Origin of the sequence: Frigidibacter sp., assembly GCF_030695035.1 — a bacterium.
Taxonomy (GTDB): Bacteria; Pseudomonadota; Alphaproteobacteria; order Rhodobacterales; family Rhodobacteraceae; genus Frigidibacter.
Genome location: NZ_JAUYTT010000014.1, coordinates 1 through 56526, shown reverse-complemented (window position 1 = coordinate 56526; position 56526 = coordinate 1). Strand labels below are relative to the sequence as shown.

At 67.3% G+C, this 56526-nt stretch carries 50 protein-coding genes and 1 tRNA gene; 22 read left to right on the top strand and 29 right to left on the bottom strand.

Translation table 11 applies throughout. From position 1 onward, the window contains the following. The first annotated feature begins 5 nt into the window (after positions 1-5). The 5 genes from Q8S30_RS14265 to Q8S30_RS14245 all read left to right on the top strand — a co-directional run bounded on the left by Q8S30_RS14265 (position 6) and on the right by Q8S30_RS14245 (position 4933). Positions 6-1745, top strand: a complete 1740-nt coding sequence (locus Q8S30_RS14265) for a methyl-accepting chemotaxis protein (RefSeq protein ID WP_305666695.1) — start codon at positions 6-8, stop codon at positions 1743-1745. 79 nt (positions 1746-1824) lie between these two features. Continuing rightward, complete coding sequence (locus tag Q8S30_RS14260; protein ID WP_305666694.1) at positions 1825-2340, top strand: chemotaxis protein CheW; 516 nt, start codon at positions 1825-1827, stop codon at positions 2338-2340. After that, a complete protein-coding gene (locus Q8S30_RS14255) occupies positions 2337-3194 on the top strand; it encodes a protein-glutamate O-methyltransferase CheR (protein WP_305666693.1) in 858 nt (285 codons plus the stop codon). The genes Q8S30_RS14260 and Q8S30_RS14255 overlap by 4 nt, the downstream gene beginning before the upstream one ends. A gap of 4 nt (positions 3195-3198) precedes the next feature. Further along, complete coding sequence (locus Q8S30_RS14250) at positions 3199-4290, top strand: chemotaxis response regulator protein-glutamate methylesterase (protein WP_305666692.1); 1092 nt, start codon at positions 3199-3201, stop codon at positions 4288-4290. 454 nt (positions 4291-4744) lie between these two features. After that, the gene (locus Q8S30_RS14245) at positions 4745-4933 is read left to right on the top strand and encodes a hypothetical protein (protein WP_305666691.1); all 189 of its coding nucleotides are present in this window, start codon (positions 4745-4747) and stop codon (positions 4931-4933) included. A gap of 64 nt (positions 4934-4997) precedes the next feature. Here Q8S30_RS14245 and Q8S30_RS14240 read toward each other — a convergent pair. Beyond that, a tRNA-Met gene (locus Q8S30_RS14240) sits at positions 4998-5074 on the bottom strand. A 154-nt stretch (positions 5075-5228) separates the two neighbouring features. Here Q8S30_RS14240 and selD point away from each other — a divergent pair. Beyond that, a complete protein-coding gene (selD, locus tag Q8S30_RS14235) occupies positions 5229-7394 on the top strand; it encodes a selenide, water dikinase SelD (protein ID WP_305666690.1) in 2166 nt (721 codons plus the stop codon). Here selD and mnmH read toward each other — a convergent pair. The 3 genes from mnmH to Q8S30_RS14220 all read right to left on the bottom strand — a co-directional run bounded on the left by mnmH (position 7381) and on the right by Q8S30_RS14220 (position 9333). Then, positions 7381-8442, bottom strand: coding sequence for a tRNA 2-selenouridine(34) synthase MnmH (mnmH, locus tag Q8S30_RS14230; RefSeq protein WP_305666689.1), 1062 nt, complete (start codon positions 8440-8442; stop codon positions 7381-7383). The genes selD and mnmH overlap by 14 nt on opposite strands. A gap of 43 nt (positions 8443-8485) precedes the next feature. After that, entirely contained in the window at positions 8486-9055 is a 570-nt protein-coding gene (locus Q8S30_RS14225; protein WP_305666906.1) for a L,D-transpeptidase, read from the bottom strand. Between the two features lie 74 nt (positions 9056-9129). Beyond that, a complete protein-coding gene (locus tag Q8S30_RS14220; RefSeq protein WP_305666688.1) occupies positions 9130-9333 on the bottom strand; it encodes a DUF2892 domain-containing protein in 204 nt (67 codons plus the stop codon). 441 nt (positions 9334-9774) lie between these two features. On the opposite strand from Q8S30_RS14220, the gene urtA reads away from it, so the two are divergent. The 6 genes from urtA (at position 9775) to Q8S30_RS14190 (ending at position 18293) form a co-directional block, all read left to right on the top strand. Then, a complete protein-coding gene (gene urtA, locus Q8S30_RS14215) occupies positions 9775-11058 on the top strand; it encodes an urea ABC transporter substrate-binding protein (RefSeq protein WP_371135532.1) in 1284 nt (427 codons plus the stop codon). A 134-nt stretch (positions 11059-11192) separates the two neighbouring features. Further along, positions 11193-12788, top strand: a complete 1596-nt coding sequence (gene urtB / locus Q8S30_RS14210; protein ID WP_305666686.1) for an urea ABC transporter permease subunit UrtB — start codon at positions 11193-11195, stop codon at positions 12786-12788. Positions 12789-12903: 115 nt separating this feature from the next. Then, positions 12904-14007 carry an urea ABC transporter permease subunit UrtC gene (gene urtC, locus Q8S30_RS14205; RefSeq protein ID WP_305666685.1) on the top strand — a complete coding sequence of 368 codons (1104 nt, stop codon included), beginning with the start codon at positions 12904-12906 and terminating at the stop codon, positions 14005-14007. Continuing rightward, positions 14004-14741: an urea ABC transporter ATP-binding protein UrtD gene (urtD, locus tag Q8S30_RS14200; RefSeq protein WP_305666684.1), complete on the top strand. Its 738-nt coding sequence runs from the start codon at positions 14004-14006 to the stop codon at positions 14739-14741. Before urtC ends, urtD begins: the two co-directional genes overlap by 4 nt. A 1-nt stretch (position 14742) precedes the next feature. Beyond that, positions 14743-15438: an urea ABC transporter ATP-binding subunit UrtE gene (gene urtE, locus Q8S30_RS14195; protein ID WP_305666683.1), complete on the top strand. Its 696-nt coding sequence runs from the start codon at positions 14743-14745 to the stop codon at positions 15436-15438. Positions 15439-15809: 371 nt separating this feature from the next. Next, a complete protein-coding gene (locus tag Q8S30_RS14190) occupies positions 15810-18293 on the top strand; it encodes a heavy metal translocating P-type ATPase (protein WP_305666682.1) in 2484 nt (827 codons plus the stop codon). Positions 18294-18295: 2 nt separating this feature from the next. On the opposite strand, the gene Q8S30_RS14185 is transcribed toward Q8S30_RS14190, so the two are convergent. After that, positions 18296-20800 carry an ABC transporter permease gene (locus Q8S30_RS14185; protein WP_305666681.1) on the bottom strand — a complete coding sequence of 835 codons (2505 nt, stop codon included), beginning with the start codon at positions 20798-20800 and terminating at the stop codon, positions 18296-18298. Next, positions 20797-21516 (bottom strand): ABC transporter ATP-binding protein, encoded by a 720-nt coding sequence (locus Q8S30_RS14180; RefSeq protein WP_305666680.1) that lies wholly within the window; start codon positions 21514-21516, stop codon positions 20797-20799. The genes Q8S30_RS14185 and Q8S30_RS14180 overlap by 4 nt, the downstream gene beginning before the upstream one ends. Before the next feature lie 85 nt (positions 21517-21601). Here Q8S30_RS14180 and Q8S30_RS14175 point away from each other — a divergent pair, with 85 nt between their 5' ends. Further along, a complete protein-coding gene (locus Q8S30_RS14175) occupies positions 21602-22201 on the top strand; it encodes an arylesterase (protein ID WP_371135525.1) in 600 nt (199 codons plus the stop codon). On the opposite strand, the gene Q8S30_RS14170 is transcribed toward Q8S30_RS14175, so the two are convergent. Further along, on the bottom strand, positions 22198-22902 hold the full coding sequence (locus Q8S30_RS14170; RefSeq protein ID WP_305666678.1) for a YceI family protein: 705 nt from the start codon (positions 22900-22902) through the stop codon (positions 22198-22200). The two genes, Q8S30_RS14175 and Q8S30_RS14170, sit on opposite strands and share 4 nt — an antisense overlap. A gap of 349 nt (positions 22903-23251) precedes the next feature. Continuing rightward, positions 23252-25288, bottom strand: a complete 2037-nt coding sequence (locus Q8S30_RS14165; protein ID WP_305666677.1) for an NADH:flavin oxidoreductase — start codon at positions 25286-25288, stop codon at positions 23252-23254. Between the two features lie 98 nt (positions 25289-25386). On the opposite strand from Q8S30_RS14165, the gene Q8S30_RS14160 reads away from it, so the two are divergent. Further along, positions 25387-26787, top strand: a complete 1401-nt coding sequence (locus tag Q8S30_RS14160; RefSeq protein ID WP_305666676.1) for an FAD-binding oxidoreductase — start codon at positions 25387-25389, stop codon at positions 26785-26787. A 6-nt stretch (positions 26788-26793) separates the two neighbouring features. Here Q8S30_RS14160 and hemC read toward each other — a convergent pair whose 3' ends face one another. Continuing rightward, positions 26794-27732, bottom strand: coding sequence for a hydroxymethylbilane synthase (gene hemC / locus Q8S30_RS14155; RefSeq protein ID WP_305666675.1), 939 nt, complete (start codon positions 27730-27732; stop codon positions 26794-26796). 99 nt (positions 27733-27831) lie between these two features. Here hemC and hemE point away from each other — a divergent pair, with 99 nt between their 5' ends. Next, a complete protein-coding gene (hemE, locus tag Q8S30_RS14150) occupies positions 27832-28875 on the top strand; it encodes a uroporphyrinogen decarboxylase (protein ID WP_305666674.1) in 1044 nt (347 codons plus the stop codon). Here hemE and Q8S30_RS14145 read toward each other — a convergent pair. Both Q8S30_RS14145 and hemF read right to left on the bottom strand, forming a co-directional pair. Next, the gene (locus tag Q8S30_RS14145; protein ID WP_305666673.1) at positions 28872-29222 is read right to left on the bottom strand and encodes a hypothetical protein; all 351 of its coding nucleotides are present in this window, start codon (positions 29220-29222) and stop codon (positions 28872-28874) included. The genes hemE and Q8S30_RS14145 overlap by 4 nt on opposite strands. Continuing rightward, the gene (hemF, locus tag Q8S30_RS14140; protein ID WP_305666672.1) at positions 29219-30118 is read right to left on the bottom strand and encodes an oxygen-dependent coproporphyrinogen oxidase; all 900 of its coding nucleotides are present in this window, start codon (positions 30116-30118) and stop codon (positions 29219-29221) included. The genes Q8S30_RS14145 and hemF overlap by 4 nt, the downstream gene beginning before the upstream one ends. A 168-nt stretch (positions 30119-30286) precedes the next feature. On the opposite strand from hemF, the gene Q8S30_RS14135 reads away from it, so the two are divergent. Continuing rightward, complete coding sequence (locus Q8S30_RS14135; protein ID WP_305666671.1) at positions 30287-30703, top strand: hypothetical protein; 417 nt, start codon at positions 30287-30289, stop codon at positions 30701-30703. A gap of 23 nt (positions 30704-30726) precedes the next feature. Next, complete coding sequence (locus tag Q8S30_RS14130; RefSeq protein ID WP_305666670.1) at positions 30727-31140, top strand: hypothetical protein; 414 nt, start codon at positions 30727-30729, stop codon at positions 31138-31140. A gap of 1 nt (position 31141) precedes the next feature. Here Q8S30_RS14130 and Q8S30_RS14125 read toward each other — a convergent pair whose 3' ends face one another. The 3 genes from Q8S30_RS14125 to clpS form a co-directional block, all read right to left on the bottom strand. Then, positions 31142-31963 (bottom strand): SDR family NAD(P)-dependent oxidoreductase, encoded by an 822-nt coding sequence (locus Q8S30_RS14125; protein ID WP_305666669.1) that lies wholly within the window; start codon positions 31961-31963, stop codon positions 31142-31144. A 52-nt stretch (positions 31964-32015) separates the two neighbouring features. Then, complete coding sequence (locus Q8S30_RS14120) at positions 32016-33065, bottom strand: class I SAM-dependent methyltransferase (RefSeq protein WP_305666668.1); 1050 nt, start codon at positions 33063-33065, stop codon at positions 32016-32018. An 82-nt stretch (positions 33066-33147) separates the two neighbouring features. Next, a complete protein-coding gene (gene clpS / locus Q8S30_RS14115; RefSeq protein WP_305666667.1) occupies positions 33148-33468 on the bottom strand; it encodes an ATP-dependent Clp protease adapter ClpS in 321 nt (106 codons plus the stop codon). Positions 33469-33637: 169 nt separating this feature from the next. On the opposite strand from clpS, the gene Q8S30_RS14110 reads away from it, so the two are divergent. Together Q8S30_RS14110 and Q8S30_RS14105 are read left to right on the top strand one after the other, a co-directional pair. Beyond that, a complete protein-coding gene (locus tag Q8S30_RS14110) occupies positions 33638-34351 on the top strand; it encodes an HAD family hydrolase (protein WP_305666666.1) in 714 nt (237 codons plus the stop codon). 235 nt (positions 34352-34586) lie between these two features. Further along, positions 34587-36284 carry a D-alanyl-D-alanine carboxypeptidase family protein gene (locus Q8S30_RS14105; protein WP_305666665.1) on the top strand — a complete coding sequence of 566 codons (1698 nt, stop codon included), beginning with the start codon at positions 34587-34589 and terminating at the stop codon, positions 36282-36284. Between the two features lie 74 nt (positions 36285-36358). On the opposite strand, the gene ccoS is transcribed toward Q8S30_RS14105, so the two are convergent. The 8 genes from ccoS to ccoN form a co-directional block, all read right to left on the bottom strand. Next, positions 36359-36517, bottom strand: a complete 159-nt coding sequence (gene ccoS, locus Q8S30_RS14100; protein ID WP_305666664.1) for a cbb3-type cytochrome oxidase assembly protein CcoS — start codon at positions 36515-36517, stop codon at positions 36359-36361. A gap of 10 nt (positions 36518-36527) precedes the next feature. Next, positions 36528-38708, bottom strand: coding sequence for a heavy metal translocating P-type ATPase (locus Q8S30_RS14095; protein ID WP_305666663.1), 2181 nt, complete (start codon positions 38706-38708; stop codon positions 36528-36530). 5 nt (positions 38709-38713) lie between these two features. Next, positions 38714-39202, bottom strand: a complete 489-nt coding sequence (locus Q8S30_RS14090) for a FixH family protein (RefSeq protein WP_305666662.1) — start codon at positions 39200-39202, stop codon at positions 38714-38716. A 1-nt stretch (position 39203) separates the two neighbouring features. Then, a complete protein-coding gene (gene ccoG, locus Q8S30_RS14085) occupies positions 39204-40634 on the bottom strand; it encodes a cytochrome c oxidase accessory protein CcoG (protein WP_305666661.1) in 1431 nt (476 codons plus the stop codon). A gap of 388 nt (positions 40635-41022) precedes the next feature. Beyond that, complete coding sequence (gene ccoP / locus Q8S30_RS14080; protein ID WP_305666660.1) at positions 41023-41892, bottom strand: cytochrome-c oxidase, cbb3-type subunit III; 870 nt, start codon at positions 41890-41892, stop codon at positions 41023-41025. After that, positions 41889-42128, bottom strand: coding sequence for a cbb3-type cytochrome c oxidase subunit 3 (locus Q8S30_RS14075; protein ID WP_305666659.1), 240 nt, complete (start codon positions 42126-42128; stop codon positions 41889-41891). The genes ccoP and Q8S30_RS14075 overlap by 4 nt, the downstream gene beginning before the upstream one ends. Before the next feature lie 9 nt (positions 42129-42137). Continuing rightward, complete coding sequence (ccoO, locus tag Q8S30_RS14070) at positions 42138-42863, bottom strand: cytochrome-c oxidase, cbb3-type subunit II (RefSeq protein ID WP_305666658.1); 726 nt, start codon at positions 42861-42863, stop codon at positions 42138-42140. Between the two features lie 15 nt (positions 42864-42878). Then, positions 42879-44480, bottom strand: a complete 1602-nt coding sequence (ccoN, locus tag Q8S30_RS14065) for a cytochrome-c oxidase, cbb3-type subunit I (RefSeq protein ID WP_305666657.1) — start codon at positions 44478-44480, stop codon at positions 42879-42881. A gap of 210 nt (positions 44481-44690) precedes the next feature. Between ccoN and Q8S30_RS14060 the strand changes: the two genes are divergently transcribed. Beyond that, complete coding sequence (locus tag Q8S30_RS14060) at positions 44691-45530, top strand: universal stress protein (RefSeq protein WP_305666656.1); 840 nt, start codon at positions 44691-44693, stop codon at positions 45528-45530. Positions 45531-45583: 53 nt separating this feature from the next. Here Q8S30_RS14060 and fnrL read toward each other — a convergent pair whose 3' ends face one another. Beyond that, positions 45584-46330: a transcriptional regulator FnrL gene (gene fnrL / locus Q8S30_RS14055; protein WP_305666655.1), complete on the bottom strand. Its 747-nt coding sequence runs from the start codon at positions 46328-46330 to the stop codon at positions 45584-45586. Between the two features lie 59 nt (positions 46331-46389). On the opposite strand from fnrL, the gene hemN reads away from it, so the two are divergent. Then, positions 46390-47745, top strand: coding sequence for an oxygen-independent coproporphyrinogen III oxidase (gene hemN / locus Q8S30_RS14050; RefSeq protein WP_305666654.1), 1356 nt, complete (start codon positions 46390-46392; stop codon positions 47743-47745). On the opposite strand, the gene Q8S30_RS14045 is transcribed toward hemN, so the two are convergent. The 6 genes from Q8S30_RS14045 to Q8S30_RS14020 all read right to left on the bottom strand — a co-directional run bounded on the left by Q8S30_RS14045 (position 47746) and on the right by Q8S30_RS14020 (position 55413). Beyond that, complete coding sequence (locus tag Q8S30_RS14045) at positions 47746-48975, bottom strand: glycosyltransferase (RefSeq protein WP_305666653.1); 1230 nt, start codon at positions 48973-48975, stop codon at positions 47746-47748. Next, positions 48975-50588, bottom strand: coding sequence for an ABC transporter ATP-binding protein (locus tag Q8S30_RS14040; RefSeq protein WP_305666652.1), 1614 nt, complete (start codon positions 50586-50588; stop codon positions 48975-48977). Before Q8S30_RS14040 ends, Q8S30_RS14045 begins: the two co-directional genes overlap by 1 nt. Further along, a complete protein-coding gene (locus tag Q8S30_RS14035) occupies positions 50585-51688 on the bottom strand; it encodes an ABC transporter permease (RefSeq protein ID WP_305666651.1) in 1104 nt (367 codons plus the stop codon). Before Q8S30_RS14035 ends, Q8S30_RS14040 begins: the two co-directional genes overlap by 4 nt. Then, entirely contained in the window at positions 51688-52770 is a 1083-nt protein-coding gene (locus tag Q8S30_RS14030) for a microcin C ABC transporter permease YejB (RefSeq protein WP_305666650.1), read from the bottom strand. Before Q8S30_RS14030 ends, Q8S30_RS14035 begins: the two co-directional genes overlap by 1 nt. Positions 52771-52798: 28 nt before the next feature. Next, the gene (locus tag Q8S30_RS14025; protein ID WP_305666649.1) at positions 52799-54706 is read right to left on the bottom strand and encodes an extracellular solute-binding protein; all 1908 of its coding nucleotides are present in this window, start codon (positions 54704-54706) and stop codon (positions 52799-52801) included. 173 nt (positions 54707-54879) lie between these two features. Next, complete coding sequence (locus Q8S30_RS14020; protein WP_305666648.1) at positions 54880-55413, bottom strand: cytochrome c family protein; 534 nt, start codon at positions 55411-55413, stop codon at positions 54880-54882. Positions 55414-55569: 156 nt separating this feature from the next. On the opposite strand from Q8S30_RS14020, the gene Q8S30_RS14015 reads away from it, so the two are divergent. Then, complete coding sequence (locus tag Q8S30_RS14015; protein ID WP_305666905.1) at positions 55570-56403, top strand: prephenate dehydratase; 834 nt, start codon at positions 55570-55572, stop codon at positions 56401-56403. Positions 56404-56526 lie beyond the last annotated feature (123 nt).

Below are 56526 nucleotides of genomic sequence, written 5' to 3'. Positions count from 1 at the left end.
ATACGGTGACCGTCTCCCTGAAGGCGAAATTCGCCGCCGCGTTCGGCGCGCTCCTGCTGCTCATAGCCACTCTCGGCGCCGTGGCGATCACGAAGATGGGCGCCATCGACCATCGCACGACCGAGATCACGACAAACTGGATGCCGAGCATTGATACGGTCCACAAGCTCAATACGGCCACGTCGGATTTCCGTGTGCTGCAGAGCCAGCATGTCATCACCACCGATGTCGCGCAGATGCGCGAGGTCGAGAAACAATTGGACATGGTCGAGGCCACACTTGTCACGTTGCGCGCCGATTACGAGGCGCTGATCTCGTCGGAACAGGAGCGCGCGCTTTACGCCACCTTCGTGCGAAGCTTCGATCTCTACCTCGACGCCGCCAAGCGCACCCTCGACTTCTCGCGCCGGAATGAGAATGAAGCCGCCACGCGCGCCCTGATCGACAGCAAGACGCTCTTTGACGAGTTCTCGGGGCACCTTTCGGAATTGGTGAACCTGAACGTGCAGGGTGGAGAGGCGGCTAGCGAAGAAGCGCATACGACCTACTTTGGCGCGCGGACGCTGGCGCTCGGCGTGATCGCCGCCGCCCTCGTCATCGGCCTTTCGACGGCCGTTTACCTGACCCGCAGCGTCCTGCGCTCGCTCGGCGGCGAGCCGGATTATGCGCAGCGCGTGATCCGCTCCATCGCCGCCGGCGACCTGACCATAGAGGTCAAGGTCCGCGACGGCGACGACGAAAGCCTTCTGGCGGCGGCCCGCGCCATGACCCTGAAGCTGCGCGACGTCATGTCGAATGCCAATGTCAGCGCGAATGGCGTGGCCGAAGGAGCGCAGGCGATGTCGGCGACGGCAGAGCAGCTCAGCGAGGGTTCGACCGAACAGGCGGCTGCGGCAGAGCAGGCCTCTGCCAGCATGGAGGAGATGTCAGCCAATATCCGCCAGTCGGCCGACAATGCCGCGCAGACCGAGAAGATCGCGACCCAGTCGGCGAAAGAGGCCGCCGACAGCGGAAAGGCCGTGGACGAGGCGGTGCGCGCCATGAAGACCATTGCCGAAAAGATCAACATCATCCAGGAAATCGCCCGGCAGACCGACCTTCTGGCGCTCAACGCGGCTGTCGAAGCGGCACGCGCCGGCCAGCACGGCAAGGGCTTCGCCGTGGTCGCCTCGGAAGTGCGCAAGCTGGCCGAGCGCAGCCAGCAGGCGGCCGGCGAAATCAGCGAGCTGTCCGGCAAGACCGTCGAGGTCAGCCAGAAGGCCGGCGAAATGCTGGCGGCGCTGGTGCCCTCGATCCAGCGCACCGCCGATCTTGTGCAAGAGATCAGTGCCGCCACGCGCGAGCAGAATGTCGGCGCAGAGCAGATCAACGAGGCGATCCGCGAGCTTGATACCGTGATCCAGCAGAACGCCTCGGCCTCGACCGAAGCCGCAAGCGTCTCGGAACAGCTGGCCTCGCAATCCGAGCAGCTGCGCGGTGTGATCAGCTTCTTCCGCTTGGGCGATGACGATCATGCCCGCCGCGCGTCGGCGGCGCGGACCCCGGCGAAAAGCACCACCAAGCCGGTTGCCCATATCCGCAGCAAGCGCAGCGCCGGCAAGGCGGCGCCGGCAGCACATGCCCCGGCAGCGGGCAGCATGAATGGCGGCATGAACGGCCACGCCCAAGGCATGAACGGCAAGGCAAACGGCGTGGCGCTGGATCTGGGCGGCGACATGTCCGACACCGACTTCGTCCGCTACTGAGGCTCGCAGCCGGGGCGGCCCGCGCCGCCCCGCTTCCCCGTGCGGCTTTTGCCGCCATTCCCGAACCCAAGAGGGCGCGATGACTGCAACTGCCGCACTGGCCGATCCCTGGTCCCCCGAGGACTCCGAGATCGCTGCCGAACCGCAGACCTACGTCACCTTTGAGCTGTCGGGGCAGGTCTTCGCCGTGGCGGTGGCCCATGTCCGCGAAATCCTGGATCTGCAGCCTATTGCCCGGCTTCCGAATGCGCCATCCGACCTTCTGGGCATGATCGATGTGCGCGGCGAGGGCATTGCCGTGATCGACCTGGCCGCGCGGCTCGGCCTGCGGGGCGGGCTCGAGGTCGAGGAGGGCCGCATCGTGGTGTTCGAGTTCGGCGCGGGCGGCTCCATCGCCGTCGGCGTGATCGCCGACCGTGTGCTGAGCGTGGTCGAGATCCATGACGGCGAGATCGAGACGGCGCCAAGTGCCCTGACCCGCTGGGATGCCTCGGTCCTGCGCGGCGTCTCGCGGGTGGCGGGGCGCCTGACGCTGCTGCTCGCGCTGGACGAGCTGTTCGGCAAGGACGCCCAGGATCCCTTCGATTTCACATGACCCCCACCCTTGCCGAACCGCCCTATCTGTCACCCGATATTGCCGCGGCGCTGGTCGCCATCGCGGTCGAGATCGGCGGAATAGCCGTCGCCCCCAGCAAGCGCGACTTCATCCAGATGCGCGTCAGCCGCCGCCTGCGCGAGATCGGCTGCGGGGATTTCGAGAGCTATCTTGCCAGCCTCAAGGGCCCCGGTGGCGATGAAGAGGCGCGGCGCCTTGTCGAAGCGCTGACCACCCACACCACCAGCTTCTTCCGCGAACGGGTCCATTACGACTGGCTCACCGCCGAGGGCCTGCCCGCACTGGTCGCGCAAGGGGCGGGCCGCGAGCGCCCGCTGACGGTCTGGAGCGCGGCCTGCTCGCTGGGCTCGGAACTGTGGAGCGCGGGCATGACCCTCGACGCGTTCGCGGCCAAGCAGCCCGGCGAATTGCGTTGGGCCCTGGTCGGCACCGACATCTCGCGCAAGATCCTGCGCCGCGCCGCCAATGCCGTGTTCACCGAGGACGAGATCTCGGGCCTGGACGAGCCGATGCGCCGGGCCTGGCTGCTGCGCTCCGCAGCGCCGCAGAAGGGCCGCACCCTCTACCGCATCGCGCCGGAACTGCGCGGCCGCGCGCGGCTGGCCTGGGCAAACCTGGTGGACCTCGACCCGCGGATGTCACTGACGGCGGATGTCGCCTTCCTGCGCAACGTCCTGATCTACTTTCGGCCCGACGATCAGCGCCGCGCCGTGGCCAATGTCCTCGGCCGCCTGCGGACCGGCGGCTATCTGCTGACCGGCCATTCCGAAAGCCTCTCCGAGCCACCTGCAGGCCTACGGCAGGTGCGGACCTCGGTTTATCAAAAGGTGTAACTCCATGTTGGACCCTTCAAAGCCGCGCAAGCTTCGCGTCCTGATCGTCGATGACAGCGCAGTGGTGCGGCAGGCGATGGCCGAGATCATCGCCTCCGACCCCGAGTTGGAGGTGATGGGCACAGCCGGCGATCCCTTCGTCGCCGCCCAGCGCATCCGCGCCGAAAAACCAGACGTGATCACGCTGGACGTGGAAATGCCGCGGATGGACGGCGTCACCTTCCTGCGCAAGCTCATGAGCCAGCATCCGATCCCGGTGGTCATGTGCAGCTCGCTGGTCGGCGACAACACCGAAACGCTGGCGGCGGCGCTGGCCGCCGGCGCGGTGGATGTGATCTGCAAGCCGCAGATGGGCGTGAAGGGCTTCCTCGAAGACAGCCGGATCGAGATCTGCGACGCGGTGAAGGCGGCAGCGCAGGCGCGCCTGTCGGCGATGCGCCCGCGGCTGATCGAGGCGAAGCTGACGGCCGATGCTGTGCTGCCGCCCCCGAATGTCGGCGCGATGATCAAGACCACCGAAATAATCATCGCCGTCGGCGCCTCCACCGGCGGGACCGAGGCGTTGAAGCTGTTCCTGACCCAGATGCCGCTGGACTGCCCGCCCATCGTGATCGTGCAGCACATGCCGGAACTCTTCACCGCCGCCTTCGCCCGCCGGCTGGACGGCGAATGCGGCGTCACCGTCAAGGAAGCGCGCGACGGCGACCGGCTGCTGCGCGGCCATGCCCTGATCGCGCCGGGCGCGAAGCACACCCTGCTCAAACGCAGTGGCGCCTCCTACAGCGTCGAGGTGCGCGATGGCCCGCTGGTCTCGCGCCACCGCCCCTCGGTCGATGTGCTGTTCCGGTCGGTCGCGCGCTATGCGGGGCGGAATGCCATCGGCATCATCATGACGGGCATGGGCGATGACGGCGCAAAGGGCCTGAAGGAAATGCGCGACGCCGGCGCCCGGACGCTGGGCCAGGATCATGACACTTGCGTCGTCTATGGAATGCCGAAGGAGGCGATGCGCATGGGCGCAGTCGAGGATGAGGTGCCGCTGGAACGCCTCGCCCCCGCCGCCCTGCGACTGGCCGGCGCGGCGCGGCCGCACTAGCCTCGGCCGACGACCGGCCCGAGAAAATCTTGCCAAATCCGGGCCGGTCGGCGGGGGCCTGCGCCGGTCTTCCCCCGGCTACGTGGAGCGACCGGAGATCGGGCCACATCGGGCTCTCCGCGCGTCACGGTCTCCGCCCACGGCGTACGCAGTGCCCGAGGCAACCGTTTGCAAGGTGCCGCCCCACCCAATTTAGACGAACCGGATCGCGAACAGCGGACCTCCAGCGCCGGCTCTTCCCGGAAGCGCTTGGCCTGCCATCCCGCCGCCGCCGCTTCCCGAAGCCGCCGTCTCACCCCGCACGGGCTTGACGTCCATGCTTTCTGAAATCTCCCGAATGACCCCAGCAGTCGGGAGAATGCCACTACCGCGCCGCATCGACGGTCGATCAGCCTCAGGAGCGGAACGACCGCGCCCCCACCCGCCCATTCGCGGAACCGCACCACCCACCCAGATGGTCCGTTTCGCCGCCGCGCAGGATCTGAACGGTCAGGCGGAGCTCATCTATGCCCCCGAAGGTTTTCTGGCCGAGCTCCTCTTCCCCTTCCCGCCCACCGCGGGAGTTCCGATGCCCGAAATCCGCCCCCCAACCGCGACCGCCCCGCCGACGGTGATCATCGTCGAGGTACTAGCGGTGAGGTGAGGTAACGGGAGCGGCCTAGGCGTGAGAAGCCACGCCGGCGTTGGTTTCACATGTAAGTTGGAAGTGGTGGCGAGGGGGGGACTCGAACCCCCGACCCCGTGATTATGAGTCACGTGCTCTAACCAGCTGAGCTACCTAGCCAATGGGGCGCTTGCTAGTGAAGCCGCGCTGTGGCGTCAAGGGGAAAACGGCGCGGCCTTGCCGGGGCTGCCACGCCCCCCGTGCCGATTTGCGCTTTGCCCCCCGGCCGCATCGGCGGTATCAGCAAGGGAGCCGTCGCCACCGGGAGCCTTTCATGCAACTGTTGCCCCTGACCCGTGACCTCGTGCTGATCGGCGGCGGCCATGCCCATGCGCTGGTGCTGCGGATGTGGGCGATGGAGCCGCTGCCCGGGGTGCGCGTCACGCTGATCTCGCCGGACCCGAGCGCCGCCTATTCGGGGATGCTGCCCGGCCATATCGCCGGGCACTACTCCCGCGCCGCGCTGCAGATGGATCTGGTGCAACTGGCCCGCCATGCCGGCGCGCGGCTGATTCTTGGCCGGGCCGAGGGGATCGACCGCGCCAAAGGGCATGTGCTTGTGCCCGGCCGTCCCCCGGTCGGCTATGACATCTGCTCCCTCGACATCGGCATCACCTCCGACATGCCATCGCTGCCTGGCTTTGCCGAACATGCCCACCCGGCCAAACCGCTGGATGCCTTCGCCGATGCGTGGGAGGCGTTCGCGGCGCAGAAAGGCCCGCGGCAGGTCGCCGTCATCGGCGCCGGCGTGGCGGGGGTGGAGCTGGCCCTCGCCGCCGCGCACCGCCTTGGCCCGGGGGCCGAGGTCACACTGATCGAGGCCGGCCCGCAGGCCCTGCCCCTGCTGGGGGCCGGGGCCCGCGCCCGGCTGCTGGCGCATCTAAAGCGGCTGGGGGTCACGCTGCTGACCGGCAGCCCCGCCGCCTCGGTCGAACCGGATGCCGTGCTGCTGGCCGATGGCCGCCGCGTCCCGTCTGCCTTCACCCTCGGCGCGGCGGGTACTCAACCGCAAGGCTGGCTCGCCCAGACCGGCCTGCACCTGACCGGCGGCTTCGTCACCGTCGGCCCCACCCTGCAATCCATCACCGACCCCGCGATCTTCGCCGCCGGCGATATCGCCCATCTGTCGCACGCCCCCCGTCCCAAGGCCGGGGTCTTCGCGGTGCGCGAGGCACCGATCCTGCTGCACAACCTGCGCAAGGTGCTGGCCGGCCGCCGCGGGCTGCGCAGCTACCGCCCGCAACGCGATTATCTCAAGCTCATCTCGGCCGGCAGCCGCCATGCGGTGGCGGACAAGTTCGGCCTGCCGTTGAACGGGGCCTGGCTCTGGCACTGGAAAGACCGGATCGACCGGCGCTTCATGGCGATGTTCCACAACCTGCCGCCGATGCCCGCCCCGCCGGTGCCGGCCCGGGTGGCAGCCGGGGTCAGCGACCTGCTGGCTGGCGGCAAGCCGCTCTGCGGCGGGTGCGGGGCCAAGGTCGGGCAGGCCGATCTGCGCGCGGCCCTCGCGGGCCTTCCCGCCCCGCGCCGCGCCGATGTCCTCTCGGGCCCCGGCGATGATGCGGCGGTGCTGGCCCATGGCGCCGCAAGTCAGGTCATCACCACCGACCATCTGCGCGCCTTCACCGAGGATCCGTGGCTGCTGGCACGGATCACCGCCCATCACGCCATGGGCGATATCTGGGCCATGGGCGCGCGCCCGCAAGCCGCACTGGCGCAGGTGATCTTGCCGCGCATGTCGCCCGACCTGCAGGCCCGCACCCTGGCCGAGATCATGGCCGCGGCCTCCGAGGCTTTCGGCGCGGCGGGGGCCGATATCGTCGGCGGCCATACCAGCCTTGGGGCAGAGCTGACCGTGGGCTTCACCGTCACCGGCCTGACGGAGGCGGAGCCCATCGGCCAGTCCGGCGCCCGCCCCGGTGATGCGCTGATCCTGACGCGGCCCATCGGCACCGGTGTGATCCTGGCCGCGGAAATGCAGTGCGCCGCCCCGGGCCCCGTGGTCGCGGGCGCGCTGGCGCAGATGGCCCGCCCGCAAGCCGCGGCGGCGGCGCTGCTGGCCCCCCATGCCCATGCGATGACCGATGTCACCGGCTTCGGCCTGGCCGGGCATCTGGTGGGAATGCTCGAAGCCTCGGATGTCGCCGCCCGGATCAGCTTTGCCGCGGTGCCGGTTCTGCCGGGGGCCGAAGCACTGGCGGCGGCCGGCCACGGCTCCACCCTGCTGCCGATGAACCGGGCGGTGGCCGGGCGCATGGTCTTCCCCAAGGGCTGGCAGGCCGATCTGCTGTTCGATCCGCAGACGGCGGGCGGCCTGCTGGCGGCGGTGCCGGGTGGTCAGGCCGAGGCGCTGCTGGCAGCCTTGCAAGCGGCCGGGGAGCCGGCGGCGATCATCGGCTATATCGAGCCCGGCGTGCCCTGTCTTATCGTGGAATAAGCTCGCTCACCGCCGCCAGTACCGCATCGGTCAGCCGGTCCAGCCCTTCGGAATCCAGCGCCGCGGCCTGCACCACCCGCTCCCGCTCCGGCCCATGCTTGGCGCGGCCCTTGCCATAGCGCGGGTCGTAATGCGCGGCCATCAACTCGCCCGCCAGCGGCGCGAAGGCGCCGGCCCCGGCCATCCCCTGCCAGCGCTCGATCACCTCGCGGGCATGGAAGGGGCGCAGCTTGTCGACCACGGCGGCCAGCGCCGCCGCGTCCGCCGTCAGGTCGGCATAGGCCGCCGCCAGATAGCCCGCCCGCGCCCCCAGCGGAGCCTCAATCGTCACCCGCGGCGCCGCCACCATCGCCAGCCACAGCGACTTGGGCACCGTCACCCGGCCGATGCGATTGGACTCCGCCTCCACCAGCACCGGCCGCGCAGGGTCGATTCCCGCCAGCGCCACCGCCAGCCGCCCCTCGAACGCCTTTTGGGAAGGCTGCCCGCCCGGCATCGCCCCGAACAGCGACCCGCGATGGTTCGCGAGCCCCTCGAGGTCGATCACCTGCGCCCCCCGCGCCGCCGCGCGGGCCAGCACCTCGGTCTTGGCGCTGCCGGTATTGCCGTCCAGCACCACCACCGGCGCGGTGAAGGGCAGATCGTGGGTGATGTCCACCACCAGCCGCCGCCAGGTCTTGTAGCCGCCGACGATTGTGTCGCTGCGCCAGCCCACCTGCGCGAGGATGGTTGAGAACGATCCCGACCGCTGCCCCCCGCGCCAGCAATAGACCAAGGGCCGCCAACCGCCGCCCTTGTCCGCCAGCGCCCCTTCCAGATGCGCGGCGGCATTCCGCGCCACCAGCGCCGCGCCGATCTTGCGCGCCAGAAACGGCGATTGCTGCTTGTAGATGGTGCCGACGCGGGCGCGTTCTTCGTCATCCAGCACCGGCAGGCTGATCGCGCCCGGCACATGATCCTCGGCATATTCGGCCGGGGAGCGGACGTCGATGATCGCATCGACGCCAAGGCGTGCAAGGTCGGGGATAGAGGCAAGGGTTACCGGCATCGCCCAGCCTTAGCGCAGCGCATCCAGCACCGCCAGCGGCGGCTTAATAGACCGCCACCGGCGTTCCCAGCGGCACCCGCTGATACAGGTCGATGACATGCGAGTTGACCATGCGGATGCAGCCGTTCGACACGGCGCTTCCGATGGATTGCGGCTCTGTCGTGCCATGGATGCGGATCGCCGTGTCCTGCCCGTTCTGGTACAGGTACAGCGCCCGCGCGCCCAAGGGGTTGGTCGGCCCGCCCGGCATCCCGTCGGCATATTTGGCGTAATGCCCCGGGCTGCGCTCGATCATCTCGGGCGTCGGGCGCCAGCTCGGCCATTCGACCTTGCGCGCCACCTCGGCCATGCCGCGGAATTTCAGCTCGTCACGCCCCACCGCCACGCCATAGCGGATGGCCACGCCGGGCCGGTCGATGAAATAGAGGTAGAATTGGTCCGACAGGATGGTGATCGATCCCACCGCCATGTCTTTGCGCACCCGCACCTCTTGCGGCATGAATTGCGGCGCGATCACCAGCGGCGCTTCAGTCGCGGCGCGGAGCGGCAGGGCAGCAAGCGCGGCCCCGGCGGCGATACCGCCCAGCAGGGTACGGCGGGCGATGGTAGGCATGGTCATCGGATTATCCCTCTGAGATGGCGAGACTGTAGCAAACGCCCCCCTCATCGCACAAGTTCCGGGAATCCTTACTGGAACGCGCAGCCCGCCTTCACGCCCAGCTTGCGGAACAGGATCGCGGCCGGGCAAAACCCGGTGAAAGCCGATTGCAGCAGATTCAACCCGATGAACACGGTGAACCACATGAACAGCGGCGAGACGAGCGCCGTCAGCAGCACGCTCAGCAGGGTCATCACGCCGGCAAAGGCCAGAACGGCACGGTCGAGGGACATCGGCAAAACTCCATGTCAGGAAAGCAGGCCCTTCGAATACAGGTGCCTCACATCAAATTCAATATATAGAATGTAATGCACTGTTCCACTGCACCCGTCGTGCTTCGACCCGAATCGGTCGCTTTGCGGCATGGCCGAACTGGTTTCCGCACAATTTGACGACAGCTTCGCACAAAAAGTCGGCATTTCCGGGCTCGCGCCACAAATCCGACACAACCCACCCCGGCGCGGCATACGCAGAGTTCACACACCGCGCCGCAGTTGCAAACCTGATCTCCGGGGCCGCCAAGGCGCCCCAACGGGATGCGGTGGGGGGAACGGGGAACCGGCACCACGCAAGATGCAACAACGATTGGCGCGGGGGCGCCCGGACTCATGGGGAGTCCGGCGGCGGGGAAGCCATGTCCTTGCGCACCATTCATAAGAGGGATGAAGACCGTCATGACCTTCAAGGCCAAGACACTTTTCAAGGCGGGCATTGCCTCGCTGCTGCTGTCCACCGCGGCCATCGCGCAGGATGACACCATCAAGGTGGGCGTCCTCCACTCGCTGTCCGGCACGATGGCGATCTCGGAAACCACGCTCAAAGACGTGATGCTGATGCTGATCGACGAGCAGAACAAGAAGGGCGGCATCAACGGCAAGATGCTGGAGGCCGTCGTGGTCGACCCAGCCTCCGACTGGCCGCTCTTTGCCGAAAAGGCGCGCGAGCTGATCGAGGCGAACGGCGTCGATGTGGTTTTCGGCTGCTGGACCTCGGTCTCGCGCAAATCGGTGCTGCCGGTGTTCGAAGAGCTGAACTCGATCCTGTTCTACCCGGTGCAGTATGAAGGCGAGGAAAGCCAGAAGAACGTCTTCTACACCGGCGCCGCCCCGAACCAGCAGGCGATCCCGGCCGTGGATTATCTGATGGCCGAGGAAGGCGTGGAACGCTGGGTGCTGGCCGGCACCGACTATGTCTACCCGCGCACCACCAACAAGATCCTCGAGGCCTACCTGATCGGCAAGGGCGTCGCCCCCGAAGACATCATGATCAACTACACGCCCTTCGGCCATTCCGACTGGCAGACGATCGTGTCCGACATCAAGACCTTCGGCTCCGCCGGCAAGAAGACCGCCGTCGTCTCCACCATCAACGGCGATGCCAACGTGCCGTTCTACAAGGAACTCGGCAACCAGGGCGTCTCGGCTGAAGACATCCCCGTCGTCGCCTTCTCGGTCGGCGAGGAAGAGCTGGCCGGCCTTGATACCACCCCGCTGGTCGGCCACCTCGCCGCCTGGAACTACTTCATGTCGGTCGACACCCCCGAGAATGCCGAGTTCATCGAGAAGTGGCAGACCTTCATCGGCAGCGAAGAGCGCGTGACCAACGACCCGATGGAAGCCCATTACATCGGCTTCAACATGTGGGTGAAGGCGGTCGAGGCGGCCGGCACAACCGACGCCGACGCGGTCATCGACGCGCTGCCCGGCATCGAGGTTCCCAACCTGACCGGCGGCACCTCGATCATGCTGCCGAACCACCACATCACCAAGCCGGTTCTGGTCGGCGAGATCCAGGATGACGGCCAGTTCGACGTGGTCTGGGAAACCGATGGTCTGGTCGAGGGCGATGCCTGGTCGGACTTCCTGCCCGAAAGCGCCGTGCTCACCTCGGACTGGGTCGAGCTGAAATGCGGCAACTACAACACCGAGACAAAGACCTGCGGCGGCGCCTCCAACTGACGCAGGCACCAGGGGCGCGATACCTGCCGGTTGGCGGTTGTCGCGCCCCGACGAATACGCAGTCGCGGGCGGCGCGGTAACGACCCGCCGCCCGTCGCTGCCCCTCCCCTTCCGGCCTCAAGGCGGATTTGCCCATGTTGTTTCTGCGCGCCTGTCTTCTGGCCCTGCTTCTGCCCATGTTTGCCGCCCCCGCCTCGGCGCAAACCCAAGACTTTGACGCTCTCGTCACCAGCCTGCCCGAAGGCAGCTACTCTGCCCGCGGCGCCGTGGTCGGCGCCATCGCCCTTACCGGCGATCCGCGCGCCGAGGCGATCCTGACCGCCCTGCTGGACGGCGCCCTCGGCGTCATCGAAACCACCGGCCAGGTCGTGATCCTCGCCCCCGCCCCCGCCGATGCGCTGGCCGGTACGCCCCTGACAGATGCCGAGGCCACATCCGCCGAGCGCATCCGCGTCAACAACGGGCTCCGCCGCGATATCCGCGCCGCGCTTGGCATCCTCACCCTGTCGGACCCCGACCCCGCCAAGCGCCTTGCCGCTGCCGATGCCGCCTTCCGCGCCCCCGACGCCGCGCAATACGAACTCCTCGACGCCGCCTTCCAGCGCGAGGAAAACCCCGCCGTCAAATCCCGCCTGGCAGAGGCCCGCGCCGTCGCCATCCTCGACGGCGACTTTCCCGATGCCGAAAAGCGCGAGGCCATCGATGTGATCGCCGATCGCGGCGATGCCGATGCCCAGCGCATCCTCACCCCCTTTGCCGCCTCGGAAGATCCCGACATCGCCGAGGCTGCCGCCGCCGCCCTCGCCTCCATCGAGCAATCGCGGATGCTCTGGGGCCAGGCGCAGAACATCTGGTACGGCCTCTCGCTCGGCTCCGTCCTGTTGCTCGCGGCTATCGGCCTCGCCATCACCTTCGGCGTGATGGGCGTCATCAACATGGCGCATGGCGAGCTGGTGATGCTGGGCGCCTACACCACCTATGCCGTGCAGGAAACCATCCGCCAGAACGCGCCGGGCCTGTTCGACTGGTCGCTGCTGATAGCGGCGCCGCTGGCCTTCCTCGTCGCCGGCGCGGTCGGCGTCGCCATCGAGCGCGGCATCGTCCGCCACCTCTATGGCCGCGCGCTGGAAACCCTGCTCGCCACCTGGGGCGTCAGCCTGATCCTGCAGCAATCCGTCCGCTCGATCTTCGGCCCCAACAACCGCGAGGTCGGCAACCCCTCCTGGATGTCGGGCAGCTTCGATGTCGGGCAGATGACCGTCACCTGGAACCGGCTCTGGATCCTCATCTTCGCGCTCGCCGTCTTCGCGGTCCTGCTCTTCGTGATGAAGCGCACCGCCGTCGGCCTGCAGATGCGCGCCGTGACCCAGAACCGCCCGATGGCGGCCAGCATGGGCATCCGCACCAACTGGGTCGATGCGCTGACCTTCGGCCTTGGCGCCGGCATTGCCGGGCTCGCCGGCGTCGCGCTCAGCCAGATCGACAATGTCAGCCCCAACCTCGGCCAAAGCTACATCGTCGACAGTTTCATGGTCGTGGTCTTCGGCGGCGCCGGCAATATCTGGGGCACGCTGGCTGGCGCCTTTAGCCTCGGCATCGTCAACAAGTTCCTGGAACCCTATGCCGGCGCGGTGCTGGCCAAGATCATCGTGCTCGTCGCCATCATCCTCTTCATCCAGAAACGCCCCCGCGGTCTCTTCGCCGTCAAGGGCCGCGCGGTCGAGGGCTGACCCGGATGCCCGCATTTCCCCTCTGCCGTTCGCTGCTGTCGATGCCGCTACCGCCCGGCCTGCTGACGCCGCCGCCTGCACCGCCTGCCGAGCCCGCCCCAAAGGACCCCAGCGCATGACCTCTCTCATCGACCGCCGCATGGGCATCTTCCTGGCCGGCCTCTTCGTGCTGACAGTGGCCGTGCCCATCGGCAACCTCGCCTTCGACGGCAAGGTGGTGCCCAGCTACATCGTCTCGTTGCTCGGCAAATACCTTTGCTACGCGCTGCTGGCGGTGGCGCTGGATATGGTCTGGGGCTTCTGCGGCATCCTCAGCCTCGGTCACGGCGCCTTCTTCGCCCTTGGCGGCTACGCCATGGGAATGCACCTGATGCGCGAGATCGGCGACCGCGGCGTCTATGCCAATCCCGACCTGCCCGATTTCATGGTCTTCCTCAGCTGGGACGAACTCCCGTGGTTCTGGATGGGCTTTGACAATTTCTGGTTCGCCTCGCTGATGGTGATGCTGGTCCCCGGCGCGCTGGCCTTCCTCTTCGGCTGGTTCGCCTTCCGCAGCCGCGTCACCGGCGTCTACCTGTCGATCATCACCCAGGCGATGACCTACGCCCTGCAACTCGCCTTCTTCCGCAACGAGATGGGCTTTGGCGGCAATAACGGCCTGACCGACTTCAAGGATGTGCTTGGCTTCCCGATCCAGTCCGACGCCACCCGCGCCGGGCTGTTCGTCTGCACCGCGATTGCTCTGGCCCTTGGCCTGCTGATCGCCCGCGCCATCACCACATCGAAACTGGGGATGATCCTCGTCTGCATCCGCGATGCCGAAAGCCGCACCCGCTTCATGGGCTATCGGGTCGAAGGCTACAAACTCTTCATCTTCGTCGTCTCCGCCATGATGGCCGGCGTCGCCGGCGCGCTCTACACCCCGCAGGTCGGCATCATCAACCCCGGCGAATTCAGCCCCGCCAACTCCATCGAGATCGTGATCTGGGTCGCCCTCGGCGGCCGCGGCACGCTCGTCGGCGCGGCCCTCGGCGCGATCCTCGTGGCGCTGGCCAAGACCCTCTTCACCGGCTGGTTCCCCGAATTTTGGCTCTTCGCCCTCGGCGGGCTCTTCATCCTCGTCACCCTGTTCCTGCCCAAGGGCGTGCTTGGCCTGATCGAGGAGACCTTCGCCCGCAAGAAGAAGCCCGCCCCCGCATTGCAAGAGGCCAAGGCATGAGCGTCCATTTGCTTCTCGACGGCGTGAACCGCAGCTTCGACGGCTACAAGGCCATCAACGACCTCTCGCTCGCGGTGGACAAGGGCGAGCTGCGCGCCGTCATCGGCCCCAACGGCGCCGGCAAGACCACGATGATGGACATCATCACCGGCAAGACCCGGCCAGACAGCGGCGGCGTCTGGTGGAACCAGACCGTCGATCTGACCAAGATCGACGAGGCCGGTTCCGCCCGCCTCGGCATCGGCCGCAAGTTCCAGAAACCCACCGTGTTCGAAACCCACAGCGTCGAGGAGAACATCGCCCTCTCGCTCAAGGCCGAACGCTCCGTCCTCGCCACCCTCTTCCACCGCCAGACCGAGGCCGAAGCCGCCCGCATCACCGAACTGCTCGAGCTGGTGCGGCTGGAGGGCGACCGCCACCGCCCCGCCGCCGATCTCAGCCACGGGCAAAAGCAATGGCTGGAAATCGGGATGCTCCTCGCGCAAGACCCCGAGCTGCTGCTGGTCGACGAACCCGCCGCCGGCATGACCGATGCCGAAACCATGCGCACCGCCGAGCTCCTGCGCAGCCTCGCCGGCAAGCACACCGTCATCGTGGTCGAGCATGACATGGATTTCGTCCGTGCGCTGGATTGCCGCGTCACGGTCCTGCATCAGGGCCATGTCCTCACCGAAGGCTCGCTGGACCATGTGTCCGCGAATCCCGAGGTCATCGAAGTCTATCTGGGGCGCTGACATGCTGGATATCCGCGAGATCGACGTGTTCTACGGCGCCGCTCAGGCCCTGCGCGGCGTGTCGATGAGTGCCCATCCCGGCCGCGTCACCTCGGTCCTGGGGCGCAACGGCGTCGGCAAGACCACGCTTCTGCGCGCCATCACCGGCCGCCAGCAGATCAAGTCCGGCAAGATGGAGTGGGAAGGCCGCGACCTCTCGCGCCTGCGCCCCGAGGCCCGCGCCCGCGCCGGCATCGCCTTCGTGCCCCAAGGGCGCGAGATCTTCCCGCTGCTGACCGTGCGCGAGAACCTCGAGACCGGCTTCTCCCTCCTGCCCCGGCGCGAGCGCCGCGTGCCCGATGAGGTGTTCGACCTCTTCCCCGTCCTCGCCCAGATGATGAACCGCCGCGGCGGCGACCTCTCCGGCGGCCAGCAGCAGCAGCTTGCCATCGGCCGCGCGATGGTCACCCGCCCCCGGCTGCTAGTGCTGGACGAACCGACCGAGGGCATCCAGCCCTCGATCATCCAGGATATCGGCCGCGCCATCAAATACCTGCGCGGCAAGGGCGACATGGCGATCGTGCTGGTCGAGCAGTATTTCGACTTCGCCCGGGATCTGGCGGATGACTTCATCGTGCTGGAACGCGGCCAGGTCATCCGCGCCGGGGTGCGGGCCGACATGGATGGGGATTCGGTCAGGAACCTGCTGACGGTCTGACCCCGCCCTTCGCCCCCTCGGGCAAACACCGCCCTCCCTTATCCCTCGCAACGGTCGCCTTGCAGAATTTTGGCCGTCGACAAAATTCTGCTGTGCCCGCCCCCCCGTGGCGGGCACAGTCGTGCCCACCGGGGCGGACCCATCAGAATTTGGAACCCTTAGAGCCTATGTCTCCACCCCTTGCCCTCCGGCTCACGCCTCCGGGCAACCGACGCGGTCGGCTTGCCACTGGCAAGCCGCCTGATCGCGCCGGGGTGCCAAGCTGGACATCGCGGCGCATATGGCCCGCGACACCTCGACATTTCAACAACTCTTGAAACATCCCGCCCCCGGGTCTAGGTTCCCATAACCGACCCCCCGGAGCCCAGCCCATGACCCAGACCGCCACCTTCCCCGTCACCGGCATGTCCTGCGCCTCCTGCGCCGGGCGGGCCGAACGCGCGCTGACGGCAGTCCCGGGCGTGACCGAGGCCAGTATCAACCTCGCCGCCAACTCCGCCCGCGTCACCTATCGCGCCCCCGCCAGCCCCGCCACCCTCGCCGCCGCGCTCAAGAAAGCCGGCTACCCGATGGCCGAGGCCGAAGCCCGCCTGACCATCGGCGGCATGACCTGCGCCTCTTGCGTCGGCCGGGTCGAACGCGCCCTGCAGGCCAGCCCCGGCGTGCTGGAAGCCTCCGTCAACCTCGCCACCAACGCAGCGCAGGTCCGCTACACCCCCGGCGCCACCTCCCCCACCGAACTCGCCCAGCGCGTTACCAAGGCCGGCTACCCCGCCCACCCCGCGCAAGACACGCCGGCCCCCGAAAACCGGCAAGCCGACGAAGCCGCGCTGATGAAACGCCGCGCCCTGATCTCCGCCGCCCTCACCCTCCCCGTCGTGATCCTCGCCATGGGCGGCCACATGATCCCAGCCTTCCACCACTGGATCATGGCCACCATCGGGATGCAGACCAGCTGGCTGATCCAGTTCGCCCTCACCGCCGCCGTCCTCGCCGGGCCCGGCCGCATCTTCCTGCGCATCGGCCTGCCCGCCCTCGCCCGCATGGCGCCCGAGATGAACAGCCTCGTCGCCCTCGGCAGCCTCGCCGCCTTCGGCTATTCCACCGTTGCCACCTTCGCCCCCGCGCTCCTCCCCGCCAGCTCCCGCGATGTGTATTTCGAGGCGGCGGCGACCATCGTCACCCTGATCCTCGTCGGCCGCTGGCTCGAAGCGCGCGCCAAGGGTCAGGCCGGCGAGGCGATCCGCCGGCTGGTCGGCCTGCGCCCCGCCACCGCCCGCGTCGATCGCGGCGGCGAGACGGTCGAACTCCCGGTCGAGGAACTCGCCCCCGGCGACATCGTCCTCCTTGCCCCCGGCGAACGGGTGGCGGTGGACGGCTTCCTGACGGACGGCCACGGCTGGATCGACGAATCGATGCTGACCGGCGAGCCCGCCCCGGTCGAGAAAACCCCCGGCGCGACCGTCACCGGCGGCACCGTCAACGGCGCCGCCGCGCTCGCCTTCCGCGTCACCGCCACCGGCGCCGATACTGTGCTCGCGCGCATCATCCGGCTGGTCGAGGATGCGCAGGGCGGCAAGCTGCCGGTGCAGGCGCTGGTCGACAAGATCACCCGCTGGTTCGTCCCCGCCGTGATGGCGCTGGCCGTGCTGACCTTCCTCGTCTGGCTAACCCTCGGCCCCGAGCCGCACCTGACCCACGCCCTCGTCGCCAGCATCTCGGTGCTCATCATCGCCTGCCCCTGCGCGATGGGCCTCGCCACCCCGGTCTCCATCCTCGTCGGCACCGGCCGCGGCGCAGAACTCGGCGTCCTCTTCCGCCGCGGCGACGCGCTGCAACTGCTGGCCGAGGTGCGCTCCGTCGCCTTCGACAAGACCGGCACCCTGACCGAAGGCCACCCGGTCCTGACCGATCTGGAGGTCGCGCCCGGCGTATCCGAGGATGACCTGCTCACCCTCGTCGCGGGCGCCGAGGCCCGCTCCGAGCACCCCCTCGCAAGCGCCATCCTCGCGGCGGCGAAAGAGCGCGGCCTGACCCTCCCCCGCGCCGACACCGCCCGCGCCATCCCCGGCAAGGGGCTGGTCGCCAGCGTCGGCGGCCACGCTTTGCTCATCGGCAATGCGGCACTGTTGGAGGGAGAAGGCGTCGATCTGGCGGCAAAGCCCGACGAAAACGCTATGCATATGACATCCGCATCGGTTCTGCATGGTTTCCACATGCTTGCGGAACGTGCCGAGGCACTGGCCGCCGAGGGCAAGACCCCCGTGCTCATCGCCGTGGACGGCACCCTCTCCGCCGTCCTCGCGGTGTCAGACCCGCTGAAGCCCGGCGCGGGCGCAGCAGTTGCCGCGCTGAAAGCGCTCGGCGTGGAAAGCACAATGATTTCAGGGGATAACCGGCTGACAGCCGAAGCCGTCGCCGCGCGGATCGGCATTTCGAACGTGGTCGCAGGCGTCCTGCCCGAAGGCAAGCTGCAGGCGCTGGCGGCGCTTCCCGCCCCCACCGCCTTCGTCGGCGACGGCATCAACGACGCCCCCGCCCTCGCCGCCGCCGATGTCGGCATCGCCATGGGAACCGGCACCGATGTCGCCATCGAAAGCGCTGATATCGTTGTGATTTCCGGCGACCCGCAAGCCGTCGCCTCGGCCATAAAACTCAGCCGCGCGACCCTGCGCAACATCCGCCAGAACCTGTTCTGGGCCTTCAGCTACAACGTTCTGCTCATCCCCGTCGCCGCCGGAGCCCTCTATCCGCTGAACGGAATGCTGCTCTCCCCCATGCTCGCCGCCGGCGCCATGGCCTTCTCGTCGGTCTTCGTCGTGACCAACGCCCTGAGGCTGAAACGCGCCGGCTGACCTCAGTCCCGCGCCCGCAAAACCTGCGCCGGCCGCGCCGCCAAGGGCCTGAGCGCAAAGAACAATCCGGCCAGCAAGGTCGCCGCCGCGCCACCCGTGACGATGGCGATGGCCGACACCGGCTCGAACCGGAACTCCGCCTCCATGACAAAGGTCATCACCGCCCAGCCCGCCACACCGCCAAACGCAACTGCTACCACCCCCGCCGCAGCGCCCATGATCGCCGACCGCAGCGCGAATGACCCAAGGATCCGTCCCCGGCTCGCCCCCAGCACCTTCAGCAGCGCCGCCTCATAGACCCGCGCCCTTTCGCCCGCCGCCGCCGCCCCGATCAGCACCACGAAGCCGGTGACCAACGTCCCCGCCGCCGCAATCGCCGTCGCCCGCGCAATCGCCGTAAGCGCCTCGGCCACGCGGTCGATGGCATCGCGCACGCGGATTGCGGTGATGTTCGGGTAAGCGGTTGCCAGATCACGCAAAATCGCGGCCTCGGCGGCCTCCTCGGCATAGACCGTGGCGATATGGGTATGCGGCGCACCGGCCAGCGCGCCGGGGTTCAACGCGATCACGAAGCCGATCCCGGCGGTGGAAAAGTCCACCACGCGGAAGCTCGTCACCTCCGCCTCCAGATCCCGGCCAAGGATGTTCACCGTGATCCGGTCGCCCAGCTTCAGCCCGATCTCGGCCGCCTCTTCGGCGGAAAAGCTGGCCTGCGGCGGGCCGTCATAACCCTCGGGCCACCATTCGCCCGCGGTGATCGTGGTGTTCGCCGGCGGCCGGTCCGAGTAGGTTACCCCCCGGTCGCCATTCAGCACCCAATGGCTGCCCGCGACGGTGCGGGCGTCCAACCCGTTGATCTGCGTGATGATCCCCCGCAGCATCGGCGCGCTGTCGACCCGGCTGACCGCCGCGTCAGAGTCCAGCCGTTCGCGGAAACCGTCGATCTGGTCGTTCTGGATGTCGACGAAGAAGTAGCTCGGCGCGACCTCGGGCAGGTCGCGGTCGATGGCGGCGCGCAGGTTGGCGTCGATCTGCCCGACCGCCGCCAGCACCGCCAGCCCCAGCCCCAGCGACAGGATCACCGGTGCCGCCTCGGCCCGCGGCCCGCCGATGGCCGACAGCGCCAGCCGCAGCCCCGGCCGCCCGCGCATCAGCGCCAACCCCGCCAGCCGCCTTGCCAGCCCGCCCAAGGCCCAGGCCGCCAGCGCCAGCACCGCCAGCGCCGCGATCACCCCGCCAAGCGTGCCAAGCGCCAGCTCCGGCACGCCCGAAAATCCCACCGCGGCGCCGACCAGCGCCGCCACCAGCAGCGCCATCGCCGCCGCCATGCCAAGGCCGGGCCAGGCCCGTCGCCCCGGTCCAAGGTCGCGGAACAGCGCCGCCGCCCGCACCTCGCGCAGCCGCGACAGCGGCCAGAGCGTGAAGATCGCCGCCGTCAGCGTGCCATACAGCGCCGCCTCGGCCAGTGCGCCGGGCGCAAACCCCAGCTCCACCGGGATCGGCATCTGCGCGGAAATCAAGGGCGCGGCCAGCACAGGCAGGCTACCGCCAAGCAGCAGGCCAAGCACCACCCCCAGCACGGTCAGCGCGCCGATCTGCAGCATATAGGCGGCAAGGATCGTGCCGCCGGTCGCCCCAAGCGCCTTCAGCACCGCAATCGCCTCGGTCTTGCGGTCCAGATAGGCGCGCACGGCGGCAGAGATGCCGACGCCGCCCACCGCCAGCCCGGCAAGCCCCACCAGCACGAGGAAGGACCCGATCCGCTCCACGAACCGGTCCACGCCCGGCGCGCCGCGGCGGCGGTCCTGCCAGCTCATCCCGCTGTCACGGAAGGCGGCCTCGGCCTCAGCCCGCATCGCGCTCAGGTCGGCCGTGGGCGGCAGGGTCATGCGGTATTCGGTCTCGAACAGCGTCCCCGGCTCCAGCAGGCCCGAGCCCGCCAGATCGCCGGTGCTGACGATGGTGCGCGGGCCAAGGCCGAAGCCGCCCGCCGCGCTGTCCGGCTCTCGCAGCAGCCGCGCGGCCAGCCGGAACTCGGCCTGCCCCAGCCGGAACCGGTCGCCCACGGCCAGCCCCAGCCGGTCGGCCAGCACCCCGTCCATCACCGCGCCACTGCCCGCCAGCGCCTCGGCCAGCGGCATTGCAGGCTCCAGCACCACCTCGCCCACCAGCGGATAGGCGGCGTCGACGCCCTTCACCTGCGTCAGCGCCCGGTCCTCGCCCACCACGGCCATGGACCGGAAATCCACGATCTCCGACAGGCCGGTGGCACGCTCGTCCATCCAGGCCCGCTCATCGGGGCTGGCATAGCGATAGGTGAACTCCATCTGCGCATCGCCGCCAAGCAGCACCGCGCCCTGAGCGTCCAGCCCCCGCCGGATGCCTTCGCGCAGCGTGCCCACGGCGGCAATCGCCGCGACGCCAAGGATCAGGCACAGCAGGAACACCCGGAACCCGCCGATCCCGCCCCGCAGCTCGCGCAGCGCGATGCGGAAGGCGACGCTCATGCCTGCACCCCGGCCCGGATATCCTCGCCCGCCACCGCGCCATCGGCGAGCCGCACCACGCGGTCGCAACGCTCGGCAAGCTCCGGCGCGTGCGTCACCAGAACCAGCGTCGCGCCATGCCGGTCGCGCAGGCCGAACAGCAGATCCATGATCGCGGCACCGTTGGTGGCATCGAGGTTCCCCGTCGGCTCATCGGCCAGCAGGATTGCGGGGCGCGGCGCCGCAGCACGGGCCAGCGCCACCCGCTGCTGCTCGCCGCCCGACATCTGCGCCGGGTAATGGCCAAGCCGCGCGCCAAGGCCCACGGCGCGCAATTCCGCCTCGGCCCGGGCAAAGGCATCGCCCACCCCGGCCAGTTCCAACGGCAGCGCGACGTTTTCCAGCGCGGTCATCGTCGGGACAAGGTGGAAGGATTGGAAGACGATCCCCATATTCCCCCTGCGGAACCGGGCCAGCTGATCTTCGCCCATCGCCGACAGGTCATGGCCAAGCGCCTGAACCCTGCCGCCGGTGGCGCGTTCCAGACCGCCCATCAGCATCAGGAGTGATGATTTGCCAGACCCCGAAGGCCCGATCAACGCAAGGCTCTCGCCGCGCCTCACCTGCAGTGTGATGCCGCGCAGCACCTCCACCGGCCCGGCATTGCCGGCCAGCGTCAGCCGCGCATCTTCCAGCGCCAGAACCGTTTCGCCTGCTTCACCACTGGTATCGCGCATCTGGTCCGCCTTTTGCCTGCCTCAGATGGCATATGGCGCGGCAGCGCGGCTTCGCAACCTCGCAGTTGCAGCAAGTTTACTGGCGATGCCGGTTGCGACGCCCGCCGCGGCCGATCCGCTGACACTGGTGGCGCTTGGCGACAGCCTGACACAGGGCTACGGACTGCCGCAGCAAGAGGGGTTCGTGCCGCAGTTGCAGTCCTGGCTGCAGGCGAACGGGGCCGAGGTGACGGTGGTGAATGCCGGCGTTTCGGGCGACACCAGCGCCGGCGGGCTGGCGCGCCTCGGCTGGACGCTGGAGGGTGGCGCCGATGCGATGATCGTGGCGCTTGGCGGGAACGACCTGCTGCGCGGGCTGCCGCCCGAGGAGACGCGGGCGAATATCGACGCGATATTGGCCGAGGCTTCGGCGCAGGGCCTGCCGGTGCTGCTGATCGGCCTGCCCGCGCCGGGGAACTATGGCGCCGACTACAAGACGGATTTCGACGCGATATGGCCCGAGTTGGCAGAGCAATATGGCGCGCTGATGGTCCCGAACATGCTGGCGGGGCTGTCGGACGTGGCCCCCGACCAGCGTGCCGGGCTGGTGCAGCCGGACGGGCTGCACCCTTCGGCCGCGGGCGTCGCGGTAATGGTGGAAACGCTGGGGCCAGAGGTGCTGAAGCTGCTGGAGATGGCCAACTAAGGCCCGACCTGCGCACCCGAGGCGTCGGGGTTGATGAACTCCGCCTCGATCACGATCTCGACGGCATCGGACACCCCCAGCGTGGTGCCCGGCGCCGGGATGCCAAGGTCGATGCCGAAGTCGGAGCGGAACAGCGTGCCCACCGCCGAAAACCCGATGCGCGCCCCGCCCGGATCGAAGCTCTGCGGCGCATAGCCGCCGTTGAAGGTCACGCGCAGGGTAATTGGCCGGGTGACACCGTGGAGGGTCAGGTCGCCCGTCACCGCCGCCTTGTCGGGCGCGGTCATCCTGACGCGGGTGGAGGTGAAGGTGATCTCGGGGAAGGCCGCCGCGTCCAGGAAGTCCGGGCCGGCCAGATAGGCGTTGAAGTCGAACTCCGGGTCGGGGAAGTGGGTCTCGATCGAGGCGGGATCTACAGTGGCAGTCAGCCCCATCGCCTCGGGGTTCGCCGGGTCGAAGTCCAGTTCGGCGGCAAGCCGGGTGAAGAGCGCGGTGTAGTTGGAAAAGCCCAGATGGCTGACGCGGAAGATCAGCCGCCCGTGGGCGAGGTCGAGCGTATAGCGGCCAGCGGGGGCCTGAGTGGGGGCCGGGGCGAAGGCGGGTGGGGCGGCCTCCGGCTGCTCCGGTGAGGGCGCGGCCTCCTGTGCCATAGCTGCGCCAGCCATGCCCACCAGCAGCGCCATGATCGGTGCCATCCGCATTGCAACTCTCCTTGCCTGAATGCGTCGGATGGTCCGCCGCGCGCCGTCTCGGGTCAACCCACGACCGCGAGAGGGCTGCCGACGTCAGCCACAGTCCCGGCGATCAGACAGCTGGCGCCCCGGCGCGATCAGGTGGCTTGCCAGTGGCAAGCCGACCGCGACGGTTGCCCGAAGGCGCAAGCCGCAGGGCAAGGGGGGTGAAGCTTGGCCCTACGGTTCCAAATTCTGATTGACCGCCCCGGTGGGCACGAATGTGCCCGCCCGTGGGGGGCGGGCACATCAGAATTTCGTCGACGGCCGAAATTCTGAAGAAGGCAAGCGTGGTGCGCAACGAAACAGGGAGTGCCCCCTACCACCTGATCCCGAACCGCAGCGCCTCATAGATCCCGGCATGGATATTGCGCGCCTGCACCGCATCCCCGATCCGGTAGAGCCCGTAGCTCCCCGCCGGATTGGTCACCGGCAGCACTTCCCCCTCCCCGATCAGTGCCGTGTAATCCACCGCGCCCAGATTGCGGCTGCCGGGCTTCAGCGCGAAATACAGCTCGTCCAGCGGCGCCGTGCCATGTTCCACCACGACCTGATCCACCCGCCGCTCCTGCACGGCCCCCGGCGCATAGTCCGACCCCAGCACCGCCACCAGCCCGTTGCCTTCGCGCCGCACCGCGGCCAGCCGCAGCGCGGGGGTGATCCGGCTGCCGGTCTCGTGCAGCGACTTGAGGTAGGGCACCACGTTCATGCCGCCAATGTCGGGCGAGAGCATCCGTTCCGGCGTGACCAGCTCCACCTCGGCCCCGGCGCGGGCCAGCATCTCGGCGGCAGAGATTCCGGCATGGGCGCCGCCATCGTCATAGACCAGCACCCGGCCCTGCGGCTTCACCGCGCCCGAGATCACGTCCCAGCTGCTGATCGCCAGTTCCACCCCGTCTGCCTCGGGCGGTTGCGGCAAGCCGCCGGTGGCGATCACCACCATATCGGGCGCAAGCGCCAGCACATCCTCAGCCTCGGCATAGCTGTTGAAGCGCAGTTCCAACCCCAGCCGCTCCAGCTCTGCCAACCGCCAGTCGATGATCCCGATCATCTCGCGCCGTCGCGGGTTCTGGACCAGCAGGCCGACCTGCCCGCCCGCCTGCGCCGCGGCCTCCAGCACCGTCACGCTGTGGCCGCGCTCCCCGGCCACCCGCGCCGCCTCCAGCCCCGCGGGGCCGGCACCGACCACCACCACCCGGCGCGGCACCGGGGCGCGGGCAATCACATGCGGCATCTGCGCCTCGCGCCCGGTGGCGGCGTTGTGAATGCACAGCGCGCCACCGCCCTCATAAATCCGGTCGAGGCAATAGGTCGCTCCCACACAGGGGCGGATCCGGTCCTCCAGCCCCGCGGCCACCTTGGCCCCGATATGCGGATCGGCGATATGGGCGCGGGTCATGCCGACCATGTCCAGCTTGCCGCTGGCAATGGCGTGGCGGGCGGTCGCCACATCGGGGATGCGCGCCGCATGGAACATCGGCACCCCGGTCGCCGCCCGCACCTCGCCGGCGAAATCGAGATGCGGGGCGCTGGCCATGCCCTGGATCGGGATCACCCCGGTCAGCGCGGCATCAGAGTCGATATGCCCGCGGATCAGGTTGAGGAAGTCGAACTTGCCGCTGGCGGCGATGCGCTGCGCGATCTCCACCCCCTCGGCGCGGCTCAGCCCCTTGTCCCAATCCTCATCGGCGACCATGCGGATGCCGACGATGAAATCCGGCCCCGTCGCCGCGCGCACCGCGTCGATCACCGCCCAGGTAAATCGCAGGCGGTTGTCCAGGCTGCCGCCCCAGTCATCCTCGCGCCGATTGGTGGCGGGAGACCAGAAGCTGTCCATGAAATGCCCGTAAGCCTCAAACTCGATACCGTCGAGCCCCGCCGCTTGCATCCGCTGCGCGGCGGCGGCGTAATCGGCAACGATGCGGGAGATGTCCCAGTCCTCGGCCTGCTTCGGGAAGGCCCGATGCGCCGCCTCGCGCACCGGGCTGGCCGACAGCACCGGCAGCCAGTCGGCCTTGTTCCAGCCGGTGCGGCGGCCCAGATGGGTGATCTGGATCATCACCGCGCAGCCTTCCTCGTGGCAGTCATCGGCCAGCCGCCGCAGCCAGGGCACGATCTCATCCTTGTAGGCGTGCAGGTTGCCGAATGCCTCGGGGCTGTCGGGCGATACCACGGCAGACCCCGCCGTCATGGTCAGCGCGATCCCGCCCCGCGCCTTTTCGCGGTGATAGAGCCGGTAGCGATCCGTCGGCATCCCGTCCTCGGAATAGGCCGGTTCATGCGCGGTGGACATCAGGCGGTTCTTCAGCACCAGATGCCTCAGGCGGTAGGGCTGCAGCAGCGGATCATTGCGCATGTCGGGGGCTCCTTCCCGGCAATGCTGCACCGCGGTGCATTTCGCCTCTGGTCAATCCGCGTCAGGAAACCGACAAGTTACGCCAAATGGAGGGTTCGATGCTTGACCGCCTGCGCAGCCTGATCGGCGCCGAGAATGTCCTGACCGGGGCCGACATGGCCCCCTGGTGCCGCGAATGGACAGGGCATTACCGCTGGACGCCGCTGGCGGTCGCTCGCCCGGCCAATACGGCCGAGGTGGCAGCGATCCTGCGGCTGGCGGGCGAGAGCGGCACGAAGGTGGTGCCGGTCGGCGGCAACACCGGGCTCAACGGCGGCACCTATGCCGAAGGCGCGCTGATGCTGTCGCTGGCCCGGATGAACCGCATCCGCGAGATCCGCCCCGCCGCGCGGGTGGCGGTGGTGGAGGCGGGCGTGGTGCTGGAGGCGCTGCACGGCGCCGCGGCCGAGCATGGGCTGGCCTTCCCGCTGACCTTCGGCGCCAAGGGCTCTGCCACCATCGGCGGCGTCATCTCGACCAATGCCGGCGGGTCGAACGTGCTGCGCTATGGCACCACCCGCGCGCTGGTGCTGGGGGTCGAGGTGGTGCTGGCCGACGGCCGGGTGATGGACCTGATGGGCGCGCTGCACAAGGACAACACCGGCTATTCGCTGCGCGATCTGGTGATCGGAGCGGAGGGAACGCTTGGCATCGTCACCGCTGCGGTGTTGAAGCTGGTTCCCGCGCCGCGTGCCTATGCCACCGCCACGCTGGCGCTGTCCTCGCTGGAGGGCGCGCTGGCGCTGTTGAACCGGCTGCAGGCCGAAACGGGGGGCGCGGTCGAAGCTTATGAGTTCATGCCGGCCACCTACATGGCCAAGCTGGCACAGCACCGCCCCGACCTGCGCCAGCCCTTCGGCGAAATTCACCCGGTGACGGTGCTGGTCGAGGTTGGGGCCACCGCCCCCCGCGATGCCACCCCCGGCCCGGATGGCGCCCTGCCCGTAGTGACTCATCTGGAGTCGGTGCTGGCCGAGGCGCTGGAAGAGGGCGCGCTGCTGGACGCGGTGATCGCCCAGACCGAGGCACAGCGGCGCGAGATGTGGGCACGGCGCGAGGCGGCGGCCGAGATCACCTTCACCGCGCCGGTGCTGGTCGATACCGATGTGGCGCTGCCGCTGGACCGGCTGCAGGCGTTTCTGGATGCGATGGCCGCCCGTCTGGCGACGCTGGACCCCGAGGCGGGTGAGCTGGTGGTGGCGCATCTGGGCGATGGCAACATTCACTACACCGCCTATCCCTCCCGTGACGATCTGGCCCTGCAGGTCGAGATCCGCGCCGCGGTGGCCGAGGAAGCAGTGGCGCTTGGCGGATCGTTCTCGGCCGAGCATGGCATCGGTCGGTCAAAGCTGGCGACGCTGCAGGCCCACAAGGATCCGGTGGCGCTTGACGCGATGCGCGCCATCCGCGCCGCGCTGGACCCGGGCAGCGTGCTCAACCCCGGCAAGACGGTGGTGTAACCCGGCTCAGCGCCAGTCGAAGAAGCCGGCCGGCGCTTCGGCCAGCAGCCGCCGCGCCAGATCGGTACCCAGATCGGCGGCGTCGGCAATGCTGCCCCGCGCCTCGCCGGTGATGGACTCCGATCCGTCGGGCCGCAGGATCTCGCCGCGCAGCCAGACCTCGCCCGCCTCCAGCACCGCCAGCCCGGCGATAGGCGTCTCGCAAGACCCGTCCAGCGCCGCCAGATAGGCCCGCTCTGCCGCCAGCCGGTGCCCGGTGGGCGTGTCGTGGATGGCCGCGAGCAGGAACTTCGCCCGCGCATCCACCGCCCGCCGCTCGATCCCGATGGCGCCCTGCGCCACCGCCGGTAGCATCTCATCGACCTCGATGGCGCTTTGCGCGACCTGCGCCATGCCAAGGCGGTTCAGCCCCGCCATCGCCAGAAACGTCGCCATCGCAACGCCTTGGTCGAGCTTCTTCAACCGCGTCTGCACATTCCCCCGGAACTCCACCAGCTGCAAATCGGGGCGCCGATAGGCCAGCTGCGCGCGGCGCCGCAGGCTCGACGAGCCGACCACCGCACCCTGCGGCAGGTCCATCAGCTTCGGCACTTGCGGCGAGACGAAGGCATCGCGCACATCCTCGCGCGGCAGGTAGCAGTCGATCAGCAGTCCCTCGGGCTGATCCACCGGCATGTCCTTCATCGAGTGCACCGCGATGTCGATGCCGCCCGCCGTCAGCGCTTCCTCGATTTCCTTGGTGAACAGCCCCTTGCCGCCGATCTCTTTCAGCGGGCGGTCCAGCACCTTGTCGCCGGTCGTCTTGATGATGACGATCTCGAAGGCGTCCTCGGGCAGGCCGTGGGCGTCCATCAGGCGACGGCGGGTCTCGAACGCCTGTGCCAGCGCCAGCGGCGAGCCACGGGTGCCGATCTTCAGCGGGGATTTTGCGTCGGGTATCTGCATATCCCCCGCATAGCCGCGGCAAATGAACCGCGCAATGCCCCAGCGGGTTGACATCGCGCCGCACCCGGCGATGAAGGGCGACAAAAGGGAGCCATCCAGATGACCGTTGCCAGATCCGACAAGACCATCCTGCGTGCCCTTGCCGGTGAGGCGCTGCCCACACCGCCGATCTGGATGATGCGGCAGGCCGGGCGCTACCTGCCCGAATACCGCGCCACCCGTGCGCAGGCGGGCGACTTCCTGTCGCTGTGCTACAACCCGGAACTCGCGGCAGAGGTCACGCTGCAGCCGATCCGCCGCTTCGGCTTCGATGCCGCGATCCTGTTCGCCGACATTCTGCTGATCCCGCAGGCGCTTGGCGCCGATCTGTGGTTCGAAACCGGCGAGGGGCCGCGGCTGTCCACAATCACCGGGCCCGAGGGGCTGCGCGCGCTGAAGGGCAAGGACGACATCCACGACCATCTGGCGCCGATCTATGAGACAGTGCGGATCCTGTCCGGCGAGCTGCCCGCGGAAACCACGCTGATCGGCTTTGCTGGCGCGCCCTGGACGGTGGCGACCTACATGATCGCCGGGCGCGGTACCAAGGATCAGGGGCCCGCCCACGCGCTGAAGGCTGCGGACCGCGAGACCTTTGCCGCGCTGATCGACCTGATCACCGACGCGACGGTGGAATACCTATCGATGCAGGTGCAGGCGGGGGCAGAGGTGGTCAAGCTTTTCGACAGCTGGGCGGGCTCGCTCAAGGGGCAGGACTTTACCGATTTCTCGCTGGAGCCTGCCCGCAAGATCATCGCCGCGCTGAAGGCCCGCCATCCGGGCCTGCCGATCATCGCCTTCCCGCGCGAGGCGGGGGAAGGCTATATCGGCTTTGCCAAGGCGACCGGGGCCGATTGCGTGGCGCTGGACAATTCCGTCAGCGCCGACTGGGCCGCGGCGAATGTGCAGGTCGATGGCTGTGTTCAGGGCAACCTCGCGCCGCAGCACATGGTCACCGGCGGGCAGGCGCTGGCGGACGAGGCACAGCGGATCGTGCGCGCCTTCCGCGGCGGGCCGCATATCTTCAACCTCGGCCACGGGATCACCCCGGACGCCAACCCCGACAACGTGGCGGCGATGATCGCGGCGGTGCGCAGCGCCTAGTCGCCCGCGGGCAGCATCTTCCGCAGCAAGGCAACCGCCTCGGCCCAGCCTTCGACTTCGGCGGCCGGGGTGATCTCGACGCTGCGGATCATGCCAAGCCGCGCTACCTGCGCCGGGCGGATCACGAACGCGATCCGCGCATCGTCCACGGTGATCGTCTCGATCGCGTCATGGGCGCCGAAGATGTCGTCGCTGACCTCCAGCCACAGTTTCGCGCCGTCCTGCCGGAACAGGGCATAGCCCTCATCGGGGTCGTCACTGGTGGCGAAGGCGGCCAGCACTTCGCCGTCTTCGTCCAGCGCCTCGCAATAGGCGGCACGAATCTCGATATCTGCGGTCACGGTCATACCCATTTCGCCATCGGGGGCAGGCTCATCAGCACGGCATTGGCGTCGTGCCCGGTTTCCAGCCCGAACTTGGTCCCGCGGTCATAGACGAGGTTGTACTCGGCATAAAGCCCGCGATGGATCAGTTGCGTGTCCTTGTCGGCGTCCGTCCAAGGCGTATCGCGCCGCCGTTCCGTCACTGGCACGAAGGAGGGCAGCAACGCCTCGCCCACCGCGCGGGTAAAGGCAAAATCCGCCTCCCAGTCACCGGTGTTCAGGTCGTCGAAGAAGATGCCGCCCACGCCGCGTGCCCGGCCCCGGTGGGGAACGAAGAAATACTCGTCGGCCCAGGCCTTGTAGTGATCGTAATAACCCGGGTCATGCGCGTCGCAGGCCGCCGCCAGCACGGCGTGAAAGTCCGAGGTATCCTCGGGATATTCGATGCAGGGGTTGAGATCGGCACCGCCCCCGAACCACGAGGCATGTGGCGTCCAGAACATCCGGGTATTCATGTGAACCGCGGGCGTGTGCGGGTTCTGCATATGGGCCACAAGGCTGATCCCGCTGGCCCAGAAGCGCGGATCCTCGGCCATGCCGGGGATGCCGCGCGCCGCCATCGCCTTCTGCGCCCGCTCCCCCAGTTCGCCATGCACGGTCGAGATGTTGACGCCGACCTTCTCGAACACCCGGCCGCCGCGCATCACGCTCATCAGCCCGCCGCCAGCATCCGCGCCCTCGGTTTGCGAGCGGCGGGTGGAGGTGACCTCGAAGCGGCCCGCGGGCAGGCTGGCGAAGGGGCCGGCGCTCTGCGCATCCTCCAGCGCCTCGAACGCCGCGACGATCCGGTCGCGCAGCGTGCGGAACCAGGCCGCCGCCTGCTGCTTGCGCGCGCCGAAATCGTCTTGGGTGCCGTCCATGTCGAAATTCCTCCCCCGTCTTTGATCTTGCCTAGCATTTTCGAGCCCCGGACGCCAAGGCCGGCTCACCGCAATGGCATTTGAGTTCCGGGGGCCGGCTTCTATAATCGCACCAGCGTCGCTGCGGCCCTGCGGGCCCCCCTGCTGACGGCGCCCGGAGCCAAAGCCATGATACAGCGCAACCCTGTCTCCCACACGCCCCTCGCCCGCATCGGCGTGCTGCTGACCCTGTTGGCGCTGGCCGGTTGCGCGACCCAGCCCGCCGCCTGCACCAGCACCGCCGCGCGCGATCTGCGCACGCTCGACACACTGATCGCCGAAAGCCAGCAGAACCTTGCGCGCGGCTACGCCATCGGCAGCAGCACCGGGCGCGGCAATACCAGCGTCAATTTCTGCATGGGCAATTCCACCGGCAATGTCGGCCTCAGCTTCTGTTCGGGCGGCAATGGCGCCCGCCGCACCGGCCCCGTCGCCATAGACCTTGACGCCGAACGCGCAAAGCTGGAGTCCATGCTACAGCAACGTCCCGTGCTGGCCAGCCGCGCCGCCGCCGACGCCGCAGCCTGCACATCCGCCGGGGCCTGACCCCGCGCGAGAGGAACCCCGCCATGACCCACCCGCTGTCCCGCCTTGTTCTGACCCTGCCGCTGCTGCTGATCGCCTGCGGAACCCCGCAGGAACGCTGCATCGGCACCGCGACGCGCGACCTGCGCACCCTGAACGGGCTGATCGAGGAGACGCAGGCCAACCTGTCGCGCGGTTTCGCCTATGAGGAATTCACCGTCACCCGCAGCCGCTGGGTGCATTGTCAGTCCGCTCCGGAACGGGATTCAAACGGCAATCTGCGGCCGGGCCGCACCTATATGTGCCTTGACGATTACACCGATACCGTGCGCCGCCCCGTCTCAATCGACCTTGGGGCTGAACGCCGCAAGCTGGACGGGATGCTGGAGAAGAAGCGAGAGCTGAACCGCGTGGCCGCGGCCCAGATCGAAGGCTGCAAGGCGCAATTCCCCGAGTAGATCAGTGCCCCGGAACCTGCACCACATCCAGCAGGCTGCGCCCGCCATCCACCGTCAGGATCTGCCCGGTGACGAAGCCCGCGGCATCCGAGGCGAGGAACTGCACCGCCTCGGCCAGCTCATTCGCCGGGGCGATCCGGCCCATCGGCGTGCCGGCGATGATCTGCGCGCGCCAGTCCGCGTGCTCGCGGCAACCGTTCTGCAGGCTCATGCTCATCACAGAGCCAAAGGCCACTGCGTTCACCCGGATCTTGTGCGGCGCATAGGCCACGGCAAGCGAGCGGGTGGTCTGGTCCAGCGCGGCCATCGCCACCGAATAGGCCAGCAACTCGGGCTGCACCCGTTGCCCGGCGATGTTCGACAGGTTGACGATGGACCCGATGCTGCCGGCGCTGCCGCTGCCCTCGGCCGTTTCGCGTGCCGCCTGCGCCACCATGCGGCGGGCGACGGTCTGGCTCAGCTTCAGCCCGGCCATGACGTTCTGGCGCAGCATGTCTTCCAGCGGAGTGTCATCCGCGCAAAGCGGGTCTGACAGAGCGATCTGGCGGCTGGCATTCACCAGGATGTCGATGCGGTCGAAGGCATCGACGGTGGCCGAGACCAGATTGGCGATGGTCAGCTTCTGACAGAGATCACCGGCGAAGTAACGCGCCGGCCCTTCCTCGCGGGTCAGGTCCCCCAGCTCGGATTCCAGCTTGCCCTCGTCGATATCGGCGAACATCACATTCGCCCCGCGCTCGATGAAATGCCGCGCGATGGCAAGTCCGATGCCGTTCGCGGCGCCGGTGACAATCGCGGTCTTGCCGCTGATGGAGTAGGTCATGTGGCCCCGTTCTATAGCGTCCGTTGGACGTTTCGCGCGATCTTAACTGATTTCAGCGACGACGGCGAGCCACGCCGCGATGCGGCGACGGGGCGGATCCGGGGGCCGGCGCGCGATGCGGATGGCTGGCGCGGAACAGCTTGAAACCGCCGTCGCCGGGCAGTTCCTGAACCTCGCGGAAAGCGCCGGTCAGCGCCGCCTCATAGGGCAGATGCCGGTTCGCCACCATCCACAGCACGCCTGCGGGCGACAGCACCCGCGCCGCGGCGGCGATGAAGGATGCCCCCAGCGAAGGATCGGCGGCGCGGCCTTGGTGGAAGGGCGGGTTCATCACGACGACGTCGCAGACCCGCTCGGGTTTGAACTGCGTGGCATCGGCCCAATGGAAGATCGCCCGCGGGTCGGTGACATTGGCGCGGGCGCAGGCCAGCGCCAGATGGTCCGCCTCGACCAGATCGACAGACTTCACCCCCGGCCGCCCCAGCACCTGCGCCGCCAGCCAGCCCCAGCCCGCGCCCAGATCGGCGACGCGGCCCTTAAGGTCCGCCGGCAGCGCCGCCGCCAGCAACAGCGAGCCGCGGTCCACCGCCTCGGCCGAGAAGACGCCGGGCCAGGTGCGGAAGCCTTCGGCCGGCGTCAGCGGCTGCGCCTGCCAGTCGGCAAAGCGCGCAGGCTCGCCGCCCGCAAAGCTGAAGATCCGGCCATGTGCCTTGACCAGCGACCCGGGCACCTCGGCCCGGCCGCGCAGGTCGCGCAGCATGGTGTCGATTCCGTCGGTCTTCTGCCCGTCGATCCAGACCGGCGCGCCGGGGCGCACCCGCGCCGCCGCCTCGGCCACCATCGCCCGCCCCTCGGCGCGCGAGCGGGGCAGGATCACCAGCGCTGCGGCGTGGTCATTGCCCGCAGGCTCGGGCGTCACCTTGTAGCCCTGCGCCGCCAGCGCATCATGGTCAGGGCGGAAGCCCTGCACCGCGCGCACCCGGTCCGCGGGCAGCGCCGACAGATCACTGCCCGCGCGCGGCCCCAGCACCAGAACCGTGCCCTCCGCGGGCAGCAGATCGGGCGCGTCGTCCAGCAGCGTGCTCAGGCGAGAAGTTTTCATGGGGCCTCCGGGGCAATGCAATCCAGCCCGATACACCGCAGCGCAGGGCGGGGTCCAGAGCCGGGAGCAGATCCGAGGCGGATCAGTCCTTTTCCATCGTGCATTGCAGGGGGTGCTGATGGCGGCGGGCGAAATCCATCACCTGCGCCACTTTGGTCTCTGCCACCTCGAAACTGAACACGCCGACCACGGCCAGACCCTTCTTGTGAACGGTCAGCATGATCTCGAACGCCTGCGCATGGGTCAGGCCAAAGAACCGCTCAAGGATATGCACCACGAATTCCATCGGGGTGTAATCGTCGTTCAGCAGCAGCACCTTGTACATCGGCGGCCGCTGGGTCTTGGGGCGCGTCTTGGTGATGACCGACTCGTCATGGCCGGGCGCGCCGGTCCTGTCAGTCATGGTCCACGGCAGGTGATGCACCGCTTGCTCCAGCAGATTCGGGTGTGAGGGGTTAGAGTTCCCAATATAGAGCAGATGCCGCCACGGAAAAGAGCCGCGTTGCATCTGTTGCCTGCAGGGCGCACAACAATCGCGTCCAAACGCCCTGAAAATCCTCGGCCCGCAGATCATGACCCCCGCGCCCTTCACCACCATCGGCTTCGATGCCGATGACACGCTCTGGCATAATGAGCGATTCTTCCGGCTGACGCAGGATCGTTTCGCCGAATTGCTGGCCGATCACGCGCCCCGCGGCGATCTGGACGCGGCATTGCTGGCGGCCGAACGGCGTAACCTTGGGCACTATGGCTTTGGCATCAAGGGCTTCGTGCTGTCGATGATCGAGACTGCCATCGAGGTGACCGATGACCGGGTGCCCGCCGCCGTGATCCGCGAGTTGCTGGACGCGGGGCGCGAGATGCTGGCCCACCCCATCGAACTGCTGCCCCATGCGCGCGAAGCGGTGGAGGCGGCGGCGGCCCAGTTCCGGGTGGTGCTGATCACCAAGGGCGACCTGCTGGATCAGGAGCGCAAGCTGGCGCAGTCGGGCCTTGGCGATCTGTTCCACGGGGTCGAGATCGTGTCGGACAAGACGCCCGAGGTTTATGCAAGGATCTTCGCCCGTCACGGCAGCGGCGCAGACCGGGCGGCGATGGTCGGCAATTCGCTGAAATCCGACGTGATCCCGGTGCTGCAGGCCGGCGGCTGGGGCGTCCATGTCCCGCATGGGCTGATCTGGGAGATGGAACGCGCCGACGCGCCCGAGGGTCACCCGCGGTTCCGTGCACTGCAGGACCTGTCGGGTCTCGCAGGGTTACTCGAAATGGACCGGGACCACATCTAGGCGTTGCATCCGGGGGTGCCGCAACACTTGGCATAGGCGGAATCTGGCTTAACTTCGCCCCGAAAGTTCTTGAATTTGGGGTGTTTTCTCGCATCACAACTCATGCTAGGCTGACCCCAGAACGACAATTCCCGGCGATAATGATCGGGAAACTCAGAGGCAGTGAAAGGCAGGAACCGTGAACAGGTTTCCGGGACGATGGCTCTTCCATCGGCTATTCGCGTTTGCTTTCGCGATGGCCATGTCGGTGGTGCCGGCGCTTGCAGCGCCGTTCGCCGCGATGGTGATCGACGCACGCACCGGTGAGGTGCTGTATTCCGAAAACGCCGACACGCGATTGCACCCCGCATCGCTGACCAAGATGATGACGCTGTACATCACGTTCGAGGCAATTGAGCGCGGCGAGGTCAGCCTTGATACCATGATTACCGTGTCGAAGAACGCTGCGGCACAGCCCCCGTCAAAGCTGGGGCTGAAGGCCGGGCAGAAGATTGCCCTGCGCTACCTGATCCGCGCCGCGGCGATCAAATCGGCCAACGATGCCGCAACCGCCATCGGCGACGCGCTTGGCGGGTCCGAGGCGGAATTCGCCCACCGGATGACCCGCACCGCCTCTGCCCTCGGGATGAAGAACACCACCTTCAAGAACGCCAACGGCCTGACGCGCGACGGGCACCTGTCCACCGCCCGCGACATGACCATTCTGGGCCGGCGGCTGTTCTACGATTTCCCGCAATATTACAACATCTTCTCGCGCCGTAGCGCCGACGCCGGCATGGCGCAGGTCGCCAGCACCAACCGACGGTTCCTGGATTCCTATGAGGGCGCAGACGGGATCAAGACCGGCTATACCAATGCCGCCGGCTTCAACCTGACCGCCTCGGCGCAGCGCGGCAACAAGCGCATCATCGCCACGGTGATGGGCGGCAAGTCCACCGCCTGGCGGAATGAGAAGATGGCCAGCCTGCTGGATGTCGGCTTTGGCCGCGCGCCGAACAAGGCGACGGTGCAGAAACCGCCCGCGCCGGCCTATGCGCAGGTGGTGCCCGACGCGTTGCCCGAGTCGCCCGGGGGCGCGGGCAAGACGCTGCGGGTAAGCGGCTCTGTCGCGCGCAGCCTGCGGCCCAAGGTCCGACCGGGCGCCGAGCCGGTTGCCCCGCCCGCCGAGGTGCTGGTGGCGATGCAAAGCAATATCGACGCGGTTCTGGCCGAGGTGCAAGGCGCCGTGGCCGCGGCTCCCGCGCCAGAGGTTGCCGTTGCGACCGCCGAACCGGAGTTGACACCGGCCGAGATCGCCAGCCTGCCGCCGGCGCTTCGCCCCGCCGCGCGCCCAGACGAGGTTGCTGCAGAATCTGCCGCACCGATGCAGCTCGCCGAGGCCGCACCCCTGCCAGAGGCTATGGTGGCCGAGGTCGCGGCGCTGGCGATGGTGGCCGAGGCTGCCGGAACCGCGCCGCCGGCGAACCCGCAGGTGGCCAGCGCCCTGCCCGCGCCCGCAACCGGCCCGGTGCTGATGCAATCGACCGAGCCGCAGCCAGAAACGCTGGAGCTTGCGGCGGTGCTGCAGCCCGAACCGGCCGTTGCCGCACCGCCTTCGCGGCCAGGCACCATCATCTTGATGTCGGCGCAGACCGATCCTGCCGCAGCCGCCGCCACCCCTGCAGACCTTGAAGTGGTCAGCCGCGTCTCGACCTCTGGTGGGCGGCATTGGGCGATCAGCATTGGCAACTTCAATTCGCGCTACAATGCCGAACGGGCGTTGCTGCAAATGGCGCTGACCGAACCGTCGACGCTGGATGGCACCCTGCGCAAGGTGGTCAGCCGCAAGGGCGGGTTCGACGCCAACTTCGTGGGCATGTCGCAAGAGATGGCCGAGGCCGCCTGCCGCAGGCTCGATGCGCGCGGACAGGATTGCAGCGTCGTCGGGCCCTGAAGGTCTGCCGTCCCACACAAACAACAAGGCCGCGCCCCAGGGCGCGGCCTTTGCATTTCAGGCAGCCCGGTAACTCAGGGCTTGGGCTGATCGTCCCATTCGGTTGACAAGATGCGCTGCGAGTCCCCCTTCGGATCATCATACTGCCGGTCCTTGAGCGACCAGAAGAACGCCGCCAGCCCCAGCCCGCCAAGGCCAAGCGAGATCGGGATCAGATAGGCAAGCATGTTCATAGGGGGGTCCTTATTTCAGCCGCAGTGCGTTCAGCGAGACGGTGATCGACGACAGCGACATCGCCAGCGCTGCGGCCAGCGGCGTCGCCAGCCCCACAATCGCGATCGGCACTGCCACCACGTTATACAGCAGCGAGATGGCAAAGTTCTCCTTTATCCGCCGCCGGGCCTTCACGGCGACGCGAACCGCCTCGGCCACGGGGGACAGATCGGTTCCCAGCAGCACGATGTCAGACGCAGCGCGCGCCGCATCCAGCGCCGAGGCGGGCGAGATCGAGGCATGGGCCGCGGCCAGCGCCGCAGTATCGTTCAGACCGTCACCGACCATCAGCACCTTGCGGCCCTGCGCCGCCAGCTCGGCGATCAGCGCGACCTTGTCGGCGGGCAAAGCCTCGGCCTGCCAATGCTCGATGCCCAGACGGCCCGCGAGATCGCCCACCGCGCCGGCCACGTCGCCCGAGATCAGATGCACGGCCTTGCCCTGCTTCTGGAAGGCGGCGACAGCCTCGGCCGCGCCCGGGCGCAGGCGGTCGGCGAAGGCGACAGACAGTGGCGCGGCGGTGCCGATCTTCAGATGGGTCGCAGTGATGCTGCCCGCCTCGGCCCCGACCCAGATCGCCCGGCCAAGTCGCACCACCTGCCCGCGCCATTGGCCTTCGATGCCGTAGCCGGGCACCTCGTGCAGATCCGTGACGTTGGCGGGGCGGATACCAGCGGCGCGCGCGGCATCCGCCAGCGCACGGGCCAAGGGGTGAGAGGAGGCGCCGGCCAGCGCCGCCGCAACCTCCACCGCCGCATCGGGCAGATCGGCGAGGTTGACGGGTTCCGGCGCGCCCATCGTCAGGGTGCCGGTCTTGTCGAAGACGACGGTATCCACCTCGGCCAGACGCTCCAGCGCGGTGCTGTCCTTGATCAGCAGGCCCTTGCGGAACAGCTTGCCACTGGCCGCCGTCACGACCGCCGGCACTGCGAGGCCAAGCGCGCAGGGGCAGGTGATGATCAGCACCGCCGCGGCGATGTTAAGCGCAACGCGCACGTCGCCGCCGGTGATCTGCATCCAGCCGAGGAACGACCCGAAGGCGAGGATATGCACGCCCGGCGAATACAGCCGCGCCGCACGGTCGGCGAGCGAGGTGTAGCGGTTGCGGGCGCTTTCGGCCATCGCCACCAGATCGGCCATGCGGTGCAGGCTGGTATCGCGGCCCGCGGCGGTAACCTGCACCGTCAACGGCCCGGTCAGGTTGACTTCGCCCGCCAGAACCACGCTGCCGATGCCGGCCCAGGCGGGCAGGCTCTCGCCGGTCAGCAAGGAGCGGTCAACCTCGCTGCTGCCGTGGGTCACGGTGCCATCCACCGGCATCCGAGCGCCAGGGCGCACCAGAACCAGGTCGTCCACCGCAATCTCGGCCACCGGCACCGTCACCTCGGCGCCGTCGCGCAAGACAACGGCGCGTGGCACTTCCAGCGCCGCCAGTTCCTCGGCGGCAGAGCGGGCTGCGGCGCGGGTGCGGTAGTCCAGATAGCGCCCGACCAGCAGGAAGAAGGACAGCATCACCGCCGCATCGAAATAGGCGTGATGGCCGGAATGCATCGTCTCATAGACCGAGATCGCCGAGGCGAGGATCAGCGCAAGGCTGATCGGCACATCCATGCCAAGCCGCCCGGCCTTCAGCGCCGTCCAGGCGCTGGAGAAGAACGGCTGCCCGGCAAAGACAACGGTCGGCAACGCGATGGCAGCGGAAATCCAGTGGAACAGATCGCGCGTCGCATCCTCGGCCCCCGACCAGACGGCGACCGAGAGCAGCATCACGTTCATCATCGCAAAGCCGGACACGCCGATCCGCATCAGCAGATCGCGGCCGCGCCGGTCCGTCTCGGTCACCATCAGCGTGCCGGGGTCGAGTTCATGCGCCTCATAGCCGATGCGGTCCAACACGGCGACCAGCCGCTCTGCCGTCACCTCGGGGTCCGCCTCGACCGCGACGCGCTTCAGCGTCAGGTTCACCCGTGCGGTCCGCACCCCCGGCTCTGCCGCCAGCGCGCGTTCCACATCGGAGATGCAGACGGCGCAATGGGCGGTGGGCAGCGACAGGAACAGCCGGGCGTCCTTGGGCGCGGCGGCGGCGGCAATGCGCTCTGCCGAGGGGGCGGCAAGGCAGGCGGGGCAGGCAGAGGCGGCGGGGACGTCCATCGGGATTATCCGTTCACGAACATGTCGTAGCGCTGGCGGAACGCGATGCCATCGGCAGAGGTCGCATCGAGGTGCAGCAGCCAGTTCCCCGGCTCCAGGTCCAGCTTGGCGGTATAGATCCCGCCGGTATAGACCAGATCCAGCACCCGGTCATCGCGGGCATAGGTAGTACGCCCGACGATCACCGACAGCGATTTCACCGGCGCGGGCAGGCCCTGAGCATCGCGCATCACCAGGCTGAGCACGCCATCGGCGCCATATTCATGCGTGACCTGCCAGCCGAGCGATTCCTGCGCGGCGCGGTCGGCGTCGAAGGTCTGGCTGGCGACATAGGAGTTCTTGACCTCCAGACCCGGGAAGGTGCTGACCGCCTGAAACGCCATATAGACATTGACCCCGATGATCAGCGCGAAGGCGCTGACGACGATGGCCAGCACCTTGCGCCCGGTCAGCGGGCGGCCTCCGTCCGGCGCGCGTCCTTGTACATTGCTCATGTCACTGCCCTTTCCCGTTGAAGATCGTGTGGATGCCGACACGGTCGCGGCTGTCGGTATCTTCGATCCAGATTGTCAGCGGCGTGCGCTCCGCAAGCGCAGGCTCCGACCCCGCAGGCGCCACCACATAGAGGCGGGTGGTGCCCAGTTCATCGGCGGCGACGGTCACCACGGTGCCGTCATTGCCCTCGACCGTGGTCACCAGCGCCGGATCGCCCTCCACCGTTATCACGAAATCCCGCTCGCCGCCCTGCTTGTTGCGCAGGCGCACCTCATAGGTATTGCGGATCGAGCCGTCGGACAGCGTCACGTAGACCGGGTTCCGCTCTGGCGTCACGTTCACGTCGAAGGGCGAGCGCATGAACAGCGCCACCACCAGCCCGATGCCGATGCCAGCCCAGAGCACGGTATAGACCATCGTGCGCACACGGAAGATATGTTTCCAGATATGCTTGGGATGGGCACCGGCCCGTTCGGCCGCTTCGTCCTTCAGCGCCAGATAGTCGATCAGGCCGCGCGGCTTGCCGATCTTGTCCATCACCTCGTCGCAGGCGTCGATGCACAGCGCGCAGGTGATGCATTCCAGTTGCTGGCCGTTGCGGATGTCGATGCCCATCGGGCAAACGTTGACGCAGGCCATGCAGTCGATGCAATCGCCTGCCGGATCGTCGGTGCCCACTGCCCTCTTCAGCTTGCCGCGCGGCTCGCCCCGCCATTCGCGGTAAGCGACGGTGATGGTGTCTTCATCCATCATCGCGGCCTGAATCCGCGGCCAGGGGCAGGCATAGATGCAGATCTGTTCGCGGGCGAAGCCGCCAAAGATGAAGGTCGTCAGCGTCAGCACGAGGATGGTGATATAAGCTGCCGGATGCGCCTGCCCGATCAGCAGGTTCCCCAGAAGAGTCGGCGCATCGGTGAAGTAGAACACCCAGGCGCCGCCGGTGGCGAGGCCGATCAGCAGCCAGAGGGTCCATTTGGTCAGCCGCAGCCGCGCCTTGTGGGCGTTCCATTTCTGGTTGAACAGCCGGACCCGGGCGTTTCGGTCGCCTTCCACCCATCGCTCCACCAGGATGTAGAGATCGGTCCAGACCGTCTGCGGGCAGGCATAGCCGCACCACACCCGGCCAAGCGCCGAGGTAAACAGGAAGAGACCAAGCCCTGCCATGATCAGCAGGCCCGCGACGAAGTAGAATTCGTGCGGCCAGATCTCGATCATGAAGGCGAAGAACCGCCGGTTCGCCATGTCGATCAACACCGCCTGATCGGGCATCCCCGGCCCCCGGTCCCAGCGGATCCAGGGCGTGACGTAGTAGATGCCCAGCATCACCGCGAGCAGCACCCATTTCAGGTTGCGGAATCGGCCCTTCACGCGGCGCGGAAAGATCGGTTCGCGCGCGGCATAAAGGCTGGCGGGTTGGTCGGAAGAGCTCACGGTTGATCTCCGTTGGCGGACTGGTTGTTGTTGATTGTAAGATAGCCGCTCGCGCCGGGCTTTGACCTGCGTCAAAAAAGGCAGACCGGCGATACATGAATACCGGACCATCCCGCCGGAAAGGAATGGCACCGGCACCCCCAGGAAACGCGCGAACAGGACGGGGAGCCGGTGCCATGACACAGGGCGTTTCCGCCTCGGTCACAGCTTGGGTAGACCTCAACAAACCGGACTACCTTGACGTGGATCAAACCGCGGCCGGGGTGGGGCCTGTATCGGCCGCTGCCGGGTGCGGCACGATGCAGCAGGCCCGCGCGGGATGCGAAGTCCGAAATGCAGACGGGGGGCCCGAAGGCCCCCCGAAAGATCTGCGTTCTGGCCGGCGGGCTTATTCGCCGCCGCCCAGCCCGTGCACATAAGAGGCCACGGCCCGGATTTCGGCTTCCGAAAGGCGGGTGCTCCAGTTCGGCATCACGCCAAAGCGGGCATTGTTCACCGTCTGGGTCAGGCTGGCGACATCGCCGCCATAGAGCCAGATCGCGTCGGTCAGGTTCGGCGCGCCCTGGGCACGGTCGCCGGTGCCGTCTTCCAGGTGGCAGGCCGCGCAGTTTTCGGCGAACACCGTCGCGCCCTCGGTCGCAAGCGCCGCATCATGCTCTTGCCCCGAGATTGCCATCACATGCTGGACCACCGCGTCAATCTGCGCCGGTTCCAGCAGCTCGTCGGTGCCGAAGGCCGGCATCTGCGAGTAGCGGGCGTCGCCGTCCTCATTGTTGCGGATGCCGTGGGTCACGGTCAGGTGGATGTCCTCGATCCCCCCACCCCACAGCCAGTCGTTGTCCAGCAGGTTCGGATAGCCCACCGCGCCCGCCGCGCCCGAGCCGTGGCACTGCGCGCACCATGTGCGGAAGACCGCGCCCCCGGCATTCTGGGTGTAGTTGGCCAGTTCCGGATCGGCGCTGATCGCGGTCAGATCGGCGGCGACCAGCTTGGCTTCGATGGGGGCATTCGCCGCCTCGAAGCGCCCGATCTCGGCCGCGACATCGGCGCGGGTCGAGTGGCCCAGCAGGCCCGGGGTCGCCTTGGTCAGCCCCGGCCAGGCCGGATAGGCGATGGTGTAGAGCAGCGCCCAGACGATGCAGGCATAGAAGGTCCAGAGCCACCAGCGCGGAAGCGGGTTGTTCAGTTCCTCGATGCCATCCCAGCTATGGCCGGTGGTTCCGACCTCTTCCTTGGCTTTCACAGGTCTCTTGGTCATTTCCACGCCTCCTTGAACGTGGCACCGCTGGCCTTGTCGGTGCCGTCGCAACCGCAGTCGGCGCAGGTGCCGGCACAGGCGGGTCGGTCTTCATTGCGGAACGGGATGTTGGCGGTGTCCTTGTAGATCTTCGAGCTGCCGGGCCGGAAGGCCCAGACCACGACACCCACAAAGAACAGCGTCAGCGCGAGAAGCGCCCAGCTGTCGGCGAACTCCCGAAGGATGTGATAGTTCATGACGCCCCCCTACCGGCTTGCGTCAGGCGTGAAGGTCGAGAAGTCGACCATCGTGCCCAACACCTGAAGATAGGCGATCAGCGCATCCATCTCTGTCACGCCGGGCGCCCCGTCGTAGTTCGACACCTTGGCGCCCGGATAGCGTTCCTGCAGCCCGTCATAGTCGCTGTTCGGATCGGCCTGGGCCACGAAGTCGGCCTTCGCCGCCTCGATCATCTCGGAACTGTAGGGGACACCCACCATGCGGTGCGTGCTCAACAGGTCTTCGATATAGGTCGGCTCGATCAGACGGTTCGACAGGAAGCCGTATTTCGGCATCACCGATTCCGGCACCACCGATTGCGGGTCGGTCAGGTGATCGACATGCCATTCGTCGGAATAACGGCCACCGACGCGGGCGAGGTCAGGCCCCGTCCGCTTTGATCCCCATTGGAACGGATGGTCGTACATCGATTCCGCCGCAAGGCTGTAATGGCCATAGCGTTCGACCTCGTCACGCATCGGACGGATCATCTGGCTGTGGCACACATAGCAGCCTTCGCGGATGTAGATGTCGCGCCCGGTCAGCTCCAGCGGGGTGTAGGGGCGAACCCCTTCCACCTTCTCGATGGTGTTCTCAAGGTAGAACAGCGGTGCGATCTCGACGATGCCGCCGATCGACACCACCAGAAGCGAGCCGACCATCAGCAGGGAGGCGTTCTTCTCGAGGATCGCATGTTTGTCTAGAAAAGCCATGGTTCTGTGCCTCCCTTATTCAGCGGGAACCGCGGCCGAGACATTGGCCGAGCGGGCCGGCTGTCTGGCAACGGTGGCCCAGAGGTTGTAGACCATGATGACACCGCCCGCGAGGTAGAGGACCCCGCCCAGACCGCGCACCACATACATCGGGAATTTGGCGGACACCGTGTCGGCAAAGGCGTTCACGAGGAAGCCCTGGCTGTCCACTTCGCGCCACATCAGGCCCTCCATGATCCCGGTGACCCACATCGACGAGGCGTAGAGAACGATGCCGATGGTCGCCAGCCAGAAGTGCCAGGAAACAAGCGACAGGCTGTACAGCCGTTCGCGGTTCCACAGGCGCGGTACCAGGAAGTAGAGCGTGCCGAAGGTGATCATGCCGTTCCAGCCAAGGGCGCCGGAATGGACGTGGCCGATGGTCCAGTCGGTGTAGTGCGACAGGCTGTTGACCGCCTTGATCGACATCATCGGGCCTTCGAAGGTCGACATGCCGTAGAAGCCGATGGAGACGACCATCATGCGGATGATCGGGTCGGTGCGCAGCTTGTCCCAGGCGCCCGACAGCGTCATCAGGCCGTTGATCATGCCGCCCCAAGAGGGCATCCACAGCATGATCGAGAACACCATGCCAAGCGTCGCCGCCCAGTCAGGCAGGGCGGTGTAGTGCAGGTGGTGCGGACCGGCCCAGATATACAGGAAGATCAGCGCCCAGAAGTGGATGATCGACAGCTTGTAGCTGAACACCGGACGTTCAGCCTGCTTCGGCACGAAGTAGTACATCATGCCCAGGAAGCCGGCGGTCAGGAAGAAACCCACCGCGTTATGGCCATACCACCACTGGGTCATCGCATCTTGCACGCCGGCGAACAGCTGCACCGATTTGGACCCGAAGACGGAGACCGGAATGGCGAGGTTGTTCACGATATGCAGCATCGCGATGGTCACGATGAAGGACAGGTAGAACCAGTTGGCAACGTAGATGTGCTTTTCGCGGCGCTTGAGCAGCGTGCCCATGAACACGGCGAGATAGGCGACCCAGACAATGGTGAGCCAGATATCCACATACCATTCCGGCTCGGCATATTCCTTGGACTGCGTGGCGCCGAGGATGTAGCCGGTCGCGGCCAGCACGATGAACAGGTTGTACCCCCAGAACACGAACCATGCGAGGTTGCCGCCCCACAGCCGTGCCGCCGAGGTGCGCTGCACCACGTAGAACGAGGACATCAGCAGCGCGTTGCCACCGAAGGCGAAGATCACCGCCGAGGTGTGCAGCGGCCGCAGCTTGCCGAAGTTCATGTATCCTTCGGCAAAGCCGAAGTTGAGGTCGGGGAACGCAAGCTGGAACGCGATGAACGTCCCTGCCAGAAAGCCCACCACGCCCCAGAGCGACGTTGCGATCACGCCGGCGCGAATCACGCCGTCGTTATATTCATTGGCCAGCACCGGCCGTGCGTCGCCCATGCTCCGCAGCACCCACAGAAACGTCACCGAAGCCGCCAGCATGACAGTCAGTGCGTTAACCATGTAGGGCAGATCACGCGCATAATTGGCGGCAATCGCGGCCAGCACCGCGACAGCACCAAGCGCGATCAGCTTGATGTAATCCCACATTCCTTGCGTCCCTTCGTCTTTTCCCGGCGGCCGACTCATGCCGACAGCTGTCTTTTAGACTGTTGTGCTTCTGGGCTGAGGGCCCATAAGATGCCTTGATCTGTGTCAAATCTTCGCATGGACCGCCTTGATCCGCATCAAAGCGCTGCGCTGGCGGCCTGCGTAAGAATGCCCCGGCGACATGCACAATAGCATCATGGGAGACGCAGCATGGCCTATAAATCTATCCTGACCATTGTTACCGACGCCAAGGCCGCAGCGGCCCAGCTGAACGCGGCAGTGGATATCGCCCGGCGCGAGGATGCCCATCTGGACATCTTCTGCCTTGGGATCGACCGCACCCAGACTGGCTATTACTATGCCGGCGCCACCGCCTTCATCCATCAAGAGACCATCGAGCGGGCGCAGCGTGACGCCGAGGCCGCCGAAGCCGCGGTGCGCGAACGCATGGCAGCCGAGGATATCCGCTGGTCGGCCGAGGCCGCGGTAGCACAGCTGGGCGGCCTCGCCGGCCTGGTGGCGCTGCGGGCGCGCTTTGCCGATCTGTGCGTTCAGCGCAAACCCTATGGCGAGGGCCAGACCCAGGACGCCGAGGCCATCGTCGAGGCCGCGCTGTTCGAAGGCGGCGCGCCGGTGCTGGTGCTGCCCGAAACCGGGCTGTCGGCCCGCGTCGGCAGCCGCGTGATCCTGGCCTGGAACCAGAGCACCGAGGCGCTGAACGCCGCCCGCGCGGCGATGCCGCTGCTGAAGGCCGCCGATCTGGTGAACATCGTGGTCATCGACCCGCCGGCGCATGGCGCCGAACGGTCGGATCCCGGTGGCCCGCTGTCACAATGGCTGGCCCGCCACGGCGTCAAGGCCGAGGTGTCGGTGCTGGCCAAGACCATGCCGCGGGTATCGGATGTTCTGTGCCGCCACGCCCGCGACGTCGATGCCGACCTGCTGGTGATGGGCGCCTATGGCCATTCGCGCTTCCGCGAGGCCATTCTGGGCGGCGCGACCCGCAACATGCTGGAACGCACCGACGTTCCGGTGTTCATGGCCCACTAAAACGCAAAGGGCGGCCCAAGGGCCGCCCTTTTGCACACCAAGACCGGCGGCGCCTAGATCAGGTAGCCGCCGTCATTGTCATCGCCCGCTTCGGTCAGCAGCAAGTCAAAATCGGGGATCGTCACATGGCGCTTGCCCTGCAGTTCGATCACGCCATCCCGCTTCAGTGCCGAGATCTGGCGGCTGACGGTTTCCAGCGTCAGCCCCAGATAGTCGGCCATCGCCTCGCGGGTCAGCGGCAGGTCGAACACCATCCGCCCCTGCGGCGAGCGCAGTTTCAGCGAGGCATCGCGCCGCGCGATGATAGCCACAAGGCTGGCAATCTTCTCGCGCGCGGTCTTGCGGCCCAGAAGCAGCATCCATTCGCGCGCCGCATCCAGCTCGTCCAGCGTCATTTCCAGCAGGCGCTGCGCGACATGCGGAGTGCGCAGCATCATCTCCTCGAACGGGCGCTTGCGGAAGCAGCACATCAGCAGATCGGTGGTGGCGGTGACGTTATAGGCCGCCGTCTCGCGCCCCGGCCGGCCCACGAAATCCGAGGGAAGCAGCAGCCCGACCATCTGGGTGCGCCCGTCTTCCATCGTCTGGGTCAGCGTGGCGATGCCCGACACGACCGAGGCGACGAAATCCATCTTGTCTCCGGCCCAGGCCACGGTCTGCCCAGCCTCGAAGCTGCGGTAATACTTGATCTCTTCCAGCAGCAGCAATTCATCCGTTTCGCACCGCGCACAGACGGCGCGGTGGCGGATCGGACAGGCTCCACATTGAAGGGAAATGTTATGCGCATCCTGAATGGACATCTGGGTGCTTTTGATTTGGGTCAAGGTTTTGCCGCGCGTGTATCCGTAACCCTAAGCCCATGGAAACAGAATCGCAACTCATGCGGCTCGGTCTTTTTGACGCGCGCGTCCCGCGGTATACAAGCTACCCTACGGCACCGCATTTTTCTGCGTCAGTCGGACCGGACCAGTTCACCGCCTGGATCGAGGCAATCCCCGCAGGATCCTCGATCTCGCTTTACATGCATGTGCCGTTCTGTCGGCGCCTGTGCTGGTTCTGCGCATGTCGGACGCAAGGCACGCAATCCGACGATCCGGTGCGCGCCTATGCCGATGTGCTGCTGGCTGAACTTGCGCTGCTGAAAAGCAAGCTGGCGCCCGGGGTCACGCTCTCGCGCCTGCATTGGGGGGGCGGCACGCCGACGCTGATGCCCGCCGACATGATGACCCGCATCGCCGGCGCGGTGTTCGACGCGGTGCCAATGGGCCCCGGCGCCGAATTCTCGGTCGAGATCGACCCGAACGAGATTGACGAGGCCCGCCTTGACGCGCTTGCCGCTGCCGGCATGAACCGCGCCTCGATCGGGGTGCAGGATTTCGATCCCGCGATCCAGAAGGTCATCGGCCGCGAGCAGAGCTATGAGGAAACCAAGCGCGCCGTGGACATGATCCGCGACCGCGGCGTGGCCTCGCTGAACGCTGACATCCTCTATGGCCTGCCGCACCAGACGCCGGCCAAGATCGCGCAATCGGTGCAGATGCTGCTGTCGCTGGTGCCGGACCGGGTGGCGCTTTACGGCTATGCGCATGTGCCCTGGATGGCGCGGCGCCAGCAGATGATCCCGTCGGATACGCTGCCCACGCCCGAAGAGCGGCTGCAGCTGTTCGAAACCGCCCGCAAGCTGTTCGTCTGGGACGGCTATGACGAGATCGGCATCGACCACTTCGCCCGACCGACCGATGGGCTGGCGCGGGCCGCGAAGGCCGGCACCCTGCGCCGCAACTTCCAGGGGTACACCGACGATCTGGCGCCGGTGCTGGTGGGTATGGGCGCCTCGTCCATCTCGCGCTTCCCGCAGGGCTTCGCGCAGAACGCCTCCTCGACGTCAGAGCATACCCGTGCAATCCGCGACGGCAAATTCTCGACCCATCGCGGCCATGTGTTCCAGGGCGAGGACCTGCTGCGCTCGCGCATGATCGAGGCGGTGATGTGCGACTTCCGCATCGACGCCGAAGAGATGATCCGCGACTGGAATGCCACCCCGGCGCAGCTTTCGGCGCTGTTCGCCGCCGCACAGGCGGCCTTTGGCGAGATGGTGGAGATCTCGCCCGCCGGCCTGTTCATCCCGGAACGCGCGCGGCCGCTGACCCGGATGATCGCGCGGGTGTTCGACGCCTACGATCTGACGAAGTCCAAGCACAGCTCGGCCATCTGATCAGGCCGTGCTGCCACCCGCCTCGACAAAGCGCAGCAGCTGCGGCAGGCAGATGCGTTCAAGGTCATAGCCCGCAACGGCTTCGGCGCGCGCTGCCCTGCCCAGATGCGCATGACCGCCGGGTTCCGCCAGCGCCGATGTCAGCGCGGCCGACCAGCCCGACACGTCGAAAAACTCCACCAGCCGGGCGGTGGTGCCATCCACAAGCACTTCTTCGACCGGCGGGGTGCGCGAGGCGACGATCACCGCGCCCGCTGCCATCGCCTCGATCAGCGACCAGCTGAGCACGAAGGGATAGGTCAGATAGGCATGCACCCGCGTCACCTGCAACAGCGCCAGAAAGCGCGGATAGGGCACGCGTCCAAGGAAATGCACCCGCGACAGATCAAGCCGCCCATCAACCTCTGCCAGCAGACGCTGCTTCCAGCTGGTGCCACATGGCGGCCGCGTGCCATAGCTCTGGCCCTCATCGCCGATGATCACAACCCGCGCCTTGGGGCGTGCCGCCAGCACCTCGGGCAGCGCGCGCAGGAACACGTGGATGCCCCGATAGGGTTCGAGGCTGCGCGAGACATAGCTCAGCACCTCGTCGCCGGGGCGCAGCACCAGCCCAGCCTCGGGGATCTCCAGCCGCGCCGCGGGGTCCGGGCAGACGCGGGCCGTGTCGAGCCCGTCATGGATGACGCTGATCTTGTCGCGCAGGCCCGGCGGAAAGGTCGAGGCCTGCCATCTGGTCGGCGCAACCGCCGCGTCGCAATCGACCAGGGCCTGCGTCATGTGGGCCCGCCGCGTCAGGGTGGTCATCCGCGCCTCAAGCGTGTCCTGCCGGAACTCGGGGTCGAAATCGGTGTCGAGCCCGCGTGTGCCATACATGAACTCTGCATAAGCCAACTGCCGCGCCTCGGGCCAGACCTCGCGCAGATACAGCGTCTCGCCCCAGCCGCTATGGCCGAGGATCACGTCCGGGACATAGCCATGCCTGCCCCGCAGCGCCGCCGCAACCCGTGCTGTTGCCATGCCCCGCGCCACGGCCTTTTGGTAGGTGGCGGTCGGCCCCTTGACCCGCGCCTCCGCCGCCATGTCCCAGGGATACTGCACAACCCGGACCGGAGAGGGGCGCTGGTTCCCCTCGCCGGTCAGCGCCAGCACCTCATGGCCCCGCGCGCGCAGCGCCGGTGCCAGCCGCAGGAACTGCGCCGGAAAGTTCTGATGGACCAGCAATATGCGCATCAGGGGGCGTCAGCGACGACCGGGGCGGCATGGCCAAAGGCGGCCGCGAACAGCTCGCGCGTATAGGGGTGCTGCGGCGCGCGGAACAGGTCCGCCGCCAGTCCCGCCTCGACCACATCGCCGCGCTTCATCACCATCACCTTGTGGCTGACCGCGCGCACAACCCGCAGATCGTGGCTGATGAACAGATAGGCGAGGCCATGCCGCCGCTGCAGATCGCGCAGCAGGTCCACGATCTGCACCTGCACCGTCATGTCGAGCGCACTTGTCGGCTCGTCCAGCACCACCAGTTTCGGGCGCAGGATCATCGCGCGGGCAATGGCGATGCGCTGGCGCTGGCCGCCGGAAAACTCATGCGGGTAACGCGACATCGCCGCGGGATCGAGCCCGACCTCGGCCATGATCTCGGCCACCATCTCGCGCCGGTTGCGGCCGGGCTCCACGCCGTGAACGCCAAGCCCCTCGGCGATGATCTGCTCGGCCGTCATCCGCGGCGACAGGCTGCCGAACGGATCCTGGAACACGATCTGCATGTCGCGGCGCAGGGCGCGCAACTGACGCGATTGCCAGCCGGATATGTCCTGCCCGGCATAGACAATGGGCCCTTCCGACGCGATCAGCCGCATCACCGCCAGCGCCAGCGTGGTCTTGCCCGACCCGCTTTCGCCGACGATCCCCAGCGTCTCGCCGGCCCGCACCGACAGGCTGGCATCGTTCACCGCCTTCACATGACCCACCACCCGGCGCATCAGCCCGCGCTGGACCGGGAACCACACCTTCAGATGTTCGGTCCGCACCAGCTCTGCCGCGCCCTCGGGCACCGGATCGGGGCGGCCCTGCGGCTCGGCCGCCAGCAGCTTGCGGGTATAGGGGTGCTGCGGATTGGCGAAGATCTCCTCAACCGGCCCCTGCTCGACAATCTCGCCGCCCTGCATCACGCAGACGCGGTCGGCGATGCGGCGCACAATGCCAAGGTCATGGCTGATGAACAGCAGGCTCATCCCCTCGGCGCGCTTCAGATCGGCCAGCAGATCGAGGATCTGCGCCTGGATGGTCACGTCGAGCGCCGTCGTCGGTTCATCCGCGATCAGCAGCTCCGGCCCGTTCGCCAGCGCCATCGCGATCATCACCCGCTGCCGCTGCCCGCCTGACAGCTGGTGCGGGTAGTCGGCCAGTCGGCTTTCGGGCGCGTCGATGCCGACCTTGGTCAGCAGCTCGATGATCCGCGCCCGTGCCGCCTTGCCCTGCAGCCCCTGATGCAGCGCAAGGCTTTCGGCCAGCTGCTTTTCCAGCGTGTGCAGCGGGTTCAGGCTGGTCATCGGTTCTTGGAAGATGAAGCTGATATCGTTGCCGCGCACCTTGCGCAGCAGGGGCTCGGCCGCACCGACCATCTGCTGGCCAAGGTAATTGATGCTGCCGGACACTTCGGCATTGCCACCAAGCAGCGATACGGTCGACAGCGCCGTGACCGATTTCCCCGAGCCGCTTTCCCCGACCAGCGCCACCGTCTCGCCCTTCGACACGGTGAAGGACACGCCCTTCACCGCCTCGATCAGCTTGCCATCCTGCCGGAAGGCCACGCGCAGATCCTGCACATCCAGAACAACGGTCATGCAAAGGTCTTTCGCGGGTCAAAGGCGTCGCGGACACCCTCGAAGATGAACACCAGCAGCGACAGCATGATCGCGAAGGTGAAGAAGGCCGAGAAGCCCAGCCAGGGCGCATGCAGGTTCGACTTGCCCTGCAAGGACAGCTCCCCCAGCGAGGGCAGCGACGCTGGCAGCCCGTAGCCAAGGAAGTCCAGCGCCGCCAGCCCGCCGATATTCGCCGTCACCAGAAACGGCAGCATGGTCAGCGTCGCCACCATGGCATTGGGCAGGATATGGCGGAACATGATGGTACGGTCACGCACCCCAAGCGCCCGCGCCGCGCGCACATACTCGAAGTTCCGCGCCCGCAGGAATTCGGCCCGCACCACGCCAACCAGCGCCGGCCAGCCGAACAGGATCGACACGAAGACCAGCAGCCCGAAGCTGCGCCCCACAATCGCAAAGAGGATGATTATGACGTAAAGCGAAGGGGTCGAGCTCCAGATCTCCAGCACCCGCTGGAAGATCAGGTCCACCCAGCCGCCGAAATAGCCCTGCACCGCCCCCGCCGCGATGCCGATCACGGCCGAAGCACCGGTGACGATCAGCGTGAAAAGGATCGACAGCCGGAACCCGTAGATCACCCGCGCCAGCACGTCGCGCGCGGTGTCATCCGTGCCCAGCCAGTGGTTCGCATCGGGGGCCGAGGGCGCGTTGCCGACATTGTTGATGGTGTTGTAGCTGTAGGGCACGATCGGCCACAGCATCCAGCCGGCCTCCACCGCCTGCCCCGCCACATCGCCATCGACGGCATCTTCCAACGTCGCCTCTGGATCGTCCCAGCATTCCAGCAGCCCGCCGGTCTTGATCAGGCATTGCACCGCCGGGTCTTTATAGATCGCCTCGGTGCGGAAATCGCCGCCGAATGCCGTTTCCGGGTAGAACTGGTAGATCGGGAAGAAGGTCTCGCCCCGGTAGCGCACCACGATGGGTTTGTCATTGGCGATGAACTCGGCCACCAGCGACAGGCCGAACAGCACGAGGAAAATCCACAGCGACCAGAAGGACCGGCGGTTGGCCTTGAAGTTGCGCCAGCGCCGGGCGTTGAGCGGCGAGAGGGCCATCAGCCAGCCCTCCGCTCAAAATCGATCCGCGGGTCGACGAAGACATACATCAGGTCCGACAGGATCCCGACCAGCAGCCCCACCAGCCCGAAGACATAGAGTGTGCCGAACACCACCGGATAATCCCGCGCCACCGCCGCCTCATATCCCAGCCGCCCAAGGCCATCGAGCGAGAAGATCGTCTCGATCAGCAGCGACGATCCGAAGAACACGCCCAGGAACAGCCCCGGAAACCCGGCGATCACGATCAGCATCGCATTGCGGAAGACGTGGCCATAGAGCACCCGGCCCTCGGTCAGGCCCTTGGCGCGGGCGGTCATCACATACTGCTTGTTGATCTCATCCAGAAAGCTGTTCTTGGTCAGCAGCGTCAGCGTGGCAAAGCTGGCGATGGTGGTGGACAGCACCGGCAGCGCGATGTGCCACAGATAGTCCAGCGCCTTGCCGATCAGCGTCAGATCCTCGAAGTTGTCGGATGTCAGCCCCCGCAGCGGGAAGATCCGCCAATAGCTGCCGCCCGCGAACAGCACGATCAGCAGCACCGCGAACAGGAAGCCGGGGATCGCATAGGCCACGATAACGGCGCCCGAGGTCCATGTATCAAAGGGCGTACCATCCTTCACCGCCTTGCGGATGCCAAGCGGGATGGAGATCATGTAGGCGATCAGCGTCGACCACAGCCCCAGCGTGATCGACACCGGCATCTTCTCGATCACCAGATCCACCACCGAGATCGACCGGAAATAGCTCTCACCAAAATCGAAGCGCAGATAGCCGCCCATCATCGTCAGGAACCGCTCCAAGGGCGGCTTGTCGAAGCCGAACTGCTTTTCCAGCTCGGCGATGAACTCCGGCGGAAGGCCGCGCGCGCCGGAATAGCGCTCATCGCCCACCGCCTGCATCTGGCCGGCATCCCCGCCGCCCGAGATGTTGCGAAATACGTCGCCCTCGCCCTCGATCCGGGCCAGAACCTGTTCGATCGGCCCGCCGGGCACGAATTGAGTCAGCGCAAAGTTGATGATCATGATCCCGATCAACGTCGGGATCATCAGCAGCAACCGCCGCAGGATATAGGCGCCCATGTGGTGAACCTGCCCCTTTATCGGCCCCTCAGAAGGCGCCTGCCGCCTTCAGGTTTTCGGCCTTTTCGGCGTTGTACCACCAGAAGTCCATCTCGCCCAGTGCGTAGGGCGGCAGCGGATCGGGATGCTCGTACATGTCGAAATAGGCGACGGTATGGGCGGCCTTGTACCATTGCGGCACCCAGAACCGTTCCGCCCGCAGCACCCGGTCCAGCGCCCGCACCGCCACGGTCATCTCCTCGCGGGTATCCGCGCCCTCGATGGTGGCGATCAGGCTGTCCACGGCAGGCGATTGCAGCCCCATCGCGTTGAACACATCATCGGTGGAGCCTGACCCGAAATACTGCTGCAGCCCGGCGCCCGGGATATAGTCCTGCCCCAGGTGCTTGGTGATCATGTCGAAGTCGTGGCTGCGTTCGCGGTTGGTCATCTGCGCATCATCGACGCGGGTCAGCATAGCATCGATGCCCAACCGGCGCAGGTTCTCGACATAGGGGTTCATTACCCGGTCAAAGGTCTGGCTGTCGTTCAGCAGCTCCACCCGCAGCACCTCGCCCGCGGCGTTGCGCCGCATCCCATCGCTGCCCGCAGGCCAGCCCGCCTCGTCCAGCAGCGCCGCCGCGGCCCGCAGGTTCGCCCTGTCCAACTGCGTCGCGCCAGAGGTCGGAGCCATCGCCGCCTCATCGGTCAGCACGCCGGGCGGCAGATCCGCCGCGAGCGGCTCCAGCAGCGCCAGCTCTTCGGGCGATGGCATGCCCGTCGCCTCCAGCTCGCTGTTCTCCCAAAAGCTCTCGACCCGGTCATAGAGCCCGTAGAACAGCGAGTCGTTCGACCATTCGAAGTTGAACATCAGCCCGATCGCCTCGCGCACGCGGGGGTCTGCGAATTTCTCGCGCCGCAGGTTCAGCACGAAGGCCTGACCGTTGGCGATATTGCCATCCGGCAGCTCGCGCTTCACTACCCAGCCCTTTTCCAGTGAGGGAAAGTTGTAGCCCGTCGCCCAGATCAGCGACGACGCCTCGTTGCGGAAGGTATAGGCGCCGGCCTTGAACCCCTCGAACGCCGCCTGATAGTCGCCGAAATATTCGATGCGGATGCGGTCGAAATTGTGCCGGCCGATATTGATCGGCAGGTCCTTGCCCCAGTAGTCGGGGTTGCGCTTCCACACCACCCGGCGCCCGACATCCATGCTGTCGAACACGTAGGGCCCAGAGCCAAGGAACGGATCCATGCTGCTTTCGGCCAGATTGCGGCCCTTCGCCTCGAAATCCTGCTTCGATAGCACCGGCAGCCCGCCGGCCGCCTGCAACAGGTCGCGCTTGGGGTAATCGGGCTTGAAGGTGAAGCGGATGCGCCGGTCATCCAGCACCTCGACGCTCTCGATCATCTGGCTGATGACGGCGCGGAAACTGGTCAACCCTTGGGTTAGCATGATGTCATGGGAAAACCGCACGTCTTCTGCCGTGACCGGCGTGCCATCGGAAAACTTCGCCTCGGGTCGCAGGGTGAAGATGACCCAGCTGCGATCCTCGGGATATTCCAGCGTCTCGCACAGCAGGCAATAGGCCGCCCCGATCTCATCCGCAGTGCCGGCCAGCAGGGATTCGTGCATGGCCGAGGACAGCGCCGCCGCCCGGCCCTTGATCGTGTAGGGGTTGAAGCTGTCAAACCCCCCCATCGTCCATTCCGAGATCTCGCCGCCCTTCGGCGCATCGGGGTTCACATAGTCCAGATGCGGAAAGTCGGCCGGGTATTTCAGGTCGCCGAAGGTGGAAACCCCATGCGCGACGGTGGTCTTGGTAGCAGCCTCCTGCGCCCCGGCCAGCGTCGCGATCCCGGCCCAGCCAACCAGCGCCCCCAGCAACAGCATCCCGCCCAAACGGGCCCTGCCCTTGCGGCCAACCGCTGCGCCGTGTCCGCCCGTCCAAGCTGCCATCATCCGTTCACCCCTGCTGTGCCGCCTTGGGCGGTCTGCGTTCTTCGGTCCCCAAAAGTAAAGCGCGCGCTGGCCGCGCTTCAAGTTGCGATTGCGTGAGGCAGCCGCAACGCCCATGAAAAAGGCCGCCACCGTTGCCGGGGCGGCCTTCAATCCTGAGTCTGATAGAGCTGTCAGCCGCCGATGGTGGCCAGATAGGCGATCACGTTGGCGCGGTCTTCCACCTTGGGCAGGCCGGCAAAGCTCATCTTGGTGCCCGGCGCATAGCCCTTCGGGCTGGCCAGGAAGGCTTCCATATGCTCGGGCGTCCAGGCTTCGGCGGACATTCCGGCCAGCGCGTCGGAATAGGCAAAGCCCTCGACCCCGGCGATCGCGCGATCCACGACGCCGTCCAGATGCGGGCCAACGCCATTGGCGCCGTCCAGCTTGTGGCAGGCCTTGCACTTGCCGAACACCCGCTCGCCCGCGGCTGCATCGGCGGCGGCATAGACCTCGGCGAAGGGCGGGCCGGCGTCGGCCACTTCCTCGCCGGCCGCATCATCGGCGCCGGTGTCGATGGCATAGGCTTGCGTCAGCTCACCATCGCCGCCATGCCCGGAGGGGCCGGTGTGATACAGGCCTTCGGCTGCCCAGTTGCCCAGCAGCAGGATCAGCAGAGAGCCGCACAGCGCGCCGCCGGCCTTGGTCAGAGTCATCGTGTCGAACATGTCGGGCCTCGGTGCTGGCTATTCGCTCGGGGTATGTATCCGCTTCCCTTGCCGGTTTTCAAGGTTTACTTGTCGCCTCACACGCTCCTCCCGGCCCTGTGACCGCGGGGCGACGGAAGAAGGAGCCGCCCGATGCCCACCGCCCATCCCTCGCAGATCCAGGGCCGCATCGCCTTTCAGGGTGAACCTGGCGCCTATTCGCACCAGGCCTGCCGCGAAGCCCGCCCCAATATGGAGGCGCTGCCCTGCCGCACCTTCGAGGATGCAATCGAGGCGGTCCGCAAGGGTGAGGCCGATCTGGCGATGCTGCCAGTGGAAAACTCCACCTATGGCCGGGTGGCCGACATCCACCACCTTCTGCCCGAAAGCGGGCTGCATATCATCGAGGAAGCCTTCGTCCGGGTGCATATCAACCTGCTGGCGATTCCCGGCACCCCGCTCTCGCAGATCGAAAACGCGATGAGCCATACCGTGCTTCTTGGCCAGTGCCGCGGCTTCCTGCGCGAGCACAACCTGCACGCCATCGCCGGCGCCGATACCGCGGGCTCTGCCCGGCAGGTCGCCGATGCGGGCGATCCCAAAACCGCCGCCCTCGCCTCGGAACTGGCAGGCGAGATCTACGGGCTCGACGTGCTGGCCCGCCATATCGAGGACAAGCAGAACAACACCACCCGGTTTCTGGTGATGTCGCGCGAGCCGGACCTGAAGCGCCGCGGCACCGGCATGATGATGACTACCTTCGTCTTCCGCGTCCGCAACATCCCCGCCGCGCTCTACAAGGCGATGGGCGGCTTCGCGACCAATGGCGTCAACATGACCAAGCTGGAAAGCTACATGGTCGACGGCAATTTCACCGCCACCCAGTTCTACGCCGATATCGAAGGCCACCCCGATGACCGCAACGTGCAGCTCGCGCTCGAAGAGCTGCGCTACTTCACCTCGTCCATGGCGCTGCTCGGTGTCTACCCCGCCGACCCGCGCCGCCGCTGACCCCGGCGCCGCGCCCCCTCTCCTTTGCCTTTTCCAAATATCCTCGGGGGGCGCGGGGGGCACAAGGCCCCCCGCTTATTATTAGAAAATACGGGGCAGAAGGCCCCCCTGCGTCTGGCACCC

Excerpts from the sequence above, each read along its gene's own strand:
- Q8S30_RS14260 (WP_305666694.1), top strand. The coding sequence starts at position 1,825 with ATGACTGCAACTGCCGCACTGGCCGATCCCTGGTCCCCCGAGGACTCC.
- Q8S30_RS14255 (WP_305666693.1), top strand. The coding sequence starts at position 2,337 with ATGACCCCCACCCTTGCCGAACCGCCCTATCTGTCACCCGATATTGCC.
- Q8S30_RS14250 (WP_305666692.1), top strand. The coding sequence starts at position 3,199 with ATGTTGGACCCTTCAAAGCCGCGCAAGCTTCGCGTCCTGATCGTCGAT.
- Q8S30_RS14245 (WP_305666691.1), top strand. The coding sequence starts at position 4,745 with ATGGTCCGTTTCGCCGCCGCGCAGGATCTGAACGGTCAGGCGGAGCTC.
- selD (WP_305666690.1), top strand. The coding sequence starts at position 5,229 with ATGCAACTGTTGCCCCTGACCCGTGACCTCGTGCTGATCGGCGGCGGC.
- mnmH (WP_305666689.1), bottom strand. The coding sequence starts at position 8,442 with ATGCCGGTAACCCTTGCCTCTATCCCCGACCTTGCACGCCTTGGCGTC.
- Q8S30_RS14225 (WP_305666906.1), bottom strand. The coding sequence starts at position 9,055 with ATGCCTACCATCGCCCGCCGTACCCTGCTGGGCGGTATCGCCGCCGGG.
- Q8S30_RS14220 (WP_305666688.1), bottom strand. The coding sequence starts at position 9,333 with ATGTCCCTCGACCGTGCCGTTCTGGCCTTTGCCGGCGTGATGACCCTG.
- urtA (WP_371135532.1), top strand. The coding sequence starts at position 9,775 with ATGACCTTCAAGGCCAAGACACTTTTCAAGGCGGGCATTGCCTCGCTG.
- urtB (WP_305666686.1), top strand. The coding sequence starts at position 11,193 with ATGTTGTTTCTGCGCGCCTGTCTTCTGGCCCTGCTTCTGCCCATGTTT.
- urtC (WP_305666685.1), top strand. The coding sequence starts at position 12,904 with ATGACCTCTCTCATCGACCGCCGCATGGGCATCTTCCTGGCCGGCCTC.
- urtD (WP_305666684.1), top strand. The coding sequence starts at position 14,004 with ATGAGCGTCCATTTGCTTCTCGACGGCGTGAACCGCAGCTTCGACGGC.
- urtE (WP_305666683.1), top strand. The coding sequence starts at position 14,743 with ATGCTGGATATCCGCGAGATCGACGTGTTCTACGGCGCCGCTCAGGCC.
- Q8S30_RS14190 (WP_305666682.1), top strand. The coding sequence starts at position 15,810 with ATGACCCAGACCGCCACCTTCCCCGTCACCGGCATGTCCTGCGCCTCC.
- Q8S30_RS14185 (WP_305666681.1), bottom strand. The coding sequence starts at position 20,800 with ATGAGCGTCGCCTTCCGCATCGCGCTGCGCGAGCTGCGGGGCGGGATC.
- Q8S30_RS14180 (WP_305666680.1), bottom strand. The coding sequence starts at position 21,516 with ATGCGCGATACCAGTGGTGAAGCAGGCGAAACGGTTCTGGCGCTGGAA.
- Q8S30_RS14175 (WP_371135525.1), top strand. The coding sequence starts at position 21,602 with ATGCCGGTTGCGACGCCCGCCGCGGCCGATCCGCTGACACTGGTGGCG.
- Q8S30_RS14170 (WP_305666678.1), bottom strand. The coding sequence starts at position 22,902 with ATGCGGATGGCACCGATCATGGCGCTGCTGGTGGGCATGGCTGGCGCA.
- Q8S30_RS14165 (WP_305666677.1), bottom strand. The coding sequence starts at position 25,288 with ATGCGCAATGATCCGCTGCTGCAGCCCTACCGCCTGAGGCATCTGGTG.
- Q8S30_RS14160 (WP_305666676.1), top strand. The coding sequence starts at position 25,387 with ATGCTTGACCGCCTGCGCAGCCTGATCGGCGCCGAGAATGTCCTGACC.
- hemC (WP_305666675.1), bottom strand. The coding sequence starts at position 27,732 with ATGCAGATACCCGACGCAAAATCCCCGCTGAAGATCGGCACCCGTGGC.
- hemE (WP_305666674.1), top strand. The coding sequence starts at position 27,832 with ATGACCGTTGCCAGATCCGACAAGACCATCCTGCGTGCCCTTGCCGGT.
- Q8S30_RS14145 (WP_305666673.1), bottom strand. The coding sequence starts at position 29,222 with ATGACCGTGACCGCAGATATCGAGATTCGTGCCGCCTATTGCGAGGCG.
- hemF (WP_305666672.1), bottom strand. The coding sequence starts at position 30,118 with ATGGACGGCACCCAAGACGATTTCGGCGCGCGCAAGCAGCAGGCGGCG.
- Q8S30_RS14135 (WP_305666671.1), top strand. The coding sequence starts at position 30,287 with ATGATACAGCGCAACCCTGTCTCCCACACGCCCCTCGCCCGCATCGGC.
- Q8S30_RS14130 (WP_305666670.1), top strand. The coding sequence starts at position 30,727 with ATGACCCACCCGCTGTCCCGCCTTGTTCTGACCCTGCCGCTGCTGCTG.
- Q8S30_RS14125 (WP_305666669.1), bottom strand. The coding sequence starts at position 31,963 with ATGACCTACTCCATCAGCGGCAAGACCGCGATTGTCACCGGCGCCGCG.
- Q8S30_RS14120 (WP_305666668.1), bottom strand. The coding sequence starts at position 33,065 with ATGAAAACTTCTCGCCTGAGCACGCTGCTGGACGACGCGCCCGATCTG.
- clpS (WP_305666667.1), bottom strand. The coding sequence starts at position 33,468 with ATGACTGACAGGACCGGCGCGCCCGGCCATGACGAGTCGGTCATCACC.
- Q8S30_RS14110 (WP_305666666.1), top strand. The coding sequence starts at position 33,638 with ATGACCCCCGCGCCCTTCACCACCATCGGCTTCGATGCCGATGACACG.
- Q8S30_RS14105 (WP_305666665.1), top strand. The coding sequence starts at position 34,587 with ATGGCCATGTCGGTGGTGCCGGCGCTTGCAGCGCCGTTCGCCGCGATG.
- ccoS (WP_305666664.1), bottom strand. The coding sequence starts at position 36,517 with ATGAACATGCTTGCCTATCTGATCCCGATCTCGCTTGGCCTTGGCGGG.
- Q8S30_RS14095 (WP_305666663.1), bottom strand. The coding sequence starts at position 38,708 with ATGGACGTCCCCGCCGCCTCTGCCTGCCCCGCCTGCCTTGCCGCCCCC.
- Q8S30_RS14090 (WP_305666662.1), bottom strand. The coding sequence starts at position 39,202 with ATGAGCAATGTACAAGGACGCGCGCCGGACGGAGGCCGCCCGCTGACC.
- ccoP (WP_305666660.1), bottom strand. The coding sequence starts at position 41,892 with ATGACCAAGAGACCTGTGAAAGCCAAGGAAGAGGTCGGAACCACCGGC.
- Q8S30_RS14075 (WP_305666659.1), bottom strand. The coding sequence starts at position 42,128 with ATGAACTATCACATCCTTCGGGAGTTCGCCGACAGCTGGGCGCTTCTC.
- ccoO (WP_305666658.1), bottom strand. The coding sequence starts at position 42,863 with ATGGCTTTTCTAGACAAACATGCGATCCTCGAGAAGAACGCCTCCCTG.
- ccoN (WP_305666657.1), bottom strand. The coding sequence starts at position 44,480 with ATGTGGGATTACATCAAGCTGATCGCGCTTGGTGCTGTCGCGGTGCTG.
- Q8S30_RS14060 (WP_305666656.1), top strand. The coding sequence starts at position 44,691 with ATGGCCTATAAATCTATCCTGACCATTGTTACCGACGCCAAGGCCGCA.
- fnrL (WP_305666655.1), bottom strand. The coding sequence starts at position 46,330 with ATGTCCATTCAGGATGCGCATAACATTTCCCTTCAATGTGGAGCCTGT.
- hemN (WP_305666654.1), top strand. The coding sequence starts at position 46,390 with ATGGAAACAGAATCGCAACTCATGCGGCTCGGTCTTTTTGACGCGCGC.
- Q8S30_RS14045 (WP_305666653.1), bottom strand. The coding sequence starts at position 48,975 with ATGCGCATATTGCTGGTCCATCAGAACTTTCCGGCGCAGTTCCTGCGG.
- Q8S30_RS14040 (WP_305666652.1), bottom strand. The coding sequence starts at position 50,588 with ATGACCGTTGTTCTGGATGTGCAGGATCTGCGCGTGGCCTTCCGGCAG.
- Q8S30_RS14035 (WP_305666651.1), bottom strand. The coding sequence starts at position 51,688 with ATGGCCCTCTCGCCGCTCAACGCCCGGCGCTGGCGCAACTTCAAGGCC.
- Q8S30_RS14030 (WP_305666650.1), bottom strand. The coding sequence starts at position 52,770 with ATGGGCGCCTATATCCTGCGGCGGTTGCTGCTGATGATCCCGACGTTG.
- Q8S30_RS14025 (WP_305666649.1), bottom strand. The coding sequence starts at position 54,706 with ATGGCAGCTTGGACGGGCGGACACGGCGCAGCGGTTGGCCGCAAGGGC.
- Q8S30_RS14020 (WP_305666648.1), bottom strand. The coding sequence starts at position 55,413 with ATGTTCGACACGATGACTCTGACCAAGGCCGGCGGCGCGCTGTGCGGC.